Here is a 57,671-nt window from a genome sequence, read left to right as displayed (position 1 = left end):
TAGCGGGCCCAGTCCAGGTCGTTGTCGGGCAGCAGCACCGGCAGCAGCACCGTCGCCCCGGCGGCGGCCAGCGCGGCCAGCAGCGGGCGGGTGCCGGGCTCGGCGCCGACCGAGACGTACGCGGCGACGGTGCCGCCCGGCGGGACCAGCCCGGCCGCGTGCCCGGCCAGGGCGGCGGCGGCCGCGGCGCGCTCCGGGGCGCCGAGCGCCCGCCGTTCGGCGAGCAGCCGTGTCCTGAGCGCCGCCTTGTCGTTGGACAACTGATCCGCAGTCACCGTCCACATCCCTTCAGCTCCGTCGTCCGCCCCGGGCGGTGACACGAGCCTGACACGTCGAGGGCGCCGCATGTCCACCCCGCTCCTGCTCCAGGCCCTGGCCGCGCTCGGTGCCGTCGCCCCCGCGGCGGCCGGCGCCGCCGTGCTGCGCGGCCGCCGGGACCGGGCCGGTCGGCGCGCGCGGGAGGCCGAACTCCTGGCGAAGATCGCGGAACTGGCCGGGGAACGGGACGAGCTGCGCCGCACCGCCTCCTGCGATCCGCTCACCGGGGTGTGGAACTACCGTCACCTGCAGCTCACCTTGGACCGGGAGATCGAACGGGCCCGCCGGGCCGAGGCGGTCGCCGTCGAGCCCCGACCGCTGGCCGTGCTGATGGTCGAACTGGCCGGCTTCGACGCCCTGGTCGACGAGCACGGCCGGGCCCGCGCCAACACCATGCTGCGCGACCTCGCCCAGCGCCTCGCGGTGGAGATCCGCAGCTGCGACACCCTCGGACGGTACGGGGGCGAAGAGTTCCTGGTACTGCTGCCCGACACCGGCCCGGAGGGCGCCGCCCAGGTCGCCGAGCGGCTGTGCTGGTCGGTCCGGCGGCACCGGCTGACGGACCGCCACCCCGGCGAGGCCGCCGCCCCCGACGCCCGCAGCGGACTGACCGCCGCGATCGGCCTGGCCGTGCTGCCCCGGGACGGCGCGCACGCCGCGGTGCTGCTGCGCTCCGCCGACCGCGCGCTCGCCGCGGCCCGGGCCGCCGGCGGGGACTGCTGGCGTTCGGCCGATCCGGTGCCCACCGGCCCCGCAGGGCCGAACGCCCCGAAGGCGCCCGGTAAGGTGTCTCCCGGCCCCGGCGAGGCTTCCCTCACCCCGCACGCGACCACCGCCGGACCTCGCGCCGCAGGTGACAGGCCTTAACAACCGATTCACCTTGCGCTCAGCAGGGTGGAATGCCAGCCCCAGTAAGGTCGACGCATGACGAACACGCACGCCCGTAGGCCGGTCACCAAGGCAGTTGTCCCGGCCGCCGGACTCGGCACCAGGTTCCTCCCCGCGACCAAGGCCACTCCCAAGGAGATGCTGCCGGTCGTCGACAAGCCCGCCATCCAGTACGTCGTCGAGGAGGCCTCCGCCGCGGGCCTGTCCGACATACTGATGGTGACCGGCCGCAACAAGCGCGCCCTGGAGGACCACTTCGACCGGGCCTACGAGCTGGAGGAGTTGCTGGCCCGCAAGGGCGACCAGGAGCGACTGCGCCGCGTGCAGGAGTCCGTGCAGCTCGCCAGCATGCACTACGTCCGGCAGGGCGACCCGAAGGGCCTCGGCCACGCCGTCTCGGTCGCCGAACAGCACGTCGCCGGACAGCCGTTCGCCGTTCTGCTCGGTGACGACCTGATCGACCCGCGCGACCCGCTGCTGGCCCGGATGATCGAGGTCCAGCAGGAGCTCGGCGGCTCCGTCGTCGCCCTGATGGAGGTCGACCCCGCGCAGATCCACCTGTACGGCTGCGCCGCCGTCAAGCCGAACGGCTTCGGCGAGGACGTCTTCCGGGTGACCGACCTGGTCGAGAAGCCCGACACCGCCGACGCGCCGTCCAACTACGCCGTCATCGGCCGCTACGTGCTCGACCCGACCGTCTTCGACGTGCTGCGCGAGACCCCGCCCGGCCGCGGCGGCGAGATCCAGCTGACCGACGCGCTGCGCGAACTCGCCACCCGCGACGAGGACAACGGCGGTCCGGTGCACGGCGTGCTGTTCAAGGGCCGCCGCTACGACACCGGCGACCGCGCCGACTACCTGCGCGCGATCGTCCGGCTGGCCTGCGAGCGCGACGACCTCGGCCCCGAATTCCGCAGCTGGCTGCGGCAGTTCGTGGCCGCCGAACTGCAGGGCTGAGACCCGGCCCGGCCACCCGCCGGGCCGCGGGACGCGTGGACGGCGAGCACGAAGGCGAGCGTGAGGCGATGACCGGGAAGCCCGACCCCTGCTGCGCGGAGGAGGCCGGTGCCCCGGCCCCGGCACGCCTGTGGACGGTCGACGAGCACCTCGCCGACGTGCTCGCCGACGTCGCCCCGCTGCCGCCCATCGAGCTGCAACTGCTGGACGCCCAGGGCTGCCGGCTCGCCGGGGACGTGCGCGCCGACGGCGACCTGCCGCCCTTCGACAACAGCTCGATGGACGGCTACGCGCTGCGCACCGCCGACACCGTCCGGGCCACCGCCCAGTACCCGTCGGTGCTCGCCGTGGTCGGCGACATCGCCGCCGGGGCCGGCGAACTCCCCGCGGTCGGCCCCGGCCAGGCCGCCCGGATCATGACCGGCGCGCCCGTCCCGCCCGGCGCCGAGGCCGTCGCCCCGGTCGAGTGGACCGACGGCGGCACCGGCACCGGCCGGGCCGCCGACAGCATGGGCCCCGCCACCGAGGGCGAGGAACTGCGGGTGCTCCGCCCGGTCGCCGAGGGCGCGCACATCCGGCGGCGCGGCAGCGACGTCACCGCCGGGGACACCGTGCTGCGGGCCGGCACCGTGCTCGGGCCCACCCAGCTCGGCCTGCTCGCCGCGATCGGCCGGGGCACCGTCGAGGTCCGCCCCCGGCCCCGGGTCGTGGTGCTCTCCACCGGCAGCGAACTCGTCCCGCCCGGCGAGGAGGCCGGGCCCGGGCAGATCCACGACTCCAACTCGTACATGCTGACCGCCGCCGCGATCGCGGCCGGCGCCGTCGCCTTCCGGGTCGGCGGCGTCCCCGACGAGGCCGCCACGCTGCGCGCCGTGCTGGAGGACCAGCTCGGCCGGGCCGACCTGATCGTCACCAGCGGCGGCGTCTCGGTCGGCGCGTACGACGTGGTCAAGGAGGTCTTCGCCGACTACGGCGGGGTGGACTTCCGCAGGCTGCGGATGCAGCCCGGCAAGCCGCAGGGCTTCGGGCGGATCGGCCCCGGCGTGCCGCTGCTCGCGCTGCCCGGCAACCCGGTCAGCGCGTACCTCTCCTTCGAGCTGTTCGTCCGCCCGGTGATCCGCACCATGCTCGGCGCCCCCGACGTGCACCGCCCCGTGGTGCGGGCCGCCACCACCGCCGCGCTGCGCTCCCCGGCCGGGCGGCGGCAGTTCCTGCGCGGCCGGTACGACCCGGCGGCCGGCACCGTGGCGCCGGTCGGCGGCCAGGGGTCGCACCTGGTCGGGGCGCTGGCCCTGGCCGACTGCCTGATCACCGTGCCCGAGGACACCACCGCGCTGCCCGCCGGCAGCACCGTCGATGTGGTCCTTCTCACGGACTGACCGCGGCGGGGCTGTACGGTAGCGCGAGATTCGCAGCGCGCACTGGAGCCCCACGTGACCGACACACCACCCGGCGACCGCCTCACCCACGTCGACGCCACCGGCGCGGCCCGGATGGTCGACGTCTCCGAGAAGGCCGCCACCACCCGGGTCGCGGTGGCGGCCGGCCGGGTCCGGATCGCCCCCCGGGTGGTCGAACTGCTGCGCGGCGAGGGCGTCCCCAAGGGCGACGCGCTCGCGGTGGCCCGGATCGCCGGGATCATGGGCGCCAAGCGGACGCCCGAGCTGATCCCGCTCTGCCACCCGATCGCGCTCACCGGCACCACCGTCGACCTGGCCGTCACCGACACCGCCGTCGAGATCACCGCCACCGTCCGCACCGCCGACCGCACCGGCGTCGAGATGGAGGCGCTGACCGCCGTCGCCACCGCCGCGCTCACCGTGATCGACATGGTCAAGGCGGTCGACAAGGCCGCCGCGATCGAGGACGTCCGGGTGCTCAGCAAGACCGGCGGCAAGAGCGGCGACTGGGTCCGCGGGGAGGGGGCCGAGTGAAGGCGCTCGCCGTCACCGTCTCCAACCGGGCCGCGGCCGGCGTGTACCAGGACAAGGGCGGTCCGCTGCTGGTCGCCGGGCTGCGGGAGATGGGCTTCACCGCCGACGGGCCGCTGGTCGTCCCCGACGGGGAACCGGTCGAGGCGGCGCTGCGCGAGGCCGTCGCCGCCGGGTACGACGTGGTGCTGACCACCGGCGGCACCGGCATCTCCCCGCAGGACCTCACCCCCGAGATGACCGCCCGGGTGCTCGACCGGCAGATCCCCGGCATCCCCGAGGCGATCCGCGCGCACGGCCGGGCCGCGGTCCCCACCGCCGCCCTCTCCCGCGGCCTGGCCGGGCTGGCCGGGCGCACCCTGGTGGTCAACCTGCCCGGCTCCACCGGCGGCGTCCGGGACGGTCTTGCGGTGCTCGCCGCGCTGCTGCCGCACGCCGTCGACCAGTTGGCGGGCGGCGACCACCCGCGGACCGACGGGCCTGCGGACGCCGCCGGTGCTGTGAGCGCCGCCGGTGCTGTGGACGCGGCCGGTGCCGTGAGCGCCGCCGGTGCTGCGGACGCCGCCGATCAGGCCGGGAGCGGACGCTGAACGCGGGCTGGCCGGTCGAACTGGCCGAGGGGGAGGTGCTGCTGCGGCCGATCCGGCGCCGCGACGAGGCCGAGTGGCAGGAGGTCAGCCGCCGCAACCGGGAGTGGCTGCGCCGCTGGGAGGCCACCGTGCCGCCCGCGCCGCCCGGCCGCGCCCCGCTGCCCCGGCCCACCTACCGGCAGATGGTCCGCTACCTGCGCGGCGAGGCCGCGGCCGGCCGGATGCTGCCCTTCGTGGTGGTCCACCGGGGCCGCCTGGTCGGCCAGTTGACGGTGGGCGGGATCACCTGGGGCTCGATGTGCTCGGCCAACGTCGGCTACTGGGTGGACGAGGCGGTCGCCGGGCGCGGCATCATGCCCACCGCCGTCGCGCTCGCCGTCGACCACTGCTTCCGCGACCTCGGTCTGCACCGGGTCGAGGTGTGCATCCGTCCGGAGAACCGGCCCAGCCGCCGGGTGGTGGAGAAACTCGGCTTCCGGGCGGAGGGAATGCGCCCCCGCTATCTGCACATCGACGGCGACTGGCGCGACCACCTGGTGTACGCGCTCACCGTGGACGAGGCCGCCGACGGATTGCTGGAACGCCTTCGGCGACTCAGAAACCGGCCGCCGGAGGATAATTGAATACCTGTTCGAATGCAGGTATCGATATGGCATCGACCGGTGCTCCGGGGTGGGGCGAGCCACCACAAATACCGGCAAAATAGTCTGAGAATCAGCTTGATCGCACGACACGCCGTGCCAAATTGCTGCAGCGCCTCAGCCCGCGCCCTTACCGTGTGAAACGTGAGCAGTAGCGGCCTTATCTACGCGGTCATCGTAGGGGCCTGGGCTGCCTATCTGGTGCCGATGTGGCTCCGCAGGCAGGACGAGCTCAACGAGTCGCGTCCGACGGAACGCTTCAGTACCGCGATCCGCCTGCTGGCCGGTCGATCGGCCATGGAGCGGCGCGCGGCCCGAGCCCTGGGCGACCAGACCGCCGACCAGCAGCACCCCGCCGGTGAGCCGGACGGGGGTCCCGCCGAATCCGGGCCCGGAGCCGGGCCGGTGGGCGTGACCGCCCCGGTGGCGCACCTGGCGCCCGCGCCGGACCCGGCACCCGTGGCACCTGCGGCACCCGTGGCGGCCCGGCCCGCCCGGGCGCCCCGCGAGGAGCGTGCCGAGCGTCCTGAGCGCGGGGAGCGTCCTGAGCGTGGGGAGCGCCCGGAGCGGGACGAGCGCGATCCCGACGAGCGGCGCTCCGCCGAGCGTCGGGCCCGCCTGCTCGCCCGGCGCCGGCGCATGGTCACCCTGCTCTTCCTCGCCTTCGCGCTCGGCGCCGTCGTCGCGGCGGTGGCCGGCTTCGCCTTCCTCTGGGTGCCCGCCGTCCCCGGCGTGCTGCTCACCCTCTACATCGGCCACCTGCGCCGGCTCGAACGGCAGCGCTACGAGGTCAAGTTCGACCGGGTCCGGGCCGTGCAGGCCGCCGAGCAGCTGCGCGAGCGCGAGCGGGTCCGGACGGAGGACCGGACGTCCGTCCGGGGGGACGGGGCGGCCGCGGCCGAGCCCGCGGACCCGAGCGCGACCCGGGCCAGCGCGCTCGCCGAGGCCACCGAGCACGAGGAGTGGGTCGACGGCGTCCGCGAGCGGGCCGCCGCCGGGCCGGACTCCTGGGAGCCCGTCCCGGTGCCGCTGCCCACCTACGTGACCGCCCCGGTCGCCCCCCGCACCACCCGGGGCCTCGACCTGTCGGCCCCCCGCACCTGGGACTCCGGCCGCCCGGCCACCCCGCTCTTCGACCAGTACGGCGAGTCCGGCCCGCAGGCCGCCGCCACCGCGGACTGGTCGGACCGGCCCCGGGCCGCCAACGAATGACCCCCGGGGCGCTCGTGTCGACCATGGTCACGAGCGCCCCTCCAGGGGTGATAGAGTTTCTTCTCGTTGGGGCTGTGGCGCAGTCCGGTAGCGCACCTCGTTCGCATCGAGGGGGTCAGGGGTTCGAATCCCCTCAGCTCCACCAACGAAATCCCGCCCGGGGAAACCCGGGCGGGATTTCTGCTTTGCGGGCCTTGGACGCAGGTGTTCGGGACCGAAGAGCGGAGTCGGCGGTGTCTGTGCGGGCACGCCGAAGTGGCCGCGGCTCCGGCGGAGTTCGCGGGCGTGCAGGAACGTGCTGACGATCTTGGCCCGTCCGTTCCCGAGTGCCCTGACGGGGCGGTGGAAGCTGTCGGGGTCGGCGTGGTCGACGACCGACAGGGTCGCGCTGTAGCCGAAGGTCTTGGTTCCGCCGCCGGAGTAGTGCCAGTTGGCGATCTCCGACAGTGCGGGGGAGGCGTCGGTGCCGCTGCCGTCGCGCCAGGCGGCGCGGTGGGCGAGTGCCTGGTCAGGGGTGAGGCGGGCGCGCCGGTCGTGGCGGGAGGGGGCCAGCACCGTGGTGATCCGGTTGACGGCGTGGTAGAAGCGCTTGGCGGACGCGCGGGTGGCGCGCGTGTCGCGCGAGTCGGCGTCCGGCAGGTCGAAGTAGCGCCGCCAGTTGGGGCTGGTGCCGAACTGCATGCACTCCCAGACGTCGGCGATGTCGGTGCTGCGCAGGCTCCTGGCGGCGAGGACGAGTCCGACGAGGACGGTCTTCGCGCCGAGTCCGGCCTTGCCGGGGCGCTTGGCCCTTCGTGGGCCTCGAGGCGGTCCGTACCGGGGCGGGCATGCCGAACGTGGGATTCTGCCGTCTGAACGGCGTGCCCGAGCGGGCCTGGCGTCGGCACCGGGTCCGCGCCCGCCAAGGTGTCCCGGCTCGCGGACCGTGGCCGCGCCCGGCCCGCGAGAGCGTCCGGGAGACCGCCCGCCGGCACGTGCTCGCGCACACCCGGCCCGGGGCCACCGCAAGGTCTGGGCGATGTGCCGCCACGACGGCCACCGCGTCTCGCAGGCGACCGTGCTGCGGCTGCTGCGGGACGCGGGCCTGCTGCTGGAGGCCGGCTGCCAGCGGGAACGGCGCCGGCTCGCCGCCCGCCGCAAGGCTGCCTTCGCGACCGGTCCGACCGGCCCGAACCAGGTCCGGTAGCTGGACTTCTCCGAGTTCGAGACGACCGGCGGCGGGACCTGGTGGCTCGCGGGTTGCCGCGACTACTGGTCGAAGTACGGGCTGGGCTGGCACGTGTCGCCCACCGCGAACCGGCACGACGCCATCGCCGCGATCGAACTCGCCGCGGCCTTGAGGACCTCGTTCGCCCTCTTCGGCTCGGCGACCTCCTTCTTGCCTTGACCCGGGCGGACTCCTCCGTGGTCGCCCCAGGGCGCTGCCCGGAGCCGATCCGGTCCCGTCGGACCCACTGCCGCACGGTCTCGGCCGATCCGACGCCGAGCTTGGACGCGACGGCCTTCATCGCGGCCCGCTCGGTGCCGTAGTCCGGACGGACCTCGGCGACCATGCGCACTCCACGACGCCGCAGCCCAGTGGGGTGAGGGGAGGGACGTGCCATGACTCGATCCCCCCGGGGGATCGAGCATCCATTCGAACGGGTGCGGTTCAAAATCTGGGCGGGATCTTCTGTTCTGCGGGCCCGGGTCTGCTTGTTCGGGGCTTTGCGGGAGGTCTTGAGCGGCCCTCAGGATCGGAGTGCTGCTACCGCGTCGGGTTGAGGGCAGCGCTGTCCGGTGGACCGGACGCAGGAGGGCGGAGGTCAACCTCCTACTGGACGGCCCGGCGCGTGCCGGCGGGCCAGGGTTCAGCCGGTTCCGAGGGGGCGGGAGACCCGGCCGGACAGTCGATTCGGAAGAGGCCGACCGGCCCCGACCACCAACCGTTGGAGGAAGTCTCGAAGCATCGCCCCCTGTTCGCTCTCGACCTCTCCGCCTCGGCCGTCATCCCCGCCGCCGTGTCGGCCAGTACCTCGGTCACCAGGACCGACACGCAGGTCGTCATCAAGGCCAGCGGGTATGGCGTCTGCCGGGGGTGGGTCCTGCCGACCGACAACTCCGCCGACAGAACGACCAGGTGAAGGGCTACTTCGCGGCTGGGGCGGAGGGCACCCCCTGCATCGGCCGGCTGGGGCGGAAGCGCTACAACGCCGACGGCAGCGTGAACTCACAACCGGACCGAGGTCACCGACTGCTACGCGAGCAACTTCCAGCCGGGAGGCCCCGCCCGCTGCAGGTCATGAAGCAGGAGTACTCGCCGCTGACCGTTGCCAGGTCCGCCCGGCTGGTGCGCCTGCTGCGCTCGCACCTGCGGAACCTGGTGGCCTCGGCCACCGGACGCCGTCAGGAGGCGCTGCCGCTGCTGGCGGACGCCACCGTCGCGCTGCTGGCCGGCATGCTCGTCCAACTCGCCGGGGGCCGGTACCGGAGCGAGAGCGGGTCGCGCCGGGGCCTGCTGCTCGTCCGGACCGGCGCGTTCATCGACGCCCACCTCGGTGATCCGGGCCTGACGCCACCCGGCGTCGCCGCGGCCCACCACATCCCGCTCCGTTACCTGCACCCGCTCTTCGAAGGGAGCGGGACCACGGTCGCGGACAAGATGCGCGCCGAGCGGCTGGAGCGGGTCCGCCGGGACCTGGCGGACCCGCTCCACGACGGGCAGCCCGTCCACGCGATCGCCGCCCGGTGGGGGACGAGGGATCCCTCGTCCTTCAGTCGGGCCTTCCGGGCCGCCCACGGCACCGCGCCGGGCGGCTACCGGCAGGCGTGTCGCGAGCACCGTCTTCTGCACCGCGCACCGGAGGCGTGTGTGCCGGGCGGCCCGGCCTGGATCGGTGCGGTGCGGTGGTGGGCGGGTGGAGTCGTCCGCCGCTACGACGCGTGGAGGGCGACGCAGGTGCCGGGGTGGCCGACCTCGCAGCTGTAGACGATGACGTCGGCGACGTTGGAGCCGGTGCCGGAGCCGCCGATGCGGTGGTACTTGCCGTCGCTCGTCCAGGCGCTGCCGGTCCACTTGGTGTACTTGGTGGAGAGGCTGACGTCGCGTCCGTTGGCCTTGCAGAGGTCGGTGACCTTGAAGTCCCGGTCGGTGTGGTAGGCGTTCTTGCTGTTGTAGGTCGCGGAGTAGTCCCAGTGGTAAGTGCCGCTCGCGGAGCCGCAGTCGTCGACGAGCCGACCCCGGTAGGAACCGCCGCCGGCGTCGGCAGTGCCTCCGAGACCCAGGACGAGTGCGCCGGCTGCTGCTGCGGCCACCGCCAGCCGGCCGACCCGGGTGTGCATCGATGCCACGGGTTCTTCTCCTGTTCCGTGTTCCTGTCAGGGATGCGACGAGTGTGCTCGCGCGCGGACAGGGCTCGCATCTGACTGTGGCGCAGGGGAATTGGCGATGCGTGCACAGGTGTTTCCGGCGGTGGGCGCGGCGGCGTTCCGGCCGGGGTGTCAGCCGGGCAGCCGGAAGGCGAGCAACCGGGAGGAGGTGAGGACGTACAGGCCGCGGGAGTCCTGGGCGCCGGTCCAGTAGTCGGTGGCCCCGGTGACCGGGTAGTGCCAGACCTGGCGGCCGCTCGCCGGGTCGAAGCCGTACAGTCCGGCGGCCGCTGCGGAGACCGATCCCACCAGGAACATGCCGCCGGCCGTGCCGAGGAAGCTGAGCCCGCCCAGGTCGGCGCCGGCGTGCCAGCGGAGGTGGCCGGTACGCGCGTCGATCCCGTGCAGGCCGTCGGCCAGGTAGCACAGCACCCCGTCGGCGACGGCGACGGAGTTGAGCAGGCCGGTCGGGGGCCGGGTGCTCCACAGGGTGCTCCCGTCGGCCGGATCGAAGGCGATCAGCGGGCCGGCGGACATACCGCGGAGGTCGAGTTCGGGGTAGCAGTACAGTCGACCGCCGAGGAGGCCCAGCACCTGCTGGGACAGGTCGGACGACTGGTAGGTGGTGGACAGCGGGGTGTCCCGGCTCCAGATCCGCTCGCCGTCGGCGGCCCGCAGCGCGAGCAGCGACCGGTCCTGGTCGAAGGCGTACACCCGGTCGCCGGCCGCGTGGGGAATGTACAGGTTCCGGTTCCACAGCCGCTGCCCCGCCGGGTCGAGCACCGAGACGGCGTGCAGGAAGGTGAAGTTGGTCGACTTGTCGCTGCCGGACACCAGCATCCGTCCGGAGTCCAGCGGCTGCACGCCGCCGAGACGGCCCGACACGGTGGAGGACCAGCGGACCGTGCCCCGGGTCGGGTCGAATCCCCGGACGGCCCCGTTCGCGGAGCAGAGCACGACCTGGTCGGCATCCGCGGACACGATCTTCGAGGAGCCGGTGCCCTCCGGGGGCGAGGCCCAGAGCTGCTTGCCGGTGCTCCCGTCGAGGGCGTGCAGCAGGCCGTCGGTGCGCACCGTGTACACCCGGCCGGGGCCGGTGGTGTACTGCGTGCCGTCGGCGTCGTGCCACAGCTGCCGCCCGCTGTTCCGGTCGTACACCGAGGCGGAGGACGGGCCGGTGCACACGACGGTCCCGGCGTCGAGCCGGGAGACCTCGGCCCGGGCGTCCGGCACGTCGGCCGTCCAGGCCGCTTCCGGTGCCGCGGCGGCCGGCCCGCCGGCGGGCCGCCGCCACAGCCACCACCCGGCGCCCGCCCCTGCGGCCAGCGCCGCGCCGCCGCTGGCCAGCAACACGCTCCGGCGCGAGGGCCGCGGCCGGCGCAGGTACCGGGTGGCCTCCCGCTCGTACCGCGCCACCTGCTCCGCCACCGGGGCCGGCCAGTCGGCCGCGGCCTGCGGGCGCAGCCGGGTCTGCAGTTGCGGGAGCGGTGGCCGGGCGGCCGGGTCGCGGTGCAGGCACGCGGCGAGGATCCCGGACAGGGCGTCGGGCACGCCGGCCAGGTCGGGGTCCTCGTGCGCGGTGCGGTACAGCAGCGCGTGCACCGGCCCGGTGCCGAACGGCGGGCGGCCGGTCGCGGCGTACGCGAGCACCGCGCCGAGGGCGAACACGTCACTGGCCGGAGTGAGTTCCTCCCCGGTGGTGTGCTCGGGCGACATGTAGCCGGGAGAGCCCACGAGGTGGCCCTCGACGGTGAACGAGGGCCGGTCGACGGCCCGGCTGATCCCGAAGTCGATGACCCGCGGCCCGTCCTTGGCGAGCAGGACGTTGGAGGGCTTGAGGTCGCGGTGGATCAGGCCCGCCCGGTGGATCGCGGCCAGGGCCTCCACCAGGCCGGCGGCCAGCAGCCGCAGGCTCTGCTCCGGCATCGGCCCGTGCGTGCGGACCGCCTCGCCCAGCGAAGGGCCCGGGATGTACGCGGTGGCCAGCCAGGGCGGTGTGCCGGTCGGGTCGGCGTCCACCACGGGGGCGGTGAAGGCGCTGCCGACGCGGCGGGCCGCGTCGACCTCCGCCGCGAAGCGCCACCGGAAGTCGGGGTCGGCGGCGAACTCGCCGCGCACCACCTTGACCGCGACCGCACGGCCGCTGTGCGACGCGGCCAGGTAGACCCGGCCCATGCCGCCCGCACCGAGTTCGCGGACCGGCCGGTAGGGGCCGATCGTGCCGGGCAGGCTCTGACCGGGCAGCGTCTGCCCGGGGAGGGTCTGCCCGGGGAGGGTCGCGCTGGGCAGGGGGGTGCCGGGCCGGGTTCCTCCGGCTTCTTCCCGACGGTTCGTCAATTCGTGCTCCGGTAGGCGGACAGGGTGGTTTCGGAGGCGACGTACAGGGCCGAGTCGTCGGCGGCGAGGGCCCACTCCCCGGTGCCGGCTTCGGCGGACACGCTCCACCGGACGCGGCCGTCGGCCGGGTCGAGGACCGTGACGCCGCCCCGGAGCAGCATGGGCGCCGCGATCAGGCGGTCGGCCGCGACCAGCCGCTGGGCGTCCTGCTGGCCGGTGCCCGCGTAGAAGCCGGCCGGGGGCGAGACGTGCCACAGCTGCTCGCCGGTGTGCAGGTCGAGCCCGAACAGCGAGTTGCTGCCGGCGTGGGCGACGAACACCCGGTCGCCGACCACCGGCGTGTTGCTCAGCGGGGTCGTCATGTTCACCGCTGTCCACAGGGCCGTGCCGGTGGCCGCGTCGAGGGCCCGTACCGAGGTGGTGCTGATCAGCAGCACCCCGCCGGAGACGGTCAGTGCCGGGTACCTGACCGTGGGCTGCGGGTCCTTCGCCACCCACAGTTGGCGGCCGGTGCGCAGGTCCAGCCCGTGGACGCTGCCGGAGTCCTGCACCAGGCAGCGGGTGCCGTCGGTCACCGCCTGGCAGTCCGCCGAGACGGACGGGCGCGACCACAGCATCCGGCCGGAGGAGAGCTCGACGGCGACCAGGCCGAAGCCGCCGAGGACCGCGGTGCTCAGCAGGGCGACCCCGGCGGCGGACGACTCCAGCTGCCAGATGCCGGTACCCGGCGGGGTGACGGACCGGAAGTAGAGCTGCTTGCCGCTGCTGTCGAGGGCCGCCAGCCAGCCGGTGCCCGCGATGTCGGCGCCGGCCAGCAGCAGGCCGTCCGCGACGCCGATCCACTTCGGTGCGGAGTCGGGGGCACTCGCGGGCGGGGAGAGGTGGCCGCTCCAGGCAGGAGCGCCGGTGTCGGCCCGGAAGACCTGAGGTCCGGACGCCGACCGGCAGACCAGCAGCCCGGCGAACAGGTCGAGGGGGCCGCCGGTGGACAGCTTCTGCTGCCACAGCGGTGCGGGGCCGGTCGGGGCGGCCGCGGCGGTGCCGAGGGCGATGCCGGAAGCACTGCCAGGGCTCGGCGGCTTCGCGCTGCCGCGACCGCCGCCGAACAGGGACGCGGCCCCGCCCGCGGCCGCCAGCAGCACCGCCCCGCCCCCGGCCGCGAGCGCGAGCACCTTCCGCCGTCCGGGACGGTTGGCCGGTGCGGACGGCGTGACGGCGGGCGCGGGAGCGGGCATGGCGGGTGCGGTCACCATGCGTGCGGCGTCCTGGGCGAGTTCGGCCAGGCGTCGCTGCAGGGCCGGGCCGACGAGCGCGCCCGGATCGGTCCGGCCGAGTGCGGCGAGCAGCTCCGGCACGGTCGGGCGACGGCCGGGGTCCTTGTGCAGGCAGGCCGTGAGCAGGGGGAGCAGGGCCGCGGGCACGCCGTCGAGTTGCGGGGCCCGGTGGACGATGCCGTAGAGCACCGCCGGGGTCGGTCCCGGTCCGAAGGGGTGTGCCCCGGTGGCCGCGAAGGTCAGCACGCAGGCGAGCGAGAAGACGTCGGCCGCCGCCCCGGCCCCCTGGCCGGCGGTGAGCTGCTCGGGGGCGAGGTAGCCGGGGGTGCCGACGGCCGCCCCCGTGCGGGTGACCCGGGTGGAATCGGCGCCGTCGACGGCCCGGCTGATGCCGAAGTCGATCACCCGGGGGCCGTCCGCCGCCACCAGGACGTTGCCGGGCTTGAGGTCGCGGTGCACCAGACCGGCCGCGTGGATCGCGGCCAACGCCTCGGCCAGGCCCGCCCCCAGGGCCCGCAGCCCCGGCTCGGCGAGCACGCCGAAGTCCCGTACCACCTCGTGCAGGGTGGGCGCGGGCACGTACTCCGCGGCCAGCCACGGCGGCACGCCCTCGGCGTCGGCGTCCAGCACCGCCGGGGTCCAGAAACCGCTCACCCGTCGGGCGGCCGCGACCTCGCGGCGGAAACGGACCCGGAAGTCGGGAGCCTCGGCGTACTCGGGGCGGATGACCTTGAGCGCCACCAGCCGCGCCCCCGGCGAACGCGCCAGGTACACCCGGCCCATCCCGCCTTCGCCCAACGGGCGGAGCAACTCGTACTGCCCGACCGAAGACACCCGGCCCACCCCCCGTACATTCCCCGGACACCACGGCAGCGGGCGCCGCGTTGCAGGGGGGCCCGCAGTCCGCGGCAGAGCGTATCCCACGGCGTCGTGGAGCCCGCGCGGCCCGTGCCGGCGGCTGCACCGGCGTCCGCGGCGGGAGCCGAGGACGCCGGTGCTGTTCTCAGTAGGTGAATCGGGTGATCTGTTCCCGGTAGGGGCCGTAGGTGAAGCCGGTGCGGGTGGCCGGGTCGAGTTGGACGTTCGCGCCGGTGGTGGAGGCCAGCGGGCCGCCGAAACCGCCGATGAAGTCGAACGCGGACAGGGTCTTCAGCACCGCCCCGCTGTCCAGGTCGACCACGTCGATCTGGCTGGTGGAGTTGCTGTCCGTCATCACGTTGCCCGGCACGCCGTAGACGCTCGCACCCAGCGGGGACGGGTACGCGACCAGGGCCACGTGGTGGGCGCTGTCCACGGCGAGCGCGAGCGGGAGCTCCGACCGCAGCTTGGTGGTCGGCCCCGTGGCCAGGGTCTTCTCGTCGATGCCGACCGTGCTGAGGGAGCCGGCGAAGTTGGAGCTGATGACGGGGAAGTTCAGCAGTTGGCCCTTGCCGCCGTCCTGGGCCGAGGCGAAGTTCGTGCCGCAGCCGGGCCCGGCGCCGGGGGAGACGGTGAGCGCGCCGCTGTCCTCGGAGACGTTCACCACCACGGCCGAGGCGTTGCCCAGGCAGCGGCCGCCGCCGTAGAGGTGGGCGAGTTGGACGGTGCCGGTGCTCGGGTCCAGGTCGATCCCGGTGTAGTAGGCGGGGCCGTGCTTCGTCCGGGAGTCCGGCAGCACGGGGGTGCCCAGGATGCCGGTGGCCAGGTCGAGCGGGACCAGCTCGTCGTGGTAGTCGCCCGCCGCCCAGTCCAGCACCCAGGCCCGGTGCCGGGCCGCGTCGACCCGGCCGCCGACCAGCAGGCCGCCGGCGGTGTCGATCCGGGCCGGCGGGCCGGTCTCCGTGCCGTCGGCGAGGTCGCGCACCTCCAGCGTGGAGAAGGCGTCCGCGTCGTTCCAGTGCGCCAGCACGGCCCGGTGGACGGTGTCGTCCACACCGATGACGGCGTAGTGGGCCCCGGCCGCGGAGTCCGCGGTGAGCTGCGCGCCGTACGTCCCGGTGGCCGGGTCGTAGCGCCGGACCGAGGCTCCGGGGCGGCCGTCGACACCGGACAGCACCGCGACGGAGTCCGCGCCCCTGGCCGCGAAGTCCGCCACCGTGCCGCCGCCCGGGACGGTCCCGTCGTCGAGCACCAGCGCCGAGGAGGGGGAAGCCTGTCCGAGGACCTGGCCGTCGGCGGCCGTGGCCAGCACCCGCACGTTGTACTGCATCGAGGTGCCCAGGCCGAGTTCCACTGCGTTCAGGTCGGCGGTTCCGGAGGCGCCGGGCAGCGACTGGTAGACCACCGAGCCGGCGTCGAAGCCGTCGTTGTCGCGGCCGGTGCCGTTCTGCGCGGTGAAGGTGTTGAGGGCGTTGAAGACGGTCGGTGCGGGTGAGGAGATTTCCAGCACCGCGCCGGTGGCCTGCTCCGCCACCTCCTTGGTGGTCCAACGCAGGGAGAAGCCCGGTGCGGAGCGCGTCACCGTCGCCCGGTGCCCGAACTGCCCGCCGGCGGGGGCCAGCAGCGGGGCCTGGGGGCGCTGGTCCGCGGTACCGCCGTCGACGCGGATCGGCGCGAACTCCCCGTACACCAGGTGGCCCACGATCGTGTCGTCCTGCTGGATGCCGATGCCGTAGATGCCGCCGCCCGTGAAGGCCGAGGCCGGAACGGTGACGTCGCCGGAGTCCGCGGTGAGCGGAGCGGACCAGGCCGCGTTGAACAGCGGGGCCAGCAGCGGGTTCCAGTGCCCGGGAGTGGAGACGACCAGTCTCGGGTCCTTGACGTTGCGGACGTGGCTCAGGTCGTAGTGCACGGTCACGCTCCGGCCGGCCTCGACGGTGGCCGGGGCGGTCGGGGCCTGCGCCTCGGTGAAGGTGCCGTCGCTCGGGCCCAGGGTGAGCGTCCGGGAGACGGACGCCGTCGGCTTGCCGGGCGTGAGGGCGTCGAAGCGGACGCTCACGGTCCGCGGCTGGGTGGCGGCCACCGGCAGGCCGGCCGCGGTGAGCAGCTGGGTCGGGGTGACCCGGATGCTGGGCAGGTCCGCGTCGAAGCTCTTCGTGCCGACGGTGAGGCGGTAGCGCGTGTTGGGCGCCGCGCCGGTGACGTCGGCGGCGAAGGTGATCGGGCCGACCAGGCCCTCGCCGGTCCGGTAGCCGGCCCCGTTGGCCGGGCCGGCCAGGTCGATCGCGTCCGGGTCGGTGTACTCGATGAACGCGCCGCCGTAGTTGCCGAGCAGCTTGCGGTGCGCCACCCCCAGTCGGGCGATCTGCGGGTGCGGGGCGCCCCGGTCGCGCGGCAGCAGCTTCTCCACCGCCGCGGTCAGGTCCAGTTGCGGGCCCACCTGCAGGGTCCGGTCGATCTGGGCGGGGGTGGGCACGGGGCGGGCGGTCTTCACCAGCAGTTCGCGGATCTGGCGCGGGGTCAGCGGGTGGCCGGTCAGCTTGGCGGTCTGGTCCACCACGGCCGCGGCCGCCGCGATCTCGGGGGCGGACGCCGACGTGCCGCCGCTGAGCACGACGGTGACCGACTGCGCGGTGCTGCCGGCGTGGGCGAGGGCGGGGATGTTGTCGCTGGGCGCGGACAGGTCGATCCGCGAGCCGAAACCGGAGGAGAAGGTGCCGGACCCGCTGATCCGGGTCTCGGCGACGGTCGCCGGGCCGGTTGCGCCCGCGGCGAGGACGTCGTCGGTGGTGGTGCCGCCCGCGGCGATCGCGCCGCTGTCGGGGACCAGGCTCGGCGTGGTCGACATCGCGTCGTCGTCGATCCCGGTGGCCCGGTTCCTGTCGTCGGTGCGGTCGGTGGGCGTGCTGCCGCCGTCGGGGCCGACGGCGGCCGGGGTGTAGAGGCGGGTGCCGTCGTTGGCGGCGATGGAGACGGTGATGCCGTACTCCCGCACGATCCTCTCGACCGTGGAGCGCAGCAGCGGGTCGTCCTCCAGGTACCGGCCGGCGAAGCCGGTGGTGTCGGTGCCGAAGCCGAGGCTGGCGTTGATGACGTTCGGCCGGGGCTGCTGCCGGGCCGCGGCCAGCAGGGCGCCGGCGATCCGGTCGGTCGTCGGCCGGGAGGGCACCACCAGCCGGTACTGGGCGCCGGGGGCGATGCCCAGCAGGTCGGTGTAGCCGCTGCCGGGGTTCTCCGGGCGCTGCAGTTCGTGGGGCAGGGGCGACATCACCGAGAAGTCGAGCAGGATCTCGCCGTTGCTCGGGTCCTGCTCCTCGGTGCTGCCCAGCGGGTCCAGGTGGCCCGCGTCGTCGGCGACGTAGGTCGGGATCAGGGCCATGCCCGGCAGGTCCAGGTAGCGCTGGCCGTCCCGTACCACGGTGGTCGGCCCGTTGCGCTGGACGTAGGGGTCGCCGGCGTCGGCCATCGACCGGTCGGTCAGGTCGGCGAGGGAGACGTTGGTGATGATCTCGCCCTGCCCGGGCAACTGCCCGTAGTGGGAGGAGAGTTGGCTGAAAGCGCCGAGGGCGTTCACGCCACCGGAGTTCATCCAGCTCTGCAGCGAGGAGGTGACGCCGTAGTTTCCGGGGATGCCCGGGGTGGCGGCGGAGGCCCGGGGGGCCGCGAGCGCGGCGGCCTGGGCGGCGGCCTGGTCGAGCAACTCCTTCGGCACGGCCCGGCTGTCGCTGACCATGCTGGTGACGTAGCGGTTGGGGGTCGCGGCGGTGATGCCCCCCACCGCCGCCAGGCGTTCTGCGGCGGCGGCGGTGGCCTTGGCGTCGGGGGTCTTGGCGTCGGGGGCGTCCGAGGACTCCAGGGTCGCCACGCCCGTTCCGGGCTCCAGCTGGCGGAGCGCCTTGACACCGTGCTCGTGCAGCTCGGGGGGCGGGGCGTCGCCGTTCCAGCGCAGCAGCACCTGACCGGGCACCACCTCGCCCGCGTGCCTGGCGGCCGTCTGCGCGCGACCCGGCTCCCAGCTCTCTCCGAGCGCGGACTGCCCCGGGGCCGAGCCCAGCCGGACGGACGGCGGGCCCGGGACGGTGGGGGCGTCCGGCCCCGGTGCGGCGGACGCGCCACCGAGCGTGGCGGCGCTCATCGCACCGGCGACGGTGACTGCGGTGACCAGGCGTATTCGCCAGGTCGGACCTGACCTGCGCATGGGACTCCTTGCACGAAGGGGGATCGGTGGGAACAACCTGGCAGCGCCGCGAAATCTGACACAAGACAGTCAAGTGGGCGTATTCTTGCCAGCTGGCGCAAATGCGCCAGGGGTTCAATAGCCGCTGGAAGGAGCCGGGTTGACGACTGCGGAACTGTTGGGGACGGTCGGTCTGCCCGATCCCTGCGGCACCGTCTACGCCGTGCTCGTCGCCCATCCGGGTGCCACCGTCGCGGAGCTGGCCGAGCTGACCGAGCTCTCCGCGGCCCGCGTCCGGCAGGCCCTCAACCGGCTCGCGGCCAACGGCCTGGCCTCCTCCACCCGCGGCCGGACACCCACCTGGCTGGCCGCCGCCCCCGACGTGGCGATCGGCGGCCTGGTCGGCCACGCCGAGGACGAACTGCTGCGCGTCAAGTCCCTGATGCACGAACTGACGGACTCCTACCGGAAGTCGGCCCGCTTCACCCGGCCCGACCTGTCGGTGGAGGTGATCAGGGGGAGCAAGGAGATCGGCCGCCGCGTCAACCAGCTCCAGGCGGAGGCCCGTGACCAGATCCGGGCCTTCGACCGGCCCCCCTACCTCGAACCGCCCGGCTCCAACCTCTCCCGCGCCGAGCAACTGGCGCACGCCGGACTGCGGTTCCGCATCGTCTACGCGCGCGACGCCCTGTCCTGGCCCGGCCGGGTCGCCGGCGACATCCTGCTCGCCCGGGGCTTCGGAGAGGAAGCCCGGGTCCGGCCCGACCTCCCGGCCAAGCTGGTCATCTGCGACGACCGGCAGGCCCTGATCCCGTTCAGCCATCCCGACGAGCACCTCGCCGCCGCCTACGTGATCCACCCCTCCTCGCTGCTGGACGTGCTGATCGGCCTCTTCGAGGCGGAGTGGAAACTCGCCCTGCCCCTGCAGGGCCGACCGGCCGCCGGGGAGGGCCCGCGGGACGCCCCCGACGAGACCGCCCGCACGCTGCTCCTCCTGCTGGCCTCCGGCCACACGGACGAGGCCATCGCCCGCTCGCTGGGCTGGAGCTTCCGCACCACCCAGCGCCGCGTCCGGGCACTGATGCGGAGCCTGGACGCGACGACCCGGTTCCAGGCCGGAATGGCCGCCCGCGGCCGGGGGTGGATATGACCCGGCCCTCCCCGTCCGGACGGAGCCGCCCCGCCGTGCGGCCCGCTGCCCGGCCGCGGCGGCGCCGCCCCGGACACCGGGCGCTGTCCTCGCCCTGCGGTGGCCTCGCCCACCACGAGTGACGAGGTGGATGGTGCGGCGCGGTTCCTGTTCGCCTCGTACGCCCCCGAGCGGGCCACCGAGCACGTGCGCATCGCCGACCTGGTGGTGCCGCCGAACGCCGAGGGCTCGCTGTCCCTGCACGCGCCGTGGGACGGGGAGGCGGGCGGCCTGCGCTTCGAGGCCCCGAACCCGGTCGCGGCCGGACGCCATCCGGTGGTGATCGCGCTCGGACCGGACTGGTACAGGCCCGAGGAGCGCGGCCGGGTCGTGCTCGGCGGTGCCGTGCTGTGGCGCCCGGACGCCGTGGCGCACGCCGAGGTGGGGGCCGACGTCATTTCGTCCGGCCACGGCTTCTCCGTGTCGTGCATCGGCTGGAACATGGGGTTCGGCGCGCCCCGGCGGCTGCTCCGGCTCGCGGTCCCGGCCCTGCGGGCCAAGGGGCTGCCCGTGCAGCGGCGCCAGGGCCGGGTGGCCACGTTCGCCGGGATCGAGGAGCAGGCGGCCGGCCACGAGGAGCCGGGTGCGTTCGCCGACGGCTGGTGGCAGGTCGGCAACGGTGACGCCAACGCCTTCGGATTCATCACCAACCACGAGACGGTGCAACTGACCGACCTGCGCGATCGTCAGGACCGGCCGGTCGCGGCCGTGTTCACCGTGACGCAGTAGGAGCTCGGGAGGTGCCGGCCGTCCGGTACCGGAGCGTCGGGGTGCCTGCTACGGCTCGTCCCGGGCCTCCCCGGCCGGGTCTCAGCGGCCTTCCGGGGCCTTCCCCTCTTCGTGTGCGAACGCGGTGGCGACGATGGAGTGGAGCAGTCCGAAGTTCGGGACATCCGACACAGGGGTGTGCACCAGTGGCAGCAGCTTCCCCTTTTCCTTCATGACCACGTAGTCCCTTCTGACCGTCAGGTCGCGAAGGTTCGCCCACGGCACCACCGTGTTCTTCCGGTGCACGCCCTTCTCCGGGATGCTGAACGTGCCGAAGGACGGCACGGCCCCGTCCGAGAGAGCGTTCATCGCCTCCGGCAGTTCGAACGCCGCGGCCGCGCGGAACGCATGCTCGCCCACCGCCGCGTACAGGCCCGTGCCCCTGCTGGGCATCTCACCCATGATCGTGATCTGCGGACCTTGCCGGGGCCGTGCCAGACGCCTTTGAGGACCGGCGAACCCCCGTTCTTCCTGACCGGTTCGTAGCGGAGATGCGTCCCCTCGTACTTCGAGTTCACGGTCTTCACCGTCCGGCTTTCCCCCAGGGCCTCGATCCGGTCCCAACGGAACACCTCCGGCGCGAGGCCCTGGGCGGCCTCGTGCCGGAGAAGTCCGTTCGTGAAGAGGTACAGCCGGTTGCCGATGTCGTGGGGCTTTCCGAACGCCCGGTCCTTCAGCACGAAGAGTGTCTGCTGCCGCCCGGTCAACCCCGCTTCCCCCGCCGCCCGTTCGGCCTCATCGGTGACCTGTTCCGGAGGGGAAGCGGAGGGGCGCGGTCATGAGTCCCGTCCCCCTCGGCACCCGCTGTGCTGCCGGCGCCCGGGAGCGCAGCGGGGAGCGAGCCGGCCTGTCGCAGGAGGTGCCGTCCTTCCCCGGCCGGGAGGCTTTCGGTGGACGCCGCCACGAGGGCGGGGCCCGTAGGAGGCCGCGAGGTTCCGCACCGCCCGGTGCGGCGACCGGGCGGAGACCGGGGCCGGAACCTGCGCACAAGCACGGCCTCACCGAGATCCGCGGAGTCAATGGCACGTCCTTCAGGACCTTGCCGCCCCGCCGAGGAGGAAAGCGCTGCAGATCCGTTGGGGTCCGCAGCCCGGTCGGCGAACGCTGCGTCCTGGCTCGATCGCGCCTGCGTCAAGGCGGGAAGCGGTCTTCCCACCGATGGGAAGCGGTGCGGTGGGGCTGTCCAACGCCCCAGGCCGGAGCGGCTGGTGGACGGCCCGCCAACGAAATCCCGCCCGGGGAAACCCGGGTGGGATTTCTGCTGGGTGGGCCTTGGGCGGATGCCTCCGGAGCGTGGTCCCGGTCGGCCCACGGGTGGTGCCTGCGCGGGGCGCTGTCGGCGCTCTGCCGGCAGTTCTGGGGCGGCGGCGCATCAGGAGGTCGCCGGGGGCCGGGATCACTGACGCCGCGTCAAGGGCGGGGCGGTCCGGGGGCGGTCGCATGCTCGCCGGGGCGGGTGGTCCGCCGGGCTCAGTAGGATCCCGGGCATGGGCAACGGGGTGGATCAGGTCCTGCACGGAACGAGCCGGGTCGTCCCGGCGCGGGTGCGGTCGGCGCACGATGCCGATCACCACCTGGAGTTGCTGCGCTGGGCGGCCGGGTTGCTCCCTCCTGCGCTGCGGGAGCAGGCGCTCGCGGAGCTGGCGCAGACCGATCTGGCCGTGCAGGCCGCCCCGCACTCCGCGCCCCGCTTCCCGGCGGGGGCCGGCGGCGGGGCGGCCGCCGGGCGGGCGCCGGTCGCGGACACTGTTGCGGCCCTGCGCGCCACCCGCACGGTGCTGGAGGGCGACGCCCTGCTCTCGGGGACGCCGACGGACTGGTCGGCCCTCGCGGCCGCGCACCGGCAGGAGCCGTTCGACCACGAGCAGATGCGCGCGCTGGTGGGCCGCCCGGACTGCCCGGACGACTTCAGCGCGGTGCTGCTGACGCCCTGGGACGACGTGCTCGGCAACCGGGTCTCGGCCCGCCGGACGCGGCTGTCCGAGCCGGTCCGGCGGATCCTGCTGGCCTCCTCGGACCGGCTGCGCCGACCGCTGCTGCGCCTGCTGGTCACCGTGGACGACGCCGCCGACACGGTGCGCCGGGCCCGACGCCTGGATCTCCTCGTCCGGGCGGTGGACGGCTTCGACCACCATCACCTCCACGAGTCGGCCGCGTTCTGGGACGCGGTCGGCGCCGCCCTGCGGGAACTCCTCGGCGAGGACCGCGCGGCCTGGGAGCGGGCGGCCCTGCTCCTGCCCGAATTCCCGGGAACCCTACGGCAGTTGGCGGTCGTGGCAGGTCGGCCGCCGACCCCGCCGGCGGCTGCCCCGACCGGGCGGCCCGGGCGGACCGCTCCGCCCGGGCCGGAATCGGAAGCCCCGGCGGGCGGTCCGGCGGTCGCCCACGCCCCGGACCTCCGGGTCCTCGCCCACGCCCCGGCCGCCGTCCTCGTCGCGGTCCTGGCCGAGCACGACGACGCGCCGCTCGCCCGGATGGCCGAACCGTGCACGAGGCGCGACCGCGGCCGGGTGCGCGAGGGCAACGAACTGCTGGTCCCGCTGCTGGAACGGATCCGCCTGGCCGGGGTCCCGCCGCGTCCGCTGTTCGCGGCCTGGGCGGCCGGCAGCCTGTTCGCCCTGCCCGGGGCGCCCCGGGTGTGCGCCTGGCTGTACGGGATGAACCCTTCGCTGGACCGCAGCATCGACCGGCGTTCGTCCGTCTCGGCCACCTGGCGCCAGGAGATCGCCGCGGGCCGACCGCCCCGGCCGGCCGCCGACGACCTGGTCGCGGCCCTGCGGGGTGCGGCGGGTCCGGTCGAGGCCCAGCTCGTCCTCGAAGGCACCTGCGGGACCGACCGGACGCCGTGGCCGGAACTGGTCGAGGCACACGGCGCGGAGCCGCTGCCGGAGCACGTCGTGTCCGTCCTGCTGGGCCGGCCCGGCTTCCGGGCGGAGCTGGCGAGCAAGCTGCCGGCCCGGCGGCTGCAGGAACTCGCCGGGCAGAACGCCGACATCGACCGCGCGATGCTGGGCCTGCTCCCGGAGCCCACGCCGCCCGGGAACCTGGTCCACGACAACCCGCGCTTCACGCACGGCGTGCTGCACCGGGTCCGCAGCGCGGGGCACCTCGACGACGCGACGGTGCTCCGCTCGGTGCGCCCCGCGTCCGCGGCCCTGGGCCACGGTAGGGCCCTTTGGCCGCGCGATCCGCTGTGCGAACCGTGGCGCGCCGCCTGCACTCGACTGTTCCTCGACGCCGCCGCCGAGCACGGCCCCGGGCTGTGGCACCTGCTGGCTGCCCGCCTGCCCACCTGCACCGGTTCGCTCCCGCGGCTGCTGACGCCCGAACCGCACGACCGGACCCTGCTGCTGCTCCACCGCCGGCTCACCGGAGTGCCGGTGTCCGACCCCGGAACCGCTGCCCTGCTGGACAGCTACGAGGCCGAACTGCGCGACGCCCTGGCCTGGTGGCAGGAGAAACCGGTCGAGGGCCTGCGCCTCCTGCCGGACCGCGCGGCGGCCCTCGTCTGGCTGAAGGCGGCTCGGCCCCTGCTCCCCCGGGTGGGGTGGGCCGCGGACACCGCCCGACCCGCGCTGGCGACGGAGCTGCCGGTGCTGCTGGCCCCCTACCTCCAGGCGTCGGACCGGTGCGAGCTGCTGGTCCGGATCACGGAGACGGCCGTCGCGACGGCCGTCCGGGTCGGGGACGTCCTCGGCGAGGCGAAGGCCCGGGGGACGCTGGGCATCGTCCTGATGGAGCTGGGGCGCCGCGAGGAGGCCGTCGCCGCCCACGAACGGGCGTTCGTCCTGATGCGCGAGGCGGGGGACGTGGACCGGCAGGGGCGGATCAGCCGCAACCTCGGTACCGCCCTGATGGAGCTGGGCCGCCACGAGGAGGCCGCCGAGGCGTACCGGCGGGCCGCCGCGCTCTTCCGCGAGGCGGGACTGCCCCTCGGCGAGGAGAAGGCCCGGGCCAATCTCGCCGAGGCCCTGGAGCAACTCGGGCGGGCCCACCCGGCCACCGGAGCCGCCGAGGCCGCCGGGTCTGCCTAGGCCACCGGGTCTGCCTAGGCCGCCGGATCCGCCGGGTCCGCCGAGGCCGCCGGAGCCGCAACCCCGCGTCCCTGGCGGAGCGTCCTCCCCGTTGTCGCTGGGCTCACCCGGCCCGGCCGCCTCACGGAGGACCCGATGTCCCAGCCCGAGCTGAACAGGATCTACGACCTCAACCGGGACGCTCTCGCCCTGGCCTCCGCCGGCGACTTCGGGCGGGCCGTCCCGCTGGGGCGCGAGGCGGTGCGCCTCGCCCGTCCGCTGTTCGCCACCGTCGGCGGCCTGGAGACGTGCCTGGCGTTGGCGGTGTCCCTGCACAACCTGGGTCTCGTGGCGGCCTGGGCCGCACGCCGCGACGAGGCGCTGCTCGCCGCCACCGAGGCCGTCGACCTGTTCCGCAGGTTCACCGCGGCGCATCCGGTGCTCGGCCGCCCGCGCCTGGCCGACGCCCTCGACAGCCTCAGCAGCCGCCTGGCCGTCCTGGGCCGGCACGGCGACGCGCTCCCGCTGTCGGCAGAGGCGGTCGCGCTGCTGCGCCTGGTGGAGCCCACCGAGGAGCACCGCGCGGAACTCGCCCGCTGCCTCAACAAGCACGCTGTCCGCCTGGCGGACAACGATCGTGACGAGGAGTCCCTCACCGTCCTCACCGAGGCCCTCGGGCTCTACCGGGCCCTCGACTCCGACGGGTCCGCCGACTACCGCGAGGGCGTCATCCACGTCCTCGCGAACCTCGCCCTGCGCCATGCGGCGCTCGGCAACGACGCCGTGGTGCCCGGGCTCGCCCTCGAATCCGTCGAGCGCCTGACTGCCCTTCCCACGCTCCACCCGGCCCACGAATCGGTCGCCCTCGCCGACTCCTGGGAGGCCCTGGCGGGGCATCTGGCCCGGACCGGCCGGTACCCGGAGGCCCAGCAGCTCGAAGCCGCCGCCGCCCGGCTCCGCGACCGGGCCGCACCACGCTGATCCGCGCTGCTCCCGGCGGTGCCCGGCGGTGCCGCTCCGCCCCGGGCCCGCGCAGCACGGTGTCGACAGCTGTCTGCACCGATAAATTTTGGCTCCCTCGGAACGGTGAGTCCCAGACCTCGTCGCGACGCAAGGCCCCACAGGTGTCGCAGCGCTGCGGGGTGCCGGTCCTGTTCGACCGGCCGCTGACGCGGCGGGCACGGGACGGTTGCAGTCCGGCCCGAACGGGGGCGTCGCCGGTCGGCGCGGGCGGCCACGGCCGGCCACGGTGTGTCGGCCGTGGCCGGAGAGCGATGGAGTACGACGGCCGAGGCGTACCGGCTGGCCGTTTACCGCGAGTGCGCTCGTCCGGTTGTTGCGGAGCGCTTGGTGTTTCAGCGACCCTGGACGGTCGTCCCGGGCTGGGGAGAGGAGGTACCCGGGAGGGGCGTCGAGCAGACGGTGCCTCTGGATTGGACGACTGCACAGGCCCGGGCGCCGGCGGGTACGGGCGCCTGCACCATCTTGGTGTGGGCGGTGTGCCCGGACTGCTGGCGGTACTCCTCCAGCTCGGGCGGGCTGCCCTCCGTCCCGAACACCTGGATCCTGTCCCCGGGTGATCCGCCGTCCATTCGAGCCCAGCCCGCCCGGCAGGACGGGCTGTAGCGCAGTTCGACGAACACGCCGAAATCCCGCCCGTCGGCGGTGGTGACGGCGTCGTACTGGCAGGCCGTGTTCGAGGGGTCCGTGTGCAGGCAGGCGATGCCGGAACAGGAGGCCGTCTCCTTCGCGGACGGCGCTGCGGACGAGTTGGCAGGCGGGGCCGCCTGGTTCTTGTGCCCCGCCGGGTCGGAGTGGCCCCACACCGCGTAGGCGCCGCCGCCGACAGCGACGAGCACAAGGACGCCCCCGAGCCACAGAAGCCGCTGTCGGCGGGCAGTCGGGTGGGAGGTGCCGGTGGGCGGCTCGGGGGCGGGCTGCTCGGCCTTCTCGCCGCCGCGGTTCTCCTGCTCGGCCCTCGCGCAGATGCCGAGCGCGTGTTCGAGGTCGGCGGCAGGGCGTCCGTAGTGTTCGGCGAGGAGGCGAACGACCTCCCGTGACGGGACATGGACGCCGGCCTCGTACTTGGACACCATCGGCTGGGTCAGAGCAACTTTTCTCGCCACCGATGACTGGGAGGGCTTGCCCGGGGCGTCGTAGCGCCACCGGTTCAGCAGTTTCCCCAACTCCACGCGTGCGGTGGTGGGCGGCTCGGACTTGTCGGCATCTCGGCTGTGCGGCATTGCGGTGTACCACCCTTCGCCTCGATCTGCGCATAGTCGCAGGTCATGGCCCATGCATAGGCTCGAATTCTTCCGCATGGGCCAACGGGTGCCACAGCGTAGGGACCTGACGCTCCGTCATGCAAGAGTGGTGGTCAGCCGGTGAAGACAGCCCGGCGCCTCCTACTCAACGCCTGCCGGGCCTGCTGTGCCATGCCCGAGCGCAGACGCGTACCCGAAGGAATGACAGTGCAGAACGGAACGCAGAACCACCCCCGCATCGGCCTCGCCCACGCCCCGTCCGCACCCGTGCCGCCCAGGCCCGCGTTCGCCCCATCTGTCCCGCTCGGTCAACCCCTGCCCCTCGGCGCCCCGGCCGGGGCGCTGCCTCGATCGGTGTTCCGGATGCGGGTCGCGCTGATCGTTTCGACCGCGCTGAACCTCCTCCTCGCCACGGGGGCGCTCCTCCAGGCCCAGGCGCTGCGCGACTCCTTCGCCCAGTACGAGGGTGCCTGGTACGCGGGCGCCGTCCACGGCCAAGGCCAGGCCGCGCAGGCCGGGGTGCAGTTCGCGCAGCTCGCCCTGGTGTGGGCCGCCCTGCACGCCGTCGCCGCCGTCGTCCTCGCCGCCCGGGCCTCGACCGGCCGCAGCACGTTGCGCTCCGCCACCGTCGCCTTCGGCGTGTGGCAGTGCCTGATCGGCGTGCTCACCCTCGCTGTCGCCGGAGCGGGGACCGGGTCCGGGGCCGTCGTACGGGCGCTGGCCACCCTTGCCGGCGGCGCCCTGATCGCCTACCTCGCCACCCGCCCCGACGCCGTCGTCTGGTTCAACCGCCCCCGCTGCTGATCCTCTCCCTGCCTTCCGCCAGAACGCCCTGCCAAGAAGAAGGAACGATCATGACCAAGGACAGCACCCGCAGCCCCGCCTCGATCCTGCGAGGCACCGACAAGCCCACCACTGACGCCGGTACCGCCTCCGGTGTCCGCCGCCGCAGGAAGTTCGTCCTCGCTGCGGCCGGCCTGCTGCTGCTCGGCGCCACCGCGACCGCGAACGCGGTAGGCCCTTCCACCCTGTCCGACCGGGCCGCTACCGGCAGTCACCGGTCCGCCGGCGTCTCCAGCGGCACGGTGCTGCGCAGCGGTTCGAAGGGCGAGTCGGTGAAGAACCTCCAGCGCGAGCTGAACGAGAACGGCCACCACCTGACGGTCGACGGCATCTTCGGCCTCGAGACCGAGGCCGCCGTCACCGCCTTCCAGCGCGCCCACCACCTGAGCGCCGACGGCGTGGTCGGTCCCGAGACCCGCGCCGCCCTCGTCGCTGCCGACTACAACAACCGGTCCTCGACCGGGTACTTCCTGGAGTTCGACAAGAACTGGGAGAACCCCCAGGACTCCAGGCTCTCCCTCGTCCACGACGGCAAGGTGGTCAAGAGCTACCGGGCCGGTTCGGGCGTCGGCGTCACCGACGAGTGCGCCAGTAACCGGGGCTGGCTGCCCGACGGCACCTACAGGGTCGAGGGCCACGAGACCCACCACGACAGCTCCAAGATCAAGGGCTACGCCATCCAGTTGCAGGACAAGGCCTGCAAGCCGAAGGCCGGGCACAAGGCAGTCACCCGCGGCGCCCTCTACATCCACAGCGAGATGCGAAGCGACGGCACCCAGGCCCCCGACACCCCGCACCACGACGACCCCTGGCGCTGGGACGGCGACACCGACTACAAGTCCGCCGGCTGCATCAAGCTCTCGCCCGAGCACATCAAGGACCTCTTCAACCGCCTCGACCAGGCCAAGTGGCCCGCGCTGACCCTCCACGTCCGCTGACCCGTGCGACCGAGGGCCCCGGCAGCTCGCTGCCGGGGCCCGTGCACGGATGCTCTCCCCAGCCCTGCCCACACCCGGTACGGATGTCTCCGACGCGCTGTCGCCGTGGGTGCGGGGCAGTCCGTTTCCGGCCGACCTGGCCGGTTCCACCGCCGGGGAGCCGCTGTCCGGGCGATACTCCGCCCAACGATTCCTCGGAGACAGGGGAGAACCAGTGGCGTACGACCCGGTGAACATGCTGAAGGACACCGTGAAGCGGGTGGCAGAAGCGGCCGACGACCTGGGGAGGGGAGAAATCGTGTGGAGCAGGGCCTCGGACGCGGCGAACACCCTGGAGCAGTTGGAGGAACTCGCCGCCGGGCTGGCAAAGCTCCTGGCACAGACAGACGCCCTGGTGCGGCTCGCCCCCGGGCGCGAGGCGGAGGAGGCGTCCGGTCTGGTGCGTGAGGCCGTGGCCGCGGCCGCACTGCTCCAAGAGCGGGTCGGCAAGGCACGCGGAGCGGTCGGCGCCGTCCGCTTCGGGTAGGCCTGTCCGGGGGACAGGTGCGCCGGGAGGAGGTATCGCAGTCGGCGGTTCTGGCGCCCGGGGCACCGGTTGTTTGCAGGACGGACGCCGGAGGAGGGGACGGCAGTTTGCGGCCGGGACCCCGTTGTGAGGCTTCAGGGCCAGTACCGGACGGGAAGCCCTCCGGCCGAGCCGCGGCCTTCCGGATCGCCGAGCAAGACGGGGCGATCGAGAGACAGCCTGATGCCGGTACCACGCCGCTGGCGTGACCAGGCAGGTCCGAGGTCACTGGCGATGTCGAAGGGGGTGATGCGCCTCCGGCCAAGCCGGCCCCGTGGGCATGCCGGAATGGGAAGCGATCTTCCTGTTGGTGGGAAGTGGTGCGGCAATGTTGGTCAACGCCCCAGGTCGGAGCGGTCCGTGAACGACCTGCCAACGGGCCGTTCACGACTCAGGTCGTGAACGGTTCACGAGATCCCGTCCAGATGGCAAAGCTGGGTGGGATCTTCTGCTTTGCGGGCCTCGGGTGCAGGTGTTCGGGGCCGGTGGGAGGTCTCGGGTGGCTCTCGGGACCGATGAGCGGGGCCGGCGGTGTCTGTGCGGGCATGCCGAAACGGCCTCCGCGTCGGCGGCGACCGGCTCCGGCGCCTGGAGATACCCGATGCTGAGATGCAGTGTCCCTTTCCCGGAAGAGTTCCGGGCCGGGCATGACGCCTCGTCACGGGTGGCACCGGGAAAAGGAATCCACCGCCTTCCTGGAGAGGCATCCCGACCCTGACCCCCTCACCGGCCCGGCCGCGGGTCTCCCCTCCGCCGCGTACCCGTTCCCCGCTCCGCCGGCCCGGCCTCGAAGCCCTCTGCGTGTGGACCGGATCAACGGGTCGGGCAGGGGTGGTCCGCCGCAGCCGACCGGGGCGCGAACGCATCGATGCCGTGTGCTCCTCCGCCGTTCCACCCTCCTGCCGGGGCAGCGCCGGTGCGCCCCCGCACAGGGGAGGGGCATGCCATCCACCACGAGTGCTACGCCCGACTCCCACCAGAACGGACACGACCCTGCCGCAGCCACTGATGCCCACGGCACCACTGCTCGGTGCGAGGCCGCACTGCCCCGGCAAAGATGTGTGCGGCCGACCGCCGTACCGTCCCTTGGTCTTGCCGCCTCGACCATCATGGACACCGCGGCGCCAGCCGGAGCCTCGGCCACCGGCCCCGACACGCGGGTCGTCACCAGAGCCGACGAGCACAGCCGCCGGAGGGGCCGGACCCGAGAACAGGCGCGCACCGATCGCTTGCCCGTCGGAGTCGACCGGGCGCGCTGTCGTGCGGGCGCGGGCCCCGCCCCAGGAGGTCTTCGGGCGCGGGCCCAGGAATCCGTCGCGTGTCCAGGGCGACTGGACGGGTGGTCCGGCAACGAGGGAAGGCCGTTGCCCCGGGAGTCGGGGCAACGGCCTTCGGCGCGGAGGCTCAGGGATCAGACGTAGGGCGGGTAGGTGGGCTGGCCGCCGTCACCGCCGCCGATGGCGTCGAGGTCGCCGTCGCTGATCTCCTCGTCGATCTCGGGGGCAGTGGCGTCGGTGGTCTCGCGGGTGGGGGTCGTGTCTGCCATGACGGGGGCTCCTTCTGGACGGGAACGGTCAGTTGACGGTGGTGGGGACTTCGCTGTAGCCGAGGACCTGGGCCTTGGTTCCTGCGGAGCCGGTCGGGATGTGGGTCAGGAAGGTTTCGAGTCGGCTGATGGTGAAGCGGTTCGCCGTGGCGCCGTCGGGCTTGCCCAGTTGGGCGGCCTCGCGGCCCTTCGCGGAGAGGGAGACCGTGCCGTCGGCCTTGATCGGGGTCAGGGTGTCGATGAGGACGTCGGAGGTGAACGCGAGGACGCCTCCGCCCTCGGTGCGGACGGCGAAAGTACGGGGCAGGACGCGGTCGAGGGTGCGGGTGAGGGTCGTACCGCGACCGTTCAGGGCTTTCGTGCCGAGGGCGTAGCCGTTGGAGAGGTTGTCGTCGAGCGGGCCGCTGTGGGCGAAGGCGTCCTTGTCGACGAGGTTCTGCTGGTAGTGGGCGAGGATTCCGGCGGCCAGCGAGTCGGGGGACAGCAGGAGGCCGTCCGCCCCGGAGACCGCGGTGGCGGTGCCCTGGGCGTCCACGGCGATCTTGGGCACCGGGCCGGTGACGGTGAGGGAGTAGGCGGCCAGGTAAGGCGCCCCGGCCGTCTCCTGGACGAAGATCCGGTAGGTCGGGCCGGGGAAGGGGACCCCTCCCTGGGAACGGCTGGAGACCGCCAGGAACCAGTGGGGGAAGGCGGTGCCCGTGGTCGGGTAGACGGTGATGCCTTGGTCGTTGATCGGAGCGACCGGCTGGTTCAGTTGCTTGCTGATCCGCATCCAGGCGACGTCCGCGGTGAGGAGCGGCTCGGCCTCGATACCGCTCAGTCCCGCGCTGTCCTGGGCGTCGTTGACCTGGTTGTTCGTCGAGTCGTACCGGTTGACCACGGCGAGCGCGTCCGCCCGGGAGATCGCGGCCTGCGCCGTGGGGGCGCTGCCCGCGCCGTCGCTGTGCAGGGTGCCGCAGCCGGCTGTGCCCAGGAGGAGGGCGGCCACGGCGGCGGACAGCCGGAGCGTTCTCTTCGGGCGGTTCATGTCAGTGCCCCTTCGGATTCGTGGATCTGCCTGCGCACCAGTCGGTGGAAGAGGCTTTCGGGGTCGCGGAGCAGTTCGGACGGCGCCCCGCACTCGGCGATCCGGCCCTCGGCGAGGACGACGACCTTGTCGGCGTCGAGGACGGTGGAGAGCCGGTGTGCGATGACGACCCGGGTCGCGTTCAGTTGCCGGGTGCTCTCCGTGACGATGCGCTGGGTCTCGTTGTCGAGGGCGCTGGTGGCCTCGTCGAAGAACAGGATCCGGGGGCGGCGGATCAGGGCGTGCGCGATGGCCAGGCGCTGTCGTTGGCCACCGGAGAAGGTCCCGCTGTCGCTCACCAGGGTGTGCATCCCCATCGGCATGGCGCGGATGTCCGCGGCGATGCCGGCCAGTTCGGCGGCGGCCCAGGCGTCGTCGTGGCTGTAGTTGAGGGCGCCGGTGATCGCCTGGAAGACGGTGCCGGCGAAGGGCTTGGTCTGCTGGAGGACGACGCCGCACTGCCGCCGCACCGCGACGCTGTCCAGCGTGGCGAGGTCCTGGCCGTCGTACAGGACGTTGCCGCCGGTGGGGCGTTCGAAGCCGAGCAGCAGTCGGAGCAGGGTCGACTTGCCGCACCCGCTCGGGCCGACGATCGCGACGAACTCGCCGGGCCGCATGCTCAGGGACACGTTGTCGAGTACCGGCGGGCTGTTCTCGTCGTAGCGGAACGTCACCCGGTTCACCTCGATGTTCCCGGTGAGCTCTCCCGGAACGGTGTGCGCGTCCGAGGCTTCCGGCAGTTCGGTGAGCAACGGCTTCATCCGGTTGAACATGGGGATCACGGAGAAGGCCGAGGCGAGGGAGTTGGTCACCTGGATGAGGGCCGCGAGGACGATGCCCAGGGCCGCGTGGAAGGAGAGGAACCTGGTCATCGTCAGGGTGCCGCGGGCCGGACCGCTGACGACTGCGAAGGTGACCAGCACGCACAGGAGCGGGTAGACGGCGTTGAAGACCGCTGCCGCGTTCTGGTAGCGACCGATGCGCTTCTGGAGTTCCTTCTGCTGGGCGAACTCGTTCGCCCAGGCCGCGTAGGCGCGGTTCTCCGCCGCGGCCACCCGCAGTTTGGGGAGGCCTCGCAACCGCTGGTAGACGCGGTTCGCCAGCTTGTGCTCCAAGTCCAAGGACTGGGTCTGCCACTTCATCTGCCGGGCTCCCAGCACGACGAAGAACCCCGTGCCGACCAGCACGTACAGGCCGGTCAGCAGGGCCAGCGACACGCTGAACCAGAACATCACCGCGAAGTTCACCAGGGCGACCACGCCGGAGTAGAGCACCACGTAGCCGACGTTCATCAGCACGGTCCGGATGTTCTTCACCCCCAGTGCCGCGCTGGCCAGTTCACCGGTGGAGTACCGGCGGAAGAACGGAGCCGGCAGGCGCAGCAGGCGGTCCCAGACCGCGGCCTGCAGGGTGGCTTCGAAGCGTCCCCCGATGCGCAGCAGCGCCAGGTTCTCCATGACCGCGAAGACGGCGGACGCGAGGGCGGCGACCAGCGTCAGAACGCACACCTGCACGATGAGGTCGGTCTGGGCCTTGGGGACGAAGGTGCCCAGGACCAGGCCGGTGCTGATCGGTACCGCGGTACCGACGGCGACCGCGACCAGGGTGAAGACGACCAGGTTGCGGAGGTCCTGTCCGCTGCCCCGCAGGCCGAACAGGACCAGCCGGCCCGTGCCGATCGGCTTCTCGGGCAGCGGGGGGTAGAACAGCACTCCCGTGTCGTCGTACCCGTCCGCGTTCTGCTCGCGCACCGGGCTGCGCTCGCCGGTGACGGGGTCCCAGGCCAGGTAGCGGCCGCGCCGCCAGACGAATGCCACCGGTTCGCCGGAGGCGGTGCGGCGCCCGACGAAGGGCCCGATGTTGGTGCGCCACCACCGGCTCTCCAGGTCGACCGCGCGGATGCGGAAGCGGGAACGCACCGCGACCGCCTCGATCGGGCCCATCCGGCCGGTGCCCGCGGCCCCGTGGGCGGGCAGGATCGGGATGCCGAGTTCGTCGGCGACGATCCGGCAGGCCGCCTCGGTGGCGTCCTCGGTGTGGACGGGGCCGCTGCGCGAGACGTGGTCCGTGGGCCGCAGTACCGCCCGCAGGACCCGGTCGGCCCGGTCGGCGAGCGCGTCCTCCATCTCGCGCACGGCCCGGATCCGGTCCTCGGCCTGTGCGCTGTCGGCGGCGACGACCCGGTCCGCCATCCGCAGCAGACGGGCGTGCACGGCGGCCAGGCACTCCCACAACCGGCCGTCGGCCAGGAGTTCGGCGGTCGAGCGGGTGGCGAGCGAGGCCACCGGACCGCCGTGGACCGCACTGTCCTTGCCAACCACGAAGGTGTCGCCGCGGGAGAGCCACTCCCCGCTGTCGGACGTTCCGACCCGCAGCCGGCCGGCGAGGATCTCGACCCAGACCGGTTCGGCGGCCGCACGCCCGAGCTCGCCGTCCGCGAGGGCGCCGGGCTCCCCGGCGGCCAGCAGCACCTGCTCCCGGGTCGTCGGCCGCTCGGTGACGAAGGCCAGCAGCCCTTCGAGGCCACTGTCGATCCCCTGGCAGAGCGCCGCACGCCAGTCGGACGGTCCGGTGCGGTCCCCGGTGTCCGCGTGCAGCAGCTCCGCCAGGTCGGCGCCGTCCAGGCGGCGGACCCGAGCACCGCGGACGGGACGCAGGACCGGTACGGCGGCCCGGTCGGCCGGTGCCCCGGGCAGGACGGCGCCCCGGGTGAAGCGGCCGACGAAGTGCCACGGGCCGCCTTCGGCACCCTCCACGGTGAACAGGTCGACGGCTCCGTCTGTCACCATCCACAGCGTGTCCTGGCCGGCCAGCGGAACGTGCCCCGGGCCGAAATCGGCTTCGGTGCCGATCCCGGCGGGCGGCCGCCACGGCGCCGCAGCGGCCGACGGCCGCCCGGCGCCGATGGATGTCGTGCTCATGCGTCAGTGCTCCCTGATCAGCTGGGCGTAGGCGCCGCCGGCCGCGGCGAGGTCGTCGTGGGTTCCCCGTTCGACCACGTCGCCCCGGCTCAGTACGACGATCTCGTCGCTGTCGCGGATGGTGCTCAGGCGGTGCGCCACGACGACCGTGGCGCAGCCGCGGCGGCGGACGTTGTTCATGATCAGGAGCTCCGTCTCGGCGTCCAGGGCACTGGTCGCCTCGTCCAGGACGAGCAGACGCGGATTCCGGACCAGCGCCCTGGCGATCTCCAGGCGCTGGCGCTGGCCGCCCGAGAAGTTGCGGCCGTCCTCCTCCACCCGGGCGTGGATGCCGCCCGGGCGCGAGGAGACCACGTCGTACACCGCGGCGTCCCGGAGCGCGGTGATGACGCGCTCGTCGGAGACGGAGGTGTCCCACAGCGTGATGTTGTCCCGGACCGTTCCCTCGAACAGGAAGACGTCCTGGTCGACGAAGCCCACCGAGGCGCTGAGCATCTCGGGAGCGATGCCTTCGCGGGGCAGGCCGTCGATGTCCACCGAGCCCTCCCAGGGGCGGTAGAGGCCCGAGATCAACCGCACCGCGGTGGACTTCCCGCTGCCCGAGCCGCCGACCAGCGCGATCTGCCGCCCCGGGCCCACCGAGAAGGAGAACTCGCTGACCAGTGGGGCTTCCAACTGGTTGTAGCCGAAGGTGACCCGGTCGAAGGTCAGGTTCCCGGCCAGCCGCCCGCCGGGCACGGCGGACGGCTCGGGGCGCGGTTCCGGCCGGTAGTTCTCCACGTCGCGCAGCCGGGTCACCTGTACGCCGAAGTCCTGGACCCGCTGCCCCACGGCGATCAGCTGGGCGATCGGACTGGCGAAGGCCGACACCAGTGCCTGGAAAGCGACCAGCAGACCCACCGTCAGATTTCCCTGGACCGCCTGGAGGCCGCCGATCAGCAGCAGCATGGCCGTGGTGACGGAGGCCAGGGCCGGGGCGACCACCGCCATCACGGCGCTCGGGACGCCGATCCGCTGCTGCCCGGTGACCACGGCGGACTGCTCCTTGGCCCAGCGGCGGAAGAAAGCGTTCTCGCCGCCGGTGGCCTTCATCGTCTCGATCAGTTGCAGGCCGCTGAACGAGGTGATCAGCAGCTGGGCCTCGTCGCTGGCCAGTCGGCTGACCCCGCCGGCCCGGAGCCGGGCGACGGTCCGCAGGGCCACGATGTTGAGCAGCGACAGCGAGACGCTCAGGACCGTCAGCCAGGGATCGTAGGACCACAGCAGGGCCGCGTACACCACGACGACGAGGGCGTTGACCAGGGTGCTCGACAGGTCGTTGGAGAGGGTGACGGCGACCTGGTCGTTGGACTGCACCCGGCTGCTGATGTCCGCCGGACTGCGTTGCACGAAGAAGTTGATCGGCAGCCTGAGGACGTGTCGCAGGAAGCGGCTGCTGTTGATCGTCGCGTTGGAGATGCGCAGGCGCAGGAGGAAGGACTGGCGCAGGAAGGCGAGGGACCCGGTGATCAGCGCGGTGGCCGCCATCAGGCCGAAGAACGGCGTCAGGAAGGAGTGGTCGCCGCCCAGCAGGACGTTGTTGACGAAGGCTCGGGTGAGGGCCGGGTAGGCCACGCCGACGACTGCGAGCAGGACGCTGATCCAGGTGCTCAGGGCGAGCAGCCCCCAGCTCCCGCGCAGCCGGGTCGGCATTCCGGCGAGGACGCCGGGGCGGCGTCCTCCGGGACGGAAGTCCGGGCCCGGTGCCATGGTGAGCACCACGCCGGTGAAGCTCTCGTCGAAATCGGCGAGCTCGACGACCCGCGGTCCGGTGCCGGGGTCGTTGAGGTGGACGACGTCCCGGCCCAGGCGGCGGCCGAACCCGTTGAGGACCACGAAGTGGTTGAACTCCCAGAACAGGATGGCCGGAGGTGCCAGCTTCGACAGCGCCTCGGTGTCCATCCGGCGCCCGGTGGCGGTCAGGCCGTAGCGGCGCGCCGCCTTGAGTACGTTCGAGGCCTTCGAGCCGTCCCGGGAGACGCCGCAGGCGACCCGCAGCTCCTCCAGCGGCACGTAACGCTTGTAGTGGGCGAGGACCATGGCGAGGCTGGCGGCCCCGCACTCCAGCGCTTCCATCTGGAAGACCACCGGTGGCTTGACCCGGCGGGCGGGACGGCGCCGCAGCAGGCCGCGGACCCGGGAGAGGAGGGAGGTGGTGGACTCGGACATCTACGACAGCACCCAGCCGATCGGCTTGACCGAGGGCAAGTGCACGGAGGCGCTCACCAGTGTGCGGGAATCGACGAGGTAGGGCGGCCCGGTCCGGGTGGACCACTGGAACCCGCTCGCGGTGTCGGCCGAGGGCAGCAGGCGGACGACCACCTGCATCGGCTGGCCCTGCGCGGAGAACTGGCCGGCCAGTTGGGTGTCGCCGAGGAAGCCGGCGATCTGCCCCTGGGTCTGGGAGAACTGGCTGACCGACTCGACGACGCCCCGCAGTACCCCGTACTGCTGCGCGGGAGCGGAGCGCAGGTCGAGGTCCACGCTGCTGCCGGGGGTGATGAGCCCGGCGCTGCTCGTCGGCGCGTACAGCACCGCGATCAGCGGGTCGGTGGGCCCACTGATGCGCTCGGCGACCGCGAGGTGGGTGCCCGCGGTGACCACTTGGCCGACCTGGGCCAGGATCGCGGTGGTGCGCCCGCCGCTGAAGGCGCGGACGGTCTGCTGGCCGGATTCGGTCTGGACGGTGAACAGCGGGGCCTGCGCCGGGAAGGTGGTTCCCTGCTGGGCGAAGACGCCGGTGATCTGTCCGGACACCGAGCTGTCCAGGGTGTAACTGCCGTCCCCGTAGGTGAGGATGCCGGGGACGGTGACCTGGCGGGGGATCGCGCCGGTGACCGCCCACAGCGATCCGAGGGCCACGAGCACGGTGACCATGACCACCGCGACCATGGTGCGCGGCTTGGCGAGGGTGGCCGCCGCCCCGAGGTCGGCGGTGGACTGGAGCTTGGCCAGAGCCTGCTCACGGAACTGCACGGTGTGGCTTCCTTCCTGCGGACGGCGCGTCGCTCGCCGTTCAGACGGCCTGGAGAGTGGCGGCGGTCGAGTACGCCGCGCCCAGCGCTTCCCCGGTGCGGCGCAGCGTGCGGACCGCGTCGCCGATGGTGGCGTCCAGGTCCTGGCGGACCGGGAGGTCCGGGCGGATCAGCCGCAGTTGGGTCGTCACGTCGTTGCGGCGTGCGTATCCGGGCTCGGCCCCCACCGCGATCGGTTTGAACGTTGCGGCGGCCACGCCGAGCTCGTAGAGCGCGATCGGCTGCTCGGGGGCGTTGTCGTTGCCGCGGGGGAACCAGAACAGGACGACGTCGCAGCAGCGGAGTGCCTCGTGCTCCCAGCGCACCAGTTCGGGGCTGAACGGACGGCCGGGTACGGCCCGGCTGGGGCTGAACACCGTGACGGGGCGCCCGGTTCCCGACCGGTACCAGTGCTCGGCCAGCGCGTCGACGGCCCACTGCCGCCAGTCGGGGCAGTCGCGCATGCCGCCGGCCAGGAACACCGTCAGGGCGTCCGGGACGGGAGGGAATTCCTCCAGCGAGCCCACCACGCGCAGGAGCGATCCGGTCATGACCCCATCTCCTTTACGGAACGGAAGGACGTTGGGGCACCGGGCCGGTGTAGGCAGGGCTGCGAACCCCGGAGCGCAGGTACCCGGTGCCCTCGACGGCGCCGGGTGCGACGTCGAGTCGCTGGACGACGGGGTTGCGCTTGCCCCGGCCGCTGAGGACGAACGTGTCGGCCGCGGACAGCCGCAGGCGCAGCCCCCGGCCGTCGGCGAAGTACGCGGCGAGGTCGTCGTCGATGGCCTCGACGCACCGGCGGACCTCCGCGGTCGGCTCCGGCACGATGAGCTGCAGGTCCCCCGGCTGCTCCTGGAGCACCTGGAAGTCCGGCAGCCCGGCGTTGGACAGGGCCGCCAGCAGGGCGTAGGGCGAGTAGACCGAGCCGTCGGCGCCCACCAGGGTGGCCTTCGAGCGTCCGACCAGCGAGTGGACGGCGGTGCCGGGCAGTCCGCAGCCGCAGTCCGTCGCGGGGGCGGACAGGTCGCCGGTGACGTAGCGGAGCACCGGCATCGCTCGGGACAGCAGCGCGGTCAAGGTGATGCTCCGCAGTGCCGGGTCGCCCTGGTAGGGCAGGAGTTCGGGGGTGACGACGTCGTCCTGGAAGTGCAGGCTCCCCCGGCGGCACTCCCAGGCCGCGGGCCCGGTCTCGGAGGTCACGTAGACCGTCGTGACCGACCGCCCGAAGGCCTCCTCGATCAGTCGGCGCCCTTCCTCGGGCAGGTGCTCGTAGGAGGCCACCACGGCCTTCGGCCGTAGCTCGACGCCCCGTTCCAGGCAGTACCGGGCCAGGCCGACCAGTCGGCTCGACGTACCGACGATCCGGTCGACGGGGAACGCCCCGACGGTCGCCGCGTAGGTCTGCGCGATGCGGGGGGAGGACGGGTCGAAGCCCCGGAGGTTGCACCGGACGTACGGGCGGGGCAGGTAGCCGGCCTCGACCAGGGGGGTGCCCTCGTACTGCAACCCGAGGTTCAACTCGGTTCCGGTGTCCGGGAGTTCGAGGTAGCGGTTGAGCCGCTCGGCGATCACCAGGCTGGACAGTCCACCGGTCTCCGCGGTGGTCAGCAGCCGTACCGGCTGGCCGGTGCTGCCGCTGGTCTCGTGGATGAAGTAGTGGCCCGGCTCCATCCGGCCGGTCTCGTCCCGGCTGATCGAGTCGGTGAACCGGTCCCGCAGGTCCGTCTTCAGGGTCAGCGGGAAGTCTCCGAGCGTCAGCGCCGCACGGTCCTGCAACGCGCGGTAGCGGGGCACCCGGTCCCGGGCGTGGGCCAGGATGCCGGCCAGGCGTTCCTCGGCCGTCGTGCGACTGAATTCAACGATCCCCTCGATTTCCGCCCGCTTCTGGGCGTAACGGGACGAGCGTAGGAATCGGTTCAACTTCTCGCCGATCTCCGCCACCGCGCGCTTCGGATCGGTCAACTGGTCCTGCACGACAAACACCTCCTCCTGGTCGCCTGTGAAATGCTGCGGGCCGCGTTCCGGGCGGGGCCGGAACGCGGCCGGGTCGTGCGGCCCGTCAGAGCAGGTAGCGGTGCGACTCGCCGCCGGCGACGCCCTCCAGGTCCTCGTCACGGAACTCGTCGTTCTCGGTCGCCTCGGCAGTGGCGTTCAGGTTCTCGTTCTCACCCATGGAAAAACCTCCTGATCGTTGTGGGAACACCGGGAAACGGTGCGGACTTCACGTCCGGTTCCGTTCGGCTTCGAGAAGGACGATATTCTCGGGATTCGGCGGCCGACAAGGATCGGGCGGGATTTCCACCAAGACGCGCAGGGGCGGCGTCCGACCATGACAGCGATCCGTGTCATCGGCCGGGCTCCATCGGCATCCGGCGGTGCGCGCCGAGAACGGAACCGGCCCCGGGCGCCCGTCGTCATCGGGAGCTCGGGGCCGGCGTTCGCACGGCAGGGGCGGGTCCGCCCGGGATCCTTCAGCGCCGGGCCGGTAGGCGTTCCGGCAGGCCGAGGTGGCCCCGGAGGGTGGTGGACCCGTACTCCGCGGGGAGCGCTCCTCGGGACTGGAGTTCGGGCACCACGTGCTCCACGAAGTCGTCGAGCCCGTCGGGCGCCCGGTCCGGGACGATGATGTAGCCGTCGCAGCCGCCCGCCTCGACGTAGTCGATCATCTCGGTCGCGATGTCGGACGCGGTGCCTGCCAGCGCCTTCGTGTGCGTGACCAGGGCCACGAGCCCACGGATCGACAGTTTCCTGGACTCCGCGACCTGGCGGAGGAACGCCACCCGGTCGACCCGCCTCCGGGCGTCCATGGCGGTCGGCCGACCGGTGACGAAAGCCGCCGCACCGTCCAGGTCCGGACCGATGTCGGGCAGCGGGCCCTCGGGGTCGTAGGCAGAGAGGTCGCACCCCCAGAGCGCCTCCAGGTAGTGGGTCGCCATCTGCGGCGTCACGATCTCCAGCCGCCTGGCCCGCGCCAGTTCCTCGGCCTCCGCCCGGGACTCCCCGACCACGTAGGTGACGGCGGGCATGATCCGCAGCTGCCCCGGATCGCGGCCGTGGCTCGCCAGCCGGCCCTTGACATCGGCGTAGAAGTCGAGACCGGCCCGGCCCTTCTTCCGGCTGTAGATCACCTCCGCGTGGGCGGCGGCGAACTCCCGGCCCTGCTCGGAGTCCCCGGCCTGCACCAGGACCGGCTCGGTCCCGTCGGAAGCGGTCACCGGGCGGCCCTCCACCCGGAAGTGACGGCCCTGGTGGGCCGACGGCGTGCCGTCCCCGCCCTGCCAGAAAGCGCGGCACAGCCCGACGAACTCCGCGGCCCGCTCGTAGCGTTCGGCGTGCGGGAGGAAGCCGCCCCGGCGGAAGTTCTCCCCGACCCAGGCGTCCGGCGTCGTCACGGCGTTCCAACCGGCCCTCCCCTTCGCGAGGTGGTCGAGGGTGGCGAGTTGGCGGGCGATGTCGTAGGGCTCGTTGAACGTGGTGTTGACGGTGGCCACCAGGCCCAACCGCTCCGTGACCGCCGAGACGGCCGAGAGGACGGTCAGCAGGTCGTGCCGGCCGGCCACCCCGACCTCGGTCACCGCGCCGTTCCGTTCGGGCAGCCGGAGGTCGTCGGCCAGCAGCAGGTAGTCGAACCTGCCCCGTTCGGCAGCGACGGCCAGCCCGGCGATCGCGGCGAAGTCGATCTGGCTGCCCGGCATGCCGCCCTGCCAGACCGTGGTGGTCGGATTGACCGGGAAGAGAACGCCCAGGTGGAGTCGGCGCCGTCCAAGGTTCACTGCGGTCTTCCTAGCGTTTCGATGGGCCGGACGGGACTGAGGGTTCACGGAAACAGCCGGTTGGGCGCTCGGTGCGGCAGGCCCAGACGTTCGCGGAAGGTGCGACGGGCCCCGTCCGGCCCGCCCGCAGGGGGAAGCAGGCCGTCCGCCCGCAGCACGGGGACGGCCTCGGCGACGAAGCGGCCCAGTTCCACGGCCGGATCGGCGAGGACGAGACGGAACCCGTCCACCGATCCCCTTTCCGCCGCGGCCCGCAGGAAATCGGCGAGGTCGCGGACGCCGCCGGTCCCGACCGGGCCGTCCGTCCTCCAGGCCCACCGGCCGGGCGGGAGTCCCCGGCAGTCCATGTACAGGTCCGCGACCGTCCGGCTCCCGGAGCCGAGCCGGGGACGGGCGGCGACGACCCGGTCGAAGCGGCCGAGGACGAGGTCCGCGCACGCCGCGAGCGGCAGGTCCTCGTCCGCGTCGACCCGCACCGCCATGACCGGATGCCCCTGGGGCGGCCGCGGGACGATCCCCGGGCCCTTGACCCGGAAGTACTTGCCCCGGTGGTCCACCGCACGGATCCTGGTCCCGTCCAGGAACCTCCCGGTGGCGCTGTCGCGGATCTCCGCACCGTCCGCCCAGCTGTCCCAGAGCAGCGTGACCACGGTGGCGAACTCGGCCGCCTCCTCGTACCTGGCCGGCAGGTCGCACGGGGCGAGGTCCCCGAAGAGCCCTGCCTCCTCCGCGCTCCGGGACACCCGTACGCACCAGCCGGCGCGCCCGGAACTGACGTGGTCCAGCGTCGCCAGGGCCTTCGACACGTGGAACGGTTCGAGGTGGCTGACGGTCGTCGTCGCGAGCAGCCCGATCGACGTGGTCAGCGGTGCGACATGGGCCAGTGCGGTCACCGGGTTCAACCGGCTCTGCCCGGCCGGAGGCCCGGCCGTTCCGGCCCCGGCCGGGGGGACGAGGGACTCGTCCAGGGTCACGAAGGCGAACGCCCCCTGTTCGGCCAGTCGTGCGGCCCGCACGCAGCCGGCCCCGGCGGGCCCGGTGGACCCCGGCTCGCCGATCTCGACACCCAAGAACACGGGCAGCTCCCCCTGTGCGTATTTCCTCCGGAAAGCGCGGAGGACCCACCGGGGCCGGTGCCCCGCACAGCAGCGGGAAACGCCGGGTCCTCCGGTTTTCCGGGCCACCCTAGTTCAGCCTTTCGACAGCGACAAGAAATCGATTCGGCGGCGCGGAACCATGGCCGGCCCCCCCGACGATTGCACCGATCGGTGGCATCGGAGCAGCGCGCCCCCCGACTCCCTTGCCCGTCGAGCGGATCCGACACGCCCGGGGTAATTGCTCCCGCCCGTGCGAACCGGTGGATCGGGAAAAGGAGTGCGGTGCGGAAAAATCACGGCACGGATCGGTGGAACGGTCCGGATGCTCCGGGGAGAGCATCCGGGGAAGTGTCCGGCGATTCTTGCGCTATTCGTCCGGCGGGCCCTAGGTTCGCCTCGTCCCACCGCACGGCGAAATGCTCCCGAAGAGACGGAAGGCCGATCCCCGATGGAAACTCTCCGGTCCATGGTCGGCGACCCCGCACCGTTCCTGGCGACGGCCTGGCGCCGCCAGGCCCTCGTGCTGCGCCCACCCGTCCCGCTCGCGGCGCCGGTCGGACTGGCGGACGTCGACACCGTGCTGGCCTCGGGCCTGCTGCGCGTCCCCTATCTCGAAGTCGTCGCTGACGGAAAGGCGCTGGAGCAGAGCGAGTACACCGGCACCCGCCACCTCGTCGACCGCGACTTCCGCGGCTACGCCGACCCGGACAAGGTGAGGGGACACGTCGAGTCCGGTGCCACCCTGGTGATGCGCAACATCGAGCACTGGCACGCCGGAACGGCCGCCTTCGCCGACCGGCTCGGCGCCGAACTGGGCCGGCGGGTCGAAGCCTTCCTCTTCGTCACCCCGCCCGGTCGGCGCGGCTTCCCCGCCCACCGGGACGACGCCGACGTCTTCGTGCTCCAACTGCAGGGCGGCAAGCGGTGGCAGATCCACCACCCGCCCGCCGACGGGAACTGGCGGCCCGGGCCCGAGGCGGACCCGGGCCCGGTGCAGTTGGAGACCACGGTGCACGCCGGTGAGGTGCTGTACGTTCCCCGCGGTGCGGCGCATTCGGCCGTCGGGCACACCGAGGGCCTGTCCTTCCACCTGTCGCTGACCGTCCGTCAGCCCGGTACGGGTGAACTGCGCGCCGAGCTCGCCCGCCGCTTCGCCGAGGGGCTCGCGCTTCCCCTCCTCCCGATCGACCCCGCGGAACTGCGCCGGACGGCACAGGAGTTGCTCGATCACCACCGGAGGCTCCTGGCCGCGCTCACGCCGGAGGAGCTGTGCGCCGCCGTCGAGACGGTCACGCGGCCGGACGCGGATTCCGCCGGAGACCGGAGGACGCTGACGGGCCTGGCCGCAGCACGGGACTGATCGCGTACCGGGTCGGCCGGTGGGGCGGTCAGAACGGAATCTCCGGAAAACCCTGCGAGCCCGTGCCGGCCACCAGCGCGTCCAGTTCCTCCTCCCGGAGTTCCCGTTCCTCGAACCGGTCCGGGTGGGGCACGAACAGCGTGAGCAGACCGCTGACGGCCGACTCCTCCCAGGAGCGGATCTGTTCCTCCAACACCTCCGACGCCGAGAACCTGTCCCGGTCGACGATCACTGCGGTCCCGGCCGGCACCCGGACACCGTGCTCGGCGAGCAAGGTGCGCGGGTCCTGCTCCAGGAGCCGCTCCTGGCCGGGATCGGACCAGACAGCGGCCACCGCCGCGCTGTAGCCGGAGGCGAAAGCGGTGCGTTCGACGGAGTACATGGCTCGATCCTCTGCGGTCTGGGGCTGAAGAGAGTGCGCTACGTGCCGGAGCGGTCCGGTTCCGGGGTTCAGGCCGGCTTCCGCGCGGTGGGCGGGCAGGAACCGAGGGCGAATTCGGCGATGGCCGGCTCGCTCAGCGTGTCCAGACCGGCCAGTGCCGAGAAGGCAGCGGCGTCACCCGCGCCGAGGGCGCAGGGCGCCAGGCCCATGTCGGTGGCGACCAGGTACATCCAGGCGGTCAGTATCCCGGCGTCCTTGAGGGCCAGCGCGTACGGCGTCCCCTCGTACTTCCGCATCAGGGGCCCGACCCTGGCGGTGATCACGAACAGGACCTGCGGCGGCGCCGACATGGCGGCCGTGCCGCGGGCGAACGACAGCATCCGCTCGGTTTCGGGCCCCGGCGGGGCGACCACGGTCAGGCCGTGGTGCACCGAGTCGTAGTGGTAGAGGCCCCCGGGCAGGTCCGCGCACCGGGAGACCAGGGGGTAGATCTCCAGCTCGCCGAGACCGCCTGCGCCCGGATAGGGCCGGACGGAGGTCCTCCCGCCGCCGCCGTCGCGGACTTCGCGGCGCTGCACCCGGTGGAGGAACTCCCCGAGTTGCGTCAGGGTCACCGGTCGGCTGTCGTCGTGTCGGCGCAAGCTGCGGCGGCGCGCCATCACCGCCGCCAGGGAGGCGTCCCCCTGGACGGCGCACGGGGGTTCGGGCAACGCGACCGAGGAGCGGGGCGCGGCGGCGGGCGTCCGCCCGAGGTCCTCCGGCGGGAAACCGCGGAACCGGTCGGTCGCACCGATCGGCGCCGAATGGCGCTCCGCCCGCGAACGGTCGTGCAGCCACAGCTCCTCCGCCGACCAGAACGCCATCGGCGCCGCCCCGGTTTCGGCCGCGGCCTCCTCCGGAGTCAGCAGAAGGCCGGCGGCGAGCAGTTCCTCCAGCAGGAGGCCCGCCGTCGCCGTGTCGACGTCCAGTTCGTCGGCCACGTCGGCGAGCTGGACCCCCTCCGCACAGGCACGGGCCAGGACGGCGGTCAGCCTGGGGTGCAGACAGCTGATCCCGACCGTGCTGAGCGGCGAGTACGCCGCCATCCGGCCCGGTTCGGCACGCAGCACCGCGAACCTGGACATCCGGTACGCCGTCCCGGGCTGCTGCTGACGCCGCGGCGGGACGTTCTGGGGGCCGATCCGGCGGGGCACCACGTCCAGCAGGGCCCGGGCACCGGCCGAGACCCGGCGTTCCAGCCAGGAGTGCATCAGCAGCCGGCGCACCAGCAGTTGGGCCGACAGAAGCCGGGAGCCGCCCTCCAGCCCGGTGACGAGCTGGGCGATCTGGAGGTCGCTCAGCCAGTCCTCCTCCATCCGCAGCAGAACGGCTTTGCGGCCGGCCTCCAGTCCGGGCAGGTGCAGGCGGTAGCGGGACTGCTCGAGGACGATCCGGCCGTCCGGCTCCTCGATCAACCGGGCGTCGGCGCGGAGCCGGTAGCTGTCGGCCCTGATCGTGTCCGTGTCCGGTGCGGGGAGGGAAAAGGCGGGGTTCACTGGCATTCGTGCTTCCGTTACTGGGGCGGTCGTGCGGTGTGCCGCCGGGGGCACAGGCCCGAGGACTCACGGTCGGCGCACGGCACCTCGGCCGGAGCCGAGGTGTCTTGACCGAGGACACGCTATGCGGCATCGCCCACCGACGGAACACGGTTGCACCGAACCGTGCCGCCGAAGGCGTGGTGGGACCTGCGGCGACGCCGTCGCGGTCACCCGTTCTCGACCACCAGGTGCTCCTCGAACCAGGGTTCGGAACCGCCGTCCTCCATCAGGAGTTCGGTGACCAGATCGCGGCCCCGGTCCTCCACGGCGGACCGGAAAGTACTCACCAGCACTTCCACCAGTCCCTCGGTGAACCGGGTGGGCCGCAGCACGCCCTCCCGCACGCCGGCCACCCCCTGGTCGGGCACCCGGGCATCGGCCCCCCGGGCCGGGCCTCCGCCTTCGGCCGCGGCGATGAGCTCGGCGCTGGACGAGGCGATCAGTTCTTCGGCGACGCCGGCTATCCGGTCCAGCGACCGGGCGAGGCAGCGCAGCGCGGCCGTCGGGGGGACACCCGTCCGAACGAGTTCCGTCATCGCCCGGTGCACGCCGGGCTGGGAGATCGTCACCGTCCCGTCGGGTTCCCGGCCGAGCATGCCGTGGCGGTTCAACGTGTAGAACACAGCGGGCTGGTCACGCACCGTCCGCTTGACCGCGGCCGCCAGCAGCGCCTCCTCGTCGTCGTCGTGGTCCCCCACTCCGAGGAAGGCCGCGATGGAGACGAGATTGAAGCCCTGGCGCTGCAGTTTCACGATGTGGTGCAACCGGAGGACGTGGGTTTCGTCGTAGTAACAGTTTCGTCCCCGGCGCACCGGGGACGGAAGAAGCTTGCGGGACTGGTGGGCGCGGATGTTGCGGGGCGACATCCCCACCAGTTTGGAGACCTCCTCGACCGTGTAGCAGGTCCCCGGTCGACCGGCGCGGGCCGCGGTCGACGGCTGAGTCGACTCCATGTCTTGCTCCTCGGTTGTGCAGCGGTGTTGGCGCAGCCGTGCCGGAGGGTGGAAGGACCACGCCGAGTGAATACGTTCCTGAGGTGGGAACATCCGAGTCCGCCGAGCTCGGGGCGTGCGGGTCCCCACTCCGAAGGTGATGATCACAGCGCATTGCCATGGTCGAGCGTCCTGCTAATGCATGACTAACGCCGTAGTGACGATCTGCTGCCGGACGCCCGCTCCTGCCGACCCGGGCACGGCTCAGCCCGGTACGAGTCCGGGGGGCAGGTGGAAGCGTGGATCACGCCGGCCCGGGCCCAGGAGGTGGCGGAACTCGGTACCGGGTTGAGCCCACAGGACACCGGTGACGTGCGGGTTCGCCATGAGTACCGGGCACTCCACGCGCTGCCAGGTGTTCCCCCTGCGTACGGCGTCGCCGAAGACGATACGGATCTCGCCCCGGGCAGCCTCGGAGAATCCCACCGATGCGTTCCGCCAGAAGGCCGCGGCCCTTTCGGAATAGTCGGAGTAGTAGGGGGTCGGGAGTCCGAGGTCCTCGATCAGCATCATCATCGTCCGCCCGCCGTACTTCCTGGCGGTGGCCTTCGCCGATTCCTCGACCGCCTTTCCCCGGTAGGTGCCGCAGTAGTACCACAGGGCGATGGGGCCGCCGTCCCTCGTGGCGTTCCGCATCTGCTCCCTCGTCACCCACCGGGACACGTCGTCCGTCTGCCCCGGCAGCACGACACCGCCGCCGTTGGACGGCCGCTCGTCCGCGCGAGGGACCCACTCTCCGAGCGGCTCCGCCCTGACCGGCTCGGCGGGGCCGGGCTGCGGGATCAGCGAACTCCGGTTCTCCTCAAGGATGTTGGTGATATCCGTAGCAGCGGATTCGGCTCGCAACGATGCCTCCGGGTACGGGGGTCGGGGGTGGGGACGGAACGGGCCACCCGGCTGCGGACCGCCCGGCCGAGCACCACCCGAGGTCCTCTCCGGAGCTGCGCGTGGGAGACCGAACCACCGTGCCACAGGGGGCCGTCGGTCCGGAGCATAGGCCGGGAGGGCACCGCGGGTGCAACGGCCGGCACGAACGGCACCGCTCCCGGCCGCTGCTGCGCCCACGCTTGCACGGATACGTGTCGCGACCGCGCCCCCGGGGACGGCGGAACGGATCGGATCGGTGGGACGGTTCCCCGCCGCCGTGCACGCTTCGGGGAGAGTGTCGGACGTTCCTTGTGGCCCTTCTCTCCGGCCCCCTAGGTTCGAAGTGCCCCACCGGGAAGCGACGCGTTCCCGCAACACCCACCGACATCTCCGAGCGGCTTCCGCCGGAATGCGGCCGGAACTCCATGGAGGAAGCATGAGCGACACCCAGAACACCACCGCCGAGACCGCCGCCGACGAGTTCGCCGCCGAGATCGGCGACGAGGACCTGGAGAACGTCGCGGGTGGCCTCGAAGTCAGCTGAAACCTGCTCCTCGTCCGGGTGCCGGCTCTCCCCCCGGCACCCGGACGGTTGCCTCCCCGGAGGAACGCGTTGAATCTGCCGAGCGATCTGGCACACGAATTCCAGTTGCTGCGAGACCGCATCACGCGCAAGGCGTCGTCCGACTGGTTCCTGGAGAAGCGCCGGGAGATCGAGAACCTGGCACCGTACGACACGGACCGGGGACGCGAACGCCTCGACCACCTGTTGGCCACCGCGGTGGAACGGGCCCCGTACTACTCCGCCCTGCGCAACCGCCGGCAGCTGGACCTGCGGGACTTCCCACAGGTCCGCAAGAGCGACCTGCGCGAGCACGTCGCCGATTTCATCACCCGCGACCCGACCGGCCGGATGGCCCCCGGCGCGTTCTTCCTGTCGCAGACCAGCGGCAGCACCGGACAACCCGTCACCCTGCTGTCCACCACGGAGACCGGCAGCCTGCTGGTCCACGTGGTCCGGGAGCGGTTGAGCGCTCTCCTCGGCCTGCCGGACAGCGGCACGGTGCTCAACCTCGGCCTGCTGTTCCCCGGCACCCGGCTGTTCGAACCGGTGATGCTGCCGCGTCCCTACGTCAAGTGCAACCTGCGCGGCTACGACCCCGGGGCACCCGACATCGTCGCGGAGTACGAGGCCGTGGTCGGTCACCTCCCGGTCGACCAGATCACCGGTTCGTCGAGCCGCATCATCACCCTGGCCCGGTACTGCCTGGAACGCGGCATCGCCCTGCGTCCCCATGGCGTCGTCGCCACGTACGAGCACATGCCCGACAGCGGCCGCCGCGTGGTCGAGGAAGCCTTCGGCTGCCGGGTGACCATGCTGTACACGACCGCGGAGACCGGCTACGCGGCTTTCGAGTGCGAGCGGCAACGCCTGCACTTCCAGGACGACTTCGTCCTGCCCGAGATCGAGCCGACCGACGGCCGGGAGGTGGGCGAGATCGTCCTGACCTCCCTGGTCTCCACGCCCATGCCGGTCATCCGCTATGTCACGGGCGACCTCGCGCCCCGCCCGGTCGACTGCGGCTGCGGCCTGCCCGGCACCGTCACCGAAGGAATCGTGGGCCGCGCCCGCAGCAGCCTGGTCGGCTGCGACGGAGCCGTTTACTCACCGTACTCACTGCTCGCCGCGCTGGCCGCCGCAGGCCTGCCGGACTACCAGGTCGTCCAGACCGAACCAGGTCTCCTCGACCTCGTCACCGCAGGCCCGGCGGAACCCGCCGCCGCCTGCGTCCGCGACCTCAACTCCCGCCTGGACTCGTACTTCGGGGGCCGTCAGGGCTTCCGCCTGCGCCACCGCCCGCACCAGGACTTCCACTTCACCGCGAGCGGCAAGCGCAACCCCGTGGTCCAGCACCTGCACCTTCCGGACGGCCCCGAACGCTCCGCCTACCTGTGACCGCGCGCACGGGCTCCGGATTCAGAGCCGAACCGGTCGACGAGTCGGTTCCCCTCGAAAGCGAGTGGCTGACCAAGAACGACGGGATCGTCCTTCCCGGGCAGACGGACGACGCCTCCCGATGGGTGACCCGGGAACAGATCCGGACCGCTGCCGAGAACCGCGTCCCCACCGCGCTGTGGTACTACAGCGGCACCTGCGGGGGGAGGTCGGTCGAGGAGGCGACGAAGGCCACCGCCCGGAAGTACGGCGGGGAGACGATGATGATGCTGATCGAGGACCTTCGCATGCCCACCCCGCACTACTCCGAATACTCGCAACGGGCCGAAGCCTTCTGGCGAAACGCTTCCGCGGGTTTCTCCGAAGCCGCCCGGGGCGAGGTGCGGATCGTCTTCGGTGACACCGTCAGGAAAGAGAGCAACTGGTACCGGGTGGAATGCCCGATACTCGTTGCGAATCCACGCGTCACCGCCCTGCTCTGGGCCCGGCCCGGAACCCTCTCCCACCGACTGCCGGACACCTGGCGCACCGATCCGCGCCACCGCCTACCAGCCGAGCTCTCCCTCCAGTAGCGGCACACGGCATCCCTGACAGCCCCGCCGGGCAACCGGCCGACCAGGCACCACCCACCGGCGGAGGAACCCGTCGGTCCAGGCTGTCGCCGCCGTCCCCGCCGTCCTCGTCCCGCAGACCGAGGAACCGCCCGAGGGTCAGGCGGGGGTGGCGGGAACCGCTCCCAGGGCCGCTTCGGCGATCCTCGCCGCCTCCTGCTCGCAGTCGGCGGCCGGATGCCGCTCGCCGGCGAGGAAGACGTCCACGGTGAGGTTCGCCCTGCGGACGGACAGCACACAGGTCCACCCGCTGTCGGCGGTCCTCCAGTACGCGTCGTCGGCGAAGGCGAGACCGGTCGCGGGGCGGCCGTCGCTGCGCGCGCGGTTCGTGAAGTCCTTCCGCTGGACTTCGGTGGCGTTCTCGCCGGTGCCCACCGAACGGCGCAGGGACCAGCGGACGTCGGCGTGGGAGGAGGGTTCCCAGCCGCTCGCCAACTGCTCGTTCCTGTCGTACCAGGAGCAGTCGGTGTCGGCCGAGGAGGAGAAGTCGGTGAACCGGTCCATGTCCTTCCGTCGTTCCGGCAGGGGGAGCCGCGGTGCGGCCTCGGCGCAGGTCGGCATCGTCAGGTAGCGGTCCGCCGGCCCGGCTCGCCGAACTGACCGCCCTCAACGCCCTGGGCATACTGCTCCGAGGTACCGGCCGCGCCGACCGGGCCCTCGGCATCCACCGACGCAGCGAACGGATCTGCCGCGACGGCCTCCCCGGCACCTCGCCCGAACTCCTGGCGGTCTACCACGCCAACGCCCTCCACCAGTTGGGCGCCGATCTCGTCGCCCTGGACCGCTGGGCGGACGCCGAACCGCTGCTGCGTCAGGCACTGGCGGTCTTCGAGGACGCCAACATGCCGGCCTGGAGCGAACCCGCCCGCCTCGACCTGGGCATCGCCCTGCACCGTCTCGGTCGACAGGCCCAGGCCACCGCGGTTCTCACTCTGGCCCACCATGGCCTGACCGCGCTCAACCACCCCCGCCGCACCGAGTCCGCCGCGTACCTCTCCCCCTGAACAACGCCGGGCTCCTGACACCTGACTGTGCTCCCGAAGGCCGAATTCCCACTGCCGTGGATCCCTATACGGGCCGACACGACCTCGTGCTGCCGTCAGCGGCGACCCGTTCGGGAGGGGGCGAGTCCGGCGGGCCCCGTCAGGCTGCCGGCTGAGGGGCCGTGGTGGTGCGGCGGCGGTAGTAGGCGCGGGTGACGGCGCCGACCAGGGGCGGCCAGGCCAGCAGGGGGAGGTAGCAGGCCAGGAAGAGGACCTGCGACCAGCCGCTGACCTCCAGGTGCGAGGTGGGCGTCCCCTCGTTGCCGACCAGCGGGGTGAAGTGGAGGTGGAAGAGGACCGGGTTCAGGAAGAAGTAGGCGCCGAACAGCACCAGCAGGGCCGTGCCGACGGTCGCCGGTACCACTGCGGCCCTGATCGGCACCCGCCGCCCGCCCAGCAGGGGGAGCCACCGCGGGAGGACCTCGCCCCAGGGTTTGACCAGGCCCATCGCCAGCAGCGCCAAGCCCTCGCAGACCAGGGACAGGAAGAGGGCGTAGAGGTATTCGACGGGACGGGACCGGTAGCCCGGGTTCTCGGAGTGGCCGACCCCGGCCAGGCCGGCGGTCATGAGCAGCCGCCAGAGGCCGGAGGGCAGCACCACCAGCGGAACCGCGTGGGCGGCGAGCACGGCCCAACGGGGCGTGCCGGGAACGTACTTCGGCTGTACGGGGCCCCGCTCCGGGCTCCGCTCCGGGCGGCGCGCCGGGCGGGTGGGGGCGGGTGCGGCGGCCGGTCGGGCCGACTGGTTCGCTGTCATGCCCCAAGCCTCGCCGGGTGGTTGACGCGGGGGCAGATGCCGTTGGGCACCGGGACCGTGGCCGGAGGGACGCCGAAGGTGCCGAAAGACAGGGGCGCGGCCGGTGCCCGTGCGCGTACCGTCGGAGTCGTGCTGATCATCATGGGGCCGGCCGTCCTGGCCGGCGCGGCCGCGCTGCTCGTCCACGCGGGCCGGTCGCGGTCGCGTCCGCTGGTGGCCCGGGCCACCGGGGTCGCCGCCGCGGTGTCGCTCGCCGTGACGGTCGCCCGGCCCGCGGGCACGGCCGGGCTCGGGCCGGGGACGGCGGGCACGCTGGAGGCCCTCGCCCTGCTGGCCCTGCTGGTGCCGACCGCGCGCCACGCCGCGCTGCCGCAGGCGATCGTGGCGGGAACGCTGGCCCACCTCGCGGTGACCCTGTGGGTGCTGCGGGCCTGGAACACCGACTCGGTCCGCGGCACCGTCGGCGCCTGCGTCTTCTGGTCGCTGCTGGCGACCGGCGCGGCGGCGGGCGGGGCCTACCTGCGGATGCTGGACACCCGGCGGGTCGCCTCGGTGGCCGACGCCAGGCGGCGCCAACGCCTTTACCTGGCCCGGGACTTGCACGACTTCGTCGCCCACGACGTGAGCGAGATGGTCGCGCAGGCGCAGACCGGGCGGTTCCTCGGGGCGGCCGATCCGGGGGTCGCGCTCGACGCGCTGCGCCGGATCGAGGAGGCCGGGCTGCGGGCCCTGGCCGCGATGGACCGCACCGTGCACATGCTCCACGGGCCGGACGGGCCGGACGCCGACCCCCGGCACTCGCCCGGCGGCCTGGACGAGCTGCCCGAACTGGTGGGCCGTTTCCGCGAGTCGAGCGCGGGCCGGACCGAACTCGCCCTCGCCCCCGGCCTGTTCGACCAGGTGAGCCGCGAAGTGTCCAGCACGGCCTACCGGATCGTGGTGGAGGCGCTGACCAATGTGCGCCGCCACGCGCCCGACACCGACGTGACCGTGACACTGGACCGGTCGGCGGCCCGCCTCACCGTCGAGGTCGGCAACGGCGCCCCGGCCGGGAGGGCGCAGCAGCGCGGCGAACGCGCCGGCGGGCTGGGGCTGCCCGGCCTGGCCGAGCGGGTGACCGCCCTCGGCGGATCGCTGACCGCCGGGCCCCGCCCGGACGGCGGCTGGCTGCTGGCGGCCGAACTGCCGCTCGCCGGCGGCCCGGACGGCAGCCGGTCCGCCCTCCCCGTCCCCTTCCGCAACGGAAAGGCCGAACCCCGATGAGCGACGCCCGGACGAGCACCGGCCCGATCCGGGTCCTGCTCGCCGACGACCAGGAGAGCATCCGCAGCGCCTTCCGGATGGTCCTCGACGCCCAGCCCGACATCGAGGTCGTCGGCGAGGCCGCGGACGGCGGCGCCGCGGTCGAACTGGCCCGGCGGTTGCGGCCGGACGTGGTCCTCGCCGACATCCGGATGCCGCGCGTCGACGGGCTCGAACTCACCCGCCTGCTGGCGGGCCCCGGCGTGGCCGTCCCGCTCCGGGTGGTCGTGGTGACCACCTTCGACCTGGACGAGTACGTGCACGCCGCGCTGCGCAACGGTGCCGCGGGCTTCCTGCTCAAGCGGTCGGGGCCGACCCTGCTGATCGAGGCGGTCCGCGCGGCGGCGGCCGGCGACACCCTGATCAGTCCGCAGGTCACCGTCCGCCTGCTGCGCGAACTCGGCGCCGGACCGGCCGCCGAGGCCCCGGGGCCGGAGCCGGAGCCGGAGCCGCTGACCGACCGCGAGCGGGAGATCGTCACGCTGCTGGCCGGCGGCGGCACCAACGCCGAGATCGCGGCGCAACTCTTCCTCGCCACCGGGACGGTGAAGAACCACGTGGCGAGCGTCCAGCGCAAACTGGGCGTCCGCAACCGGGTCGGCATCGCCGCCTGGGCCTGGCAGCACGGCGTCTGCCGCCCCTGACCCGGCCGCCGGCCGTCCCGGCGGTCGGCCACCTCGCGGCGCAGCAGCGCGCCCAGGCTGTGCTGTGCCGGCGGACCTCTTCCCGGGAAGGACCGGCTCTCATCCTCGGACGGCCCTCATCCTCGGACGGCCCTCATCGCCGGACAGTACTCATCGTCGGGCGGTTCGGCGGCGGGACATGGCGTCCACCCCGGCGGCCACCAGCAGGACCGATCCCGTGACGGCGTACTTGACGCCCGAGCTGTACCCCAGCAGTCCCATGCCGTTCTGGATCACCGCGACGACCAGGCCGCCCAGCACGGCGTCCACCACCCGGCCCCGCCCGCCGAACAGGCTGGTGCCGCCGATGACGGCGCTGCCGACGGCGAGCAGCAGGACGTTGCTGCCACCGGTGTTGGGGTCCACCGAGTTGCCCCGGGAGGCGGCGACGATGCCGCCGACGGCGGCCAGGCAGGAGCAGATCACGAAGGCGGCGATCCGGATGAACGCGACGTCGATGCCGGCCCGGCGGGCGGCCTCCGGGCTGCCGCCCACCGCGTAGACGTGCAGGCCGAAGCGGGTCCGCCGGAGGACGAAGGTCCCGAGCAGCAGTAGGGCCCCGATCACCGGGACCACGATCGGCACGCCCCGGAGGGAGTTGACCAGGACGTTGCGGCTGCGCTCCTGGTTGAGCAGGTGCACGGCCGCGCCGCCGAGCACCAGCACGGCGCCGATCCGAACCGCCAGCAGCGCGGCGGGAGTTCCGGCCAGGCCCCGGCCGCGCCGGTCCCGGCTGCGGCGCACCTGCAGGGCCGCGTACCCGGCGACGCAGCCGGCCAGCAGGAGCCAGCCGAGCACCGGGCTGAGGTTGTCGTTGGCCATCGCCAGGACGGTCGGGTCCTTGACGGAGACGCTGGTGCCCTCCTTCAGCAGCATCAGCACCACGCCCTGGAAGCCGAGGAACGCGGCCAGCGTCACCACGAAGGACGGGATGCCGACCTTCGCCACCAGCGTGCCGAGCAGCAGCCCGATCGCCGCGCCGGTCAGCACGGCGGCGGCCACCGCCGCGTACCAGGGCCAGCCGTGGTCGGTCAGCAGGACGGCCAGCACCGCGGCGCAGACCCCGCTGGCGTAGCCGGCCGACAGGTCGATCTCGCCGAGCAGCAGGACGAAGACCAGGCCCATCGCGATGGCGATGCTGCCGGCGCTCTGGGTCAGCAGGTTGGCGAAGTTCAGGTCGGACAGGAAGACTGGGCGCAGCAGCGAGAAGAACACGCACAGCACGACCAGCCCGGCGACGGCCGGCAGCGCGCCGAGCTCGCCCCCGCGCACCTGCTCCAGGTAGCCGCGGCCCGCCGCCGCCAGGCCGCCGGCGGCAGTCGGCCTCCCAGGGGCCCTGGGCACCTCGGGCTGCCCGGGCTTTTCCGCGTGCTCGGGCTGCTCGGGCTGCTCGGGGGCGAGGGCGGTCACGCGGCGGCTCCGTGGGGGGTGTGCTGCGGGCCCGGGTCGCCGCTGCGGCCCGAGGTGATGAGCTCGACGACCTGGGCGTGCGTCACGTCGGAGGCCCGGATCTGGGCGGCCGTCCGGCCGAGGTACAGCGCGGCGATCCGGTCGGAGACCGCGAAGACGTCGTTCATGTTGTGCGAGATGAGGACGACCGCCAGGCCGTTGTCGGCCAGCCGGCGCACCAGTTCGAGGACCTGCGCGGTCTGGGCGACGCCCAGCGCCGCGGTCGGCTCGTCGAGCACCACCAGCTTGCTGTTCCACAGCACCGCCTTGGCGATGGCCACGGTCTGCCGCTGCCCGCCGGAGAGGCTGGAGACCTTCTGGCGCAGGGACTTGACGGTGCGCACCGACAGGCTCCGGAGCGTCGCGGCGGCCATCTCCTCCATCGTCGAGTCGTCGAGCACCAGGCCGCGACGCTTCTCCCGCCCGAGGAACATGTTCTGCACGATGTCGAGGTTGTCGCACAGCGCGAGGTCCTGGTAGACGATCTCCACCCCGAGCGCGGCGGCGTCGCGCGGGCTGTGCACCTGCACCGGGCGGCCTTCGAAGAGGTAGTCGCCGGCGTCGACGGGGTGGATGCCGCCGACGCACTTGACCAGCGTCGACTTGCCCGCGCCGTTGTCGCCGACGAGGGCCGTCACCTGCCCCGCGTACGCGCTGAGCGCGACGTCGTGCAGGACCTGGACGGGGCCGAAGCTCTTGTTGATCCCGCGCAGTTCGAGAACCGGTGTTTCTGCCATGGGTGGGGCTCCTGGGGACGGGACGGGGCGGACCCCGGCCGGGCGGCGGCCGGGGTCCGCGGGTACGGCCGGGCGCGGCCGGGCTAGTTGATCCCGGCCTTCGCGCACAGCGCCGCGTAGTCGCCGGTGCACAGTTGTGCCTTGGTGACGAAGCCGTCGGCGACGACCTTCTGCACGGTGTCCTTGAAGATCGCCTCGGGCGTCAGCAGCACGGCCGGGACGTCGCGGTTGCCGGTCGGGTCGTGCACGGTGGCCGTGGTCCGGCTCTGCTTGCCGCCCGCCAACTCGACGGCGAGGGCGGACGCCGCGTCGGCCTCCTTCTGCACGGCCTTGTAGACCGTCATGCACTGGTCGCCCGCCAGGATGCTCTGCAGCCCCTGCACGGTGGCGTCCTGACCGGTGATCGGCACCTGCCCGTTGCGGTGGTTCTTGCGCAGCACGGCGATCGCCGCGTTGGCCAGGCCGTCGTTGGCCGCGAGCACGCCGCCGAGGTCCGGCCGACCGGTGTACATCTGCTCGAAGATGGTCTGCGCCTGGGCGTTGTCCCAGTCCGGCACCGACTGGTCGGGGCCCTTGGTGTACTCCCCGGCGGCGTACTTCGGGTCCAGCACGCCGTTGTAGCCCTTGGCGAACAGGGTGGCGTTGTTGTCCGTGGGGGAGCCGTTGAGCTCGGCGACGACGGGGTTCTTGGCGCCCGCGTCGGTCAGGCACTTCGCCAGGCCCTCGCCCTGCAGCTTGCCGACCTGGGTGTTGTCGAAGCTGACGTAGTACTGGGCGGAGCCGCCGAGGGTGAGCCGGTCGTAGTCGATGGTGGCCACGCCCTGCGCCTTGGCCTTGTCGAGCACGGCCTTGCCGGTGCCGCTGTCCAGGTTGACGATCACCAGCACGTTCACGCCGCTGGTGATCATCTGGTCGGCGATGGTCTGGAACGCCTGCTTGTCGCCCTCCGCGTTCTGGATGTCGTAGTCCACCCCGGCGGCCTTGAACGCCGCCGCGAGGTACGGCCGGTCCGCGGTCTCCCAGCGGACGGACGACTTGCTGTCCGGCAGGATCACGCCGATCTTCGGCTTCTTGGCACCCGCCGGGCCGGTGCCGCCGGAACCCGTCGAGGAGCAGGCGGTGGTGGTGCAGAGCAGGGCCGCCGACACGGCGGCGGTGGCGAACAGGAGCCCCTTGCGCATGGGCAGGGTCCTTTCGGGGCGTGTCCGACCTGCGCCGGACGTGCACGGGTGGGGGAGGGCGGGGGACACGGACACGTGGCGGGGAAGCAGCCGTCCGCTGACGCGGCACTAGGTTCTGTCCGTGCGATCATGAGCGGAGCCAGATGGCCAGGGCGGCGGCCGTGACGGTGCCGAGGAAGACGTACACGCGCTTGTCGTACCTG

General features: G+C 73.2%; 47 protein-coding genes and 1 tRNA gene (1 of these 48 running past the window's edge). 23 read left to right on the top strand and 25 right to left on the bottom strand.

All coding sequences use genetic code 11. From position 1 onward, the window contains the following. A protein-coding gene (locus ACIOHG_RS31380; protein WP_400955642.1) for a 5-formyltetrahydrofolate cyclo-ligase crosses the window boundary here: on the bottom strand, positions 1-284 show its 5' portion. The gene continues 313 nt to the left of window position 1, outside the view; only the first 284 of its 597 coding nucleotides appear in the window; the start codon lies at positions 282-284; the stop codon falls past the left edge of the window. Positions 285-345: 61 nt separating this feature from the next. Between ACIOHG_RS31380 and ACIOHG_RS31375 the strand changes: the two genes are divergently transcribed. From ACIOHG_RS31375 to ACIOHG_RS31330, 10 genes are all read left to right on the top strand, one after another. Beyond that, entirely contained in the window at positions 346-1,185 is an 840-nt protein-coding gene (locus tag ACIOHG_RS31375; protein ID WP_400955641.1) for a GGDEF domain-containing protein, read from the top strand. Between the two features lie 57 nt (positions 1,186-1,242). Further along, positions 1,243-2,163, top strand: coding sequence for a UTP--glucose-1-phosphate uridylyltransferase GalU (gene galU / locus ACIOHG_RS31370; protein WP_400955640.1), 921 nt, complete (start codon positions 1,243-1,245; stop codon positions 2,161-2,163). Between the two features lie 68 nt (positions 2,164-2,231). Beyond that, the gene (gene glp / locus ACIOHG_RS31365) at positions 2,232-3,542 is read left to right on the top strand and encodes a gephyrin-like molybdotransferase Glp (RefSeq protein WP_400955638.1); all 1,311 of its coding nucleotides are present in this window, start codon (positions 2,232-2,234) and stop codon (positions 3,540-3,542) included. 114 nt (positions 3,543-3,656) lie between these two features. Next, entirely contained in the window at positions 3,657-4,097 is a 441-nt protein-coding gene (moaC, locus tag ACIOHG_RS31360; RefSeq protein WP_400955709.1) for a cyclic pyranopterin monophosphate synthase MoaC, read from the top strand. Next, a complete protein-coding gene (locus ACIOHG_RS31355) occupies positions 4,094-4,684 on the top strand; it encodes a molybdenum cofactor biosynthesis protein B (protein ID WP_400955637.1) in 591 nt (196 codons plus the stop codon). The genes moaC and ACIOHG_RS31355 overlap by 4 nt, the downstream gene beginning before the upstream one ends. Beyond that, entirely contained in the window at positions 4,681-5,307 is a 627-nt protein-coding gene (locus tag ACIOHG_RS31350; RefSeq protein WP_400955707.1) for a GNAT family N-acetyltransferase, read from the top strand. The genes ACIOHG_RS31355 and ACIOHG_RS31350 overlap by 4 nt, the downstream gene beginning before the upstream one ends. Positions 5,308-5,469: 162 nt before the next feature. Next, on the top strand, positions 5,470-6,537 hold the full coding sequence (glpR, locus tag ACIOHG_RS31345) for a gephyrin-like molybdotransferase receptor GlpR (RefSeq protein WP_400955636.1): 1,068 nt from the start codon (positions 5,470-5,472) through the stop codon (positions 6,535-6,537). Positions 6,538-6,605: 68 nt separating this feature from the next. After that, positions 6,606-6,682 (top strand) — tRNA-Ala (locus tag ACIOHG_RS31340). A gap of 873 nt (positions 6,683-7,555) precedes the next feature. Beyond that, entirely contained in the window at positions 7,556-7,723 is a 168-nt protein-coding gene (locus tag ACIOHG_RS31335) for a hypothetical protein (protein WP_400955635.1), read from the top strand. Positions 7,724-8,818: 1,095 nt separating this feature from the next. Further along, positions 8,819-9,505 carry a helix-turn-helix domain-containing protein gene (locus ACIOHG_RS31330; RefSeq protein ID WP_400955633.1) on the top strand — a complete coding sequence of 229 codons (687 nt, stop codon included), beginning with the start codon at positions 8,819-8,821 and terminating at the stop codon, positions 9,503-9,505. Here the strand turns inward: ACIOHG_RS31330 and ACIOHG_RS31325 are convergent. From ACIOHG_RS31325 to ACIOHG_RS31310, 4 genes are all read right to left on the bottom strand, one after another. Further along, the gene (locus ACIOHG_RS31325; RefSeq protein ID WP_400955631.1) at positions 9,451-9,867 is read right to left on the bottom strand and encodes a hypothetical protein; all 417 of its coding nucleotides are present in this window, start codon (positions 9,865-9,867) and stop codon (positions 9,451-9,453) included. The two genes, ACIOHG_RS31330 and ACIOHG_RS31325, sit on opposite strands and share 55 nt — an antisense overlap. Before the next feature lie 150 nt (positions 9,868-10,017). Then, entirely contained in the window at positions 10,018-12,222 is a 2,205-nt protein-coding gene (locus tag ACIOHG_RS31320) for a PQQ-binding-like beta-propeller repeat protein (RefSeq protein ID WP_400955630.1), read from the bottom strand. After that, complete coding sequence (locus ACIOHG_RS31315) at positions 12,219-14,330, bottom strand: PQQ-binding-like beta-propeller repeat protein (RefSeq protein ID WP_400955629.1); 2,112 nt, start codon at positions 14,328-14,330, stop codon at positions 12,219-12,221. Before ACIOHG_RS31315 ends, ACIOHG_RS31320 begins: the two co-directional genes overlap by 4 nt. A 169-nt stretch (positions 14,331-14,499) precedes the next feature. Further along, positions 14,500-18,552, bottom strand: a complete 4,053-nt coding sequence (locus ACIOHG_RS31310) for a S8 family serine peptidase (RefSeq protein WP_400955628.1) — start codon at positions 18,550-18,552, stop codon at positions 14,500-14,502. 139 nt (positions 18,553-18,691) lie between these two features. Here ACIOHG_RS31310 and ACIOHG_RS31305 point away from each other — a divergent pair, with 139 nt between their 5' ends. Together ACIOHG_RS31305 and ACIOHG_RS31300 are read left to right on the top strand one after the other, a co-directional pair. Then, positions 18,692-19,681: a winged helix-turn-helix transcriptional regulator gene (locus ACIOHG_RS31305; RefSeq protein WP_400955627.1), complete on the top strand. Its 990-nt coding sequence runs from the start codon at positions 18,692-18,694 to the stop codon at positions 19,679-19,681. A gap of 99 nt (positions 19,682-19,780) precedes the next feature. After that, the gene (locus ACIOHG_RS31300) at positions 19,781-20,449 is read left to right on the top strand and encodes a hypothetical protein (RefSeq protein ID WP_400955625.1); all 669 of its coding nucleotides are present in this window, start codon (positions 19,781-19,783) and stop codon (positions 20,447-20,449) included. A gap of 81 nt (positions 20,450-20,530) precedes the next feature. On the opposite strand, the gene ACIOHG_RS31295 is transcribed toward ACIOHG_RS31300, so the two are convergent. Continuing rightward, entirely contained in the window at positions 20,531-20,881 is a 351-nt protein-coding gene (locus ACIOHG_RS31295; protein WP_400955624.1) for a DUF6585 family protein, read from the bottom strand. A 1,094-nt stretch (positions 20,882-21,975) separates the two neighbouring features. On the opposite strand from ACIOHG_RS31295, the gene ACIOHG_RS31290 reads away from it, so the two are divergent. Then, positions 21,976-24,522, top strand: coding sequence for a tetratricopeptide repeat protein (locus ACIOHG_RS31290; protein ID WP_400955622.1), 2,547 nt, complete (start codon positions 21,976-21,978; stop codon positions 24,520-24,522). 135 nt (positions 24,523-24,657) lie between these two features. Continuing rightward, positions 24,658-25,482 (top strand): hypothetical protein, encoded by an 825-nt coding sequence (locus ACIOHG_RS31285; protein ID WP_400955620.1) that lies wholly within the window; start codon positions 24,658-24,660, stop codon positions 25,480-25,482. Positions 25,483-25,856: 374 nt separating this feature from the next. Here ACIOHG_RS31285 and ACIOHG_RS31280 read toward each other — a convergent pair whose 3' ends face one another. Then, entirely contained in the window at positions 25,857-26,744 is an 888-nt protein-coding gene (locus tag ACIOHG_RS31280) for a DUF2690 domain-containing protein (RefSeq protein ID WP_400955619.1), read from the bottom strand. 384 nt (positions 26,745-27,128) lie between these two features. Here ACIOHG_RS31280 and ACIOHG_RS31275 point away from each other — a divergent pair, with 384 nt between their 5' ends. The 3 genes from ACIOHG_RS31275 to ACIOHG_RS31265 all read left to right on the top strand — a co-directional run bounded on the left by ACIOHG_RS31275 (position 27,129) and on the right by ACIOHG_RS31265 (position 29,072). Further along, entirely contained in the window at positions 27,129-27,569 is a 441-nt protein-coding gene (locus tag ACIOHG_RS31275; RefSeq protein WP_400955618.1) for a hypothetical protein, read from the top strand. Positions 27,570-27,619: 50 nt separating this feature from the next. After that, positions 27,620-28,546 (top strand): peptidoglycan-binding protein, encoded by a 927-nt coding sequence (locus ACIOHG_RS31270; RefSeq protein ID WP_400955617.1) that lies wholly within the window; start codon positions 27,620-27,622, stop codon positions 28,544-28,546. Positions 28,547-28,760: 214 nt separating this feature from the next. Beyond that, positions 28,761-29,072 carry a hypothetical protein gene (locus tag ACIOHG_RS31265; RefSeq protein WP_400955616.1) on the top strand — a complete coding sequence of 104 codons (312 nt, stop codon included), beginning with the start codon at positions 28,761-28,763 and terminating at the stop codon, positions 29,070-29,072. 1,450 nt (positions 29,073-30,522) lie between these two features. On the opposite strand, the gene ACIOHG_RS31260 is transcribed toward ACIOHG_RS31265, so the two are convergent. From ACIOHG_RS31260 to ACIOHG_RS31220, 9 genes are all read right to left on the bottom strand, one after another. Beyond that, complete coding sequence (locus ACIOHG_RS31260; RefSeq protein WP_400955614.1) at positions 30,523-30,657, bottom strand: hypothetical protein; 135 nt, start codon at positions 30,655-30,657, stop codon at positions 30,523-30,525. A 28-nt stretch (positions 30,658-30,685) separates the two neighbouring features. Continuing rightward, positions 30,686-31,684: a hypothetical protein gene (locus ACIOHG_RS31255; protein ID WP_400955613.1), complete on the bottom strand. Its 999-nt coding sequence runs from the start codon at positions 31,682-31,684 to the stop codon at positions 30,686-30,688. Further along, complete coding sequence (locus ACIOHG_RS31250) at positions 31,681-34,644, bottom strand: NHLP bacteriocin export ABC transporter permease/ATPase subunit (RefSeq protein WP_400955611.1); 2,964 nt, start codon at positions 34,642-34,644, stop codon at positions 31,681-31,683. Before ACIOHG_RS31250 ends, ACIOHG_RS31255 begins: the two co-directional genes overlap by 4 nt. A gap of 3 nt (positions 34,645-34,647) precedes the next feature. Then, complete coding sequence (locus ACIOHG_RS31245; RefSeq protein WP_400955610.1) at positions 34,648-36,852, bottom strand: NHLP family bacteriocin export ABC transporter peptidase/permease/ATPase subunit; 2,205 nt, start codon at positions 36,850-36,852, stop codon at positions 34,648-34,650. Next, positions 36,853-37,659 (bottom strand): HlyD family efflux transporter periplasmic adaptor subunit, encoded by an 807-nt coding sequence (locus ACIOHG_RS31240; protein WP_400955608.1) that lies wholly within the window; start codon positions 37,657-37,659, stop codon positions 36,853-36,855. A gap of 40 nt (positions 37,660-37,699) precedes the next feature. Further along, a complete protein-coding gene (locus ACIOHG_RS31235; protein WP_400955607.1) occupies positions 37,700-38,248 on the bottom strand; it encodes a nucleoside 2-deoxyribosyltransferase domain-containing protein in 549 nt (182 codons plus the stop codon). Positions 38,249-38,261: 13 nt separating this feature from the next. Further along, positions 38,262-39,674 carry a phenylacetate--CoA ligase family protein gene (locus ACIOHG_RS31230; RefSeq protein WP_400955605.1) on the bottom strand — a complete coding sequence of 471 codons (1,413 nt, stop codon included), beginning with the start codon at positions 39,672-39,674 and terminating at the stop codon, positions 38,262-38,264. 497 nt (positions 39,675-40,171) lie between these two features. Further along, on the bottom strand, positions 40,172-41,473 hold the full coding sequence (locus tag ACIOHG_RS31225) for an LLM class flavin-dependent oxidoreductase (protein ID WP_400955603.1): 1,302 nt from the start codon (positions 41,471-41,473) through the stop codon (positions 40,172-40,174). 44 nt (positions 41,474-41,517) lie between these two features. Continuing rightward, positions 41,518-42,549, bottom strand: a complete 1,032-nt coding sequence (locus ACIOHG_RS31220; protein WP_400955602.1) for an LLM class flavin-dependent oxidoreductase — start codon at positions 42,547-42,549, stop codon at positions 41,518-41,520. A 469-nt stretch (positions 42,550-43,018) separates the two neighbouring features. Between ACIOHG_RS31220 and ACIOHG_RS31215 the strand changes: the two genes are divergently transcribed. Then, positions 43,019-43,930 carry a JmjC domain-containing protein gene (locus ACIOHG_RS31215; protein ID WP_400955601.1) on the top strand — a complete coding sequence of 304 codons (912 nt, stop codon included), beginning with the start codon at positions 43,019-43,021 and terminating at the stop codon, positions 43,928-43,930. Positions 43,931-43,958: 28 nt separating this feature from the next. Here the strand turns inward: ACIOHG_RS31215 and ACIOHG_RS31210 are convergent, their stop codons facing one another. From ACIOHG_RS31210 to ACIOHG_RS31195, 4 genes are all read right to left on the bottom strand, one after another. Continuing rightward, the gene (locus ACIOHG_RS31210) at positions 43,959-44,312 is read right to left on the bottom strand and encodes a hypothetical protein (RefSeq protein ID WP_400955600.1); all 354 of its coding nucleotides are present in this window, start codon (positions 44,310-44,312) and stop codon (positions 43,959-43,961) included. Positions 44,313-44,380: 68 nt separating this feature from the next. Next, positions 44,381-45,853, bottom strand: a complete 1,473-nt coding sequence (locus ACIOHG_RS31205) for a SagB family peptide dehydrogenase (RefSeq protein ID WP_400955599.1) — start codon at positions 45,851-45,853, stop codon at positions 44,381-44,383. Between the two features lie 203 nt (positions 45,854-46,056). Then, positions 46,057-46,842, bottom strand: a complete 786-nt coding sequence (locus ACIOHG_RS31200; RefSeq protein WP_400955597.1) for a MerR family transcriptional regulator — start codon at positions 46,840-46,842, stop codon at positions 46,057-46,059. Between the two features lie 243 nt (positions 46,843-47,085). Then, a complete protein-coding gene (locus tag ACIOHG_RS31195; protein WP_400955595.1) occupies positions 47,086-47,727 on the bottom strand; it encodes a hypothetical protein in 642 nt (213 codons plus the stop codon). Positions 47,728-48,397: 670 nt separating this feature from the next. Here ACIOHG_RS31195 and ACIOHG_RS31190 point away from each other — a divergent pair. Together ACIOHG_RS31190 and ACIOHG_RS31185 are read left to right on the top strand one after the other, a co-directional pair. Continuing rightward, positions 48,398-49,705, top strand: coding sequence for a hypothetical protein (locus tag ACIOHG_RS31190; protein ID WP_400955594.1), 1,308 nt, complete (start codon positions 48,398-48,400; stop codon positions 49,703-49,705). Continuing rightward, on the top strand, positions 49,702-50,277 hold the full coding sequence (locus tag ACIOHG_RS31185) for a hypothetical protein (RefSeq protein WP_400955592.1): 576 nt from the start codon (positions 49,702-49,704) through the stop codon (positions 50,275-50,277). The genes ACIOHG_RS31190 and ACIOHG_RS31185 overlap by 4 nt, the downstream gene beginning before the upstream one ends. 138 nt (positions 50,278-50,415) lie before the next feature. Here ACIOHG_RS31185 and ACIOHG_RS31180 read toward each other — a convergent pair whose 3' ends face one another. Continuing rightward, positions 50,416-50,820 (bottom strand): hypothetical protein, encoded by a 405-nt coding sequence (locus ACIOHG_RS31180; RefSeq protein WP_400955590.1) that lies wholly within the window; start codon positions 50,818-50,820, stop codon positions 50,416-50,418. A 32-nt stretch (positions 50,821-50,852) separates the two neighbouring features. Between ACIOHG_RS31180 and ACIOHG_RS31175 the strand changes: the two genes are divergently transcribed. Beyond that, a complete protein-coding gene (locus ACIOHG_RS31175; RefSeq protein WP_400955589.1) occupies positions 50,853-51,320 on the top strand; it encodes a tetratricopeptide repeat protein in 468 nt (155 codons plus the stop codon). A 139-nt stretch (positions 51,321-51,459) separates the two neighbouring features. Here the strand turns inward: ACIOHG_RS31175 and ACIOHG_RS31170 are convergent, their stop codons facing one another. Continuing rightward, positions 51,460-52,116 carry a hypothetical protein gene (locus ACIOHG_RS31170; protein ID WP_400955587.1) on the bottom strand — a complete coding sequence of 219 codons (657 nt, stop codon included), beginning with the start codon at positions 52,114-52,116 and terminating at the stop codon, positions 51,460-51,462. 129 nt (positions 52,117-52,245) lie between these two features. Between ACIOHG_RS31170 and ACIOHG_RS31165 the strand changes: the two genes are divergently transcribed. Together ACIOHG_RS31165 and ACIOHG_RS31160 are read left to right on the top strand one after the other, a co-directional pair. After that, positions 52,246-53,379, top strand: a complete 1,134-nt coding sequence (locus ACIOHG_RS31165; protein ID WP_400955585.1) for a sensor histidine kinase — start codon at positions 52,246-52,248, stop codon at positions 53,377-53,379. Next, positions 53,376-54,062 (top strand): response regulator, encoded by a 687-nt coding sequence (locus tag ACIOHG_RS31160; protein ID WP_400955583.1) that lies wholly within the window; start codon positions 53,376-53,378, stop codon positions 54,060-54,062. Before ACIOHG_RS31165 ends, ACIOHG_RS31160 begins: the two co-directional genes overlap by 4 nt. Positions 54,063-54,212: 150 nt before the next feature. On the opposite strand, the gene ACIOHG_RS31155 is transcribed toward ACIOHG_RS31160, so the two are convergent. The 3 genes from ACIOHG_RS31155 to ACIOHG_RS31145 form a co-directional block, all read right to left on the bottom strand. Further along, the gene (locus ACIOHG_RS31155; RefSeq protein WP_400955582.1) at positions 54,213-55,511 is read right to left on the bottom strand and encodes a sugar ABC transporter permease; all 1,299 of its coding nucleotides are present in this window, start codon (positions 55,509-55,511) and stop codon (positions 54,213-54,215) included. After that, positions 55,508-56,287 (bottom strand): ATP-binding cassette domain-containing protein, encoded by a 780-nt coding sequence (locus ACIOHG_RS31150; protein WP_400955581.1) that lies wholly within the window; start codon positions 56,285-56,287, stop codon positions 55,508-55,510. Before ACIOHG_RS31150 ends, ACIOHG_RS31155 begins: the two co-directional genes overlap by 4 nt. Before the next feature lie 83 nt (positions 56,288-56,370). Further along, positions 56,371-57,468 carry a sugar ABC transporter substrate-binding protein gene (locus tag ACIOHG_RS31145; RefSeq protein ID WP_400955580.1) on the bottom strand — a complete coding sequence of 366 codons (1,098 nt, stop codon included), beginning with the start codon at positions 57,466-57,468 and terminating at the stop codon, positions 56,371-56,373. Between the last annotated feature and the right edge of the window lie 203 nt (positions 57,469-57,671).

It is taken from the genome of Kitasatospora sp. NPDC088134 (assembly GCF_044741705.1).
In the GTDB taxonomy this organism is placed as follows: domain Bacteria; phylum Actinomycetota; class Actinomycetes; order Streptomycetales; family Streptomycetaceae; genus Kitasatospora.
Note: the sequence above shows the minus strand (reverse complement) of the source record. Positions and strands in the feature narration are given on the sequence as shown.

Excerpts from the sequence above, each read along its gene's own strand:
- ACIOHG_RS31335 (WP_400955635.1), top strand. The coding sequence starts at position 7,556 with ATGTGCCGCCACGACGGCCACCGCGTCTCGCAGGCGACCGTGCTGCGG.
- glp (WP_400955638.1), top strand. The coding sequence starts at position 2,232 with ATGACCGGGAAGCCCGACCCCTGCTGCGCGGAGGAGGCCGGTGCCCCG.
- ACIOHG_RS31310 (WP_400955628.1), bottom strand. The coding sequence starts at position 18,552 with ATGCGCAGGTCAGGTCCGACCTGGCGAATACGCCTGGTCACCGCAGTC.
- ACIOHG_RS31285 (WP_400955620.1), top strand. The coding sequence starts at position 24,658 with ATGTCCCAGCCCGAGCTGAACAGGATCTACGACCTCAACCGGGACGCT.
- ACIOHG_RS31180 (WP_400955590.1), bottom strand. The coding sequence starts at position 50,820 with ATGGACCGGTTCACCGACTTCTCCTCCTCGGCCGACACCGACTGCTCC.
- ACIOHG_RS31260 (WP_400955614.1), bottom strand. The coding sequence starts at position 30,657 with ATGGCAGACACGACCCCCACCCGCGAGACCACCGACGCCACTGCCCCC.
- ACIOHG_RS31330 (WP_400955633.1), top strand. The coding sequence starts at position 8,819 with ATGAAGCAGGAGTACTCGCCGCTGACCGTTGCCAGGTCCGCCCGGCTG.
- ACIOHG_RS31375 (WP_400955641.1), top strand. The coding sequence starts at position 346 with ATGTCCACCCCGCTCCTGCTCCAGGCCCTGGCCGCGCTCGGTGCCGTC.
- ACIOHG_RS31290 (WP_400955622.1), top strand. The coding sequence starts at position 21,976 with ATGGGCAACGGGGTGGATCAGGTCCTGCACGGAACGAGCCGGGTCGTC.
- ACIOHG_RS31280 (WP_400955619.1), bottom strand. The coding sequence starts at position 26,744 with ATGCCGCACAGCCGAGATGCCGACAAGTCCGAGCCGCCCACCACCGCA.
- galU (WP_400955640.1), top strand. The coding sequence starts at position 1,243 with ATGACGAACACGCACGCCCGTAGGCCGGTCACCAAGGCAGTTGTCCCG.
- ACIOHG_RS31160 (WP_400955583.1), top strand. The coding sequence starts at position 53,376 with ATGAGCGACGCCCGGACGAGCACCGGCCCGATCCGGGTCCTGCTCGCC.
- ACIOHG_RS31210 (WP_400955600.1), bottom strand. The coding sequence starts at position 44,312 with ATGTACTCCGTCGAACGCACCGCTTTCGCCTCCGGCTACAGCGCGGCG.
- ACIOHG_RS31200 (WP_400955597.1), bottom strand. The coding sequence starts at position 46,842 with ATGGAGTCGACTCAGCCGTCGACCGCGGCCCGCGCCGGTCGACCGGGG.
- ACIOHG_RS31205 (WP_400955599.1), bottom strand. The coding sequence starts at position 45,853 with ATGCCAGTGAACCCCGCCTTTTCCCTCCCCGCACCGGACACGGACACG.
- ACIOHG_RS31170 (WP_400955587.1), bottom strand. The coding sequence starts at position 52,116 with ATGACAGCGAACCAGTCGGCCCGACCGGCCGCCGCACCCGCCCCCACC.
- ACIOHG_RS31275 (WP_400955618.1), top strand. The coding sequence starts at position 27,129 with ATGCGGGTCGCGCTGATCGTTTCGACCGCGCTGAACCTCCTCCTCGCC.
- ACIOHG_RS31295 (WP_400955624.1), bottom strand. The coding sequence starts at position 20,881 with ATGCCCAGCAGGGGCACGGGCCTGTACGCGGCGGTGGGCGAGCATGCG.
- ACIOHG_RS31250 (WP_400955611.1), bottom strand. The coding sequence starts at position 34,644 with ATGAGCACGACATCCATCGGCGCCGGGCGGCCGTCGGCCGCTGCGGCG.
- ACIOHG_RS31270 (WP_400955617.1), top strand. The coding sequence starts at position 27,620 with ATGACCAAGGACAGCACCCGCAGCCCCGCCTCGATCCTGCGAGGCACC.
- ACIOHG_RS31245 (WP_400955610.1), bottom strand. The coding sequence starts at position 36,852 with ATGTCCGAGTCCACCACCTCCCTCCTCTCCCGGGTCCGCGGCCTGCTG.
- ACIOHG_RS31215 (WP_400955601.1), top strand. The coding sequence starts at position 43,019 with ATGGAAACTCTCCGGTCCATGGTCGGCGACCCCGCACCGTTCCTGGCG.
- ACIOHG_RS31150 (WP_400955581.1), bottom strand. The coding sequence starts at position 56,287 with ATGGCAGAAACACCGGTTCTCGAACTGCGCGGGATCAACAAGAGCTTC.
- moaC (WP_400955709.1), top strand. The coding sequence starts at position 3,657 with ATGGTCGACGTCTCCGAGAAGGCCGCCACCACCCGGGTCGCGGTGGCG.
- ACIOHG_RS31235 (WP_400955607.1), bottom strand. The coding sequence starts at position 38,248 with ATGACCGGATCGCTCCTGCGCGTGGTGGGCTCGCTGGAGGAATTCCCT.
- ACIOHG_RS31255 (WP_400955613.1), bottom strand. The coding sequence starts at position 31,684 with ATGAACCGCCCGAAGAGAACGCTCCGGCTGTCCGCCGCCGTGGCCGCC.
- ACIOHG_RS31145 (WP_400955580.1), bottom strand. The coding sequence starts at position 57,468 with ATGCGCAAGGGGCTCCTGTTCGCCACCGCCGCCGTGTCGGCGGCCCTG.